We start from the raw sequence: 57,671 nt of genomic DNA on the forward strand, positions 1-57,671 counted from the left end.
TTCGCTGATTAAGAGTTTCTTCCGCATGTCAGATACAAAGTATATTTTGGCAAGTTCAAAAATAGACTGCCAATACTTTCGGAACGATTAATATCTGGTCGCATTGAGAAGCGTTACAAACGGTTTCTGGCCGACGTGGAGTTGGAGGATGGTCGGCAGGTAACCGCACACTGCCCCAATACCGGCAGCATGCTGGGGTGTTGGCGGCCAGGTGCTGCAGTGCAGTTGAGCCATAGTGACAACCCGCGGCGCAAACTGGAGTGGACCCTGGAGCGAGTCGAGATGGGGGGTGGCTGGATCGGTGTGCATACCGGGCGGACCAATCCGGTGATTGAGGAGGCGGTCAGGGCCGGTCTGATCGACTCCCTTGCCGGTTACGCAAGAGTGGAGCGGGAGCGTGTTTTCGAGGTTCCAGGAGAGCCCCGCTCCCGTTTCGATCTATTCCTCGCGCAGGGTCCACGGGCGGATGCCTGGGTTGAGGTGAAGAATGTCACCCTGTTGGAGGGGGCGTCGCTTCTGTTTCCGGATGCAGTGACCGAGCGTGGCCGAAAACACCTGCGGATGCTGGCAGAGGCCTGTCGGCGGGGATACCGTGGCGTCATGGTGTATGCCATCAACCGGCCGGAAGGGACCGTTTTTTCACCCGCCGAGCAGATCGATCCGAACTATGCAGAAACCCTGCGTAGAGTGGTTGCTGAGGCTGGGGTGGAGCTGGTTGCGGTGCGTATCGCACATGGAGTGCAGAGCATGTCTGTGGCAGAGGCTGTGCCGATCGTCCTTTAGTAACCGCCGGAACTGAGGTCGAGGCCAAGTGGCAAGGACTGGAGTAGCCGGACCTCGGTGCGGATTTCGCCGCTCTCCAGCAGCACCATGGCCCGATAGCCTGGAGGCTTGCTGTCAATGCCAAACTTGTCTTGGCCAGCGATGAACTGGATGCAGGTGGAGGGGGTGCCAATGAGCCGTATGCCGCGATGTTTCGTATCAAACTCCTGATGGATGTGGCCAAACAGTACGGCGCGGACCTGTGAATGTTGCTCCAGCAGCTGGAAAAGCGGCTCCGGGTTGACCAGCGCCATGGTATCCATCCAGGCACTACCTACTGGCACCGGATGGTGGTGCATGGTGATCAAGGTGTGGTGTTTGGGATGGCGGTTGAGGGTCTCACTCAGCAGTTCAAGTTGGGTATCGTCCAGGTGTCCGCCTGGTTTGCCCGGGATGGTGGAGTCGAGAAAGATGATCGACCAGTTCCCACGCTGGAGGCTGGGCAGGCAGTAGAGAGGAGGCCTGTTCAGGTGTTCCTGCATCACCTTCGGAACGTCATGATTGCCTGGTAGACAGTAGACCGGGCAGCCAAAGGCCGACAGGCGCTCTGCGATGCGCTGATAGCCGGCTGCCGAGGCATCGTGAACCAAGTCTCCGGTGGCCAGCAGCAGATCGGGCGTGCTGAGCTGCTGCCGCGCAAGTGCGATGACCTGGTCGAGGCTGTCTTGCGTGTTGATACCAACCAAGCATCGATCCTGATCTGCATAAATATGGCTGTCGCTCAGCTGGAGTAGCGTGATTGCGCCATCGGGCAGGTCGTCGAACAGCTTGCTATCATTCGTGGGCTCGGTACCCATAACTATCAGTTTTTTGTCCCCCGCATGAGCGTCTGCTGGTTTTGTTTTAGACGCTTGTTCAGCAAAATATGAATTATAGTAGTCTAAAAAAACTTTGCGAAACAACGTAGTTAAACGCGAAATGAAGATTCCATGTAGTAAATTCTGTTTTTCAAGTGGATCGCTACAAAGTCTGTGATCATAGTGGCAGTTTGCCATTTTTTCATTTCACTTTGCAGGTCCCATCTGTCCTGCGCCAGAGTCCGACAGCGCTTCTGTGCAACTGTCGGGTCGTAGGGGCGCGCGTCCTGTTGCAACCTAATTTATAGCCCCATCTAACCTTTCCAACTACTAGTCTAACCACGAGCCAAAAAAAGAATTAAAGTCCTAAGTTGCAGTTGTGTGGACTCAGTTGTCCGCTTTATCGATTGGCTTTGCTGTGGAGCGATAACATAATTGAGCCTCTGGATTTCCACTAGAGGGTGTCGTGAAGATCAGAGCAGGTCGATGTTGTGTGGCGGGTCTGCTGTGTTGAAATCGATCGGGTTTTTTAGGGATTGGTTGGGTTGGAGGATGGAAATGGAAGCAGATCAACGGCAGGATGCGGCACCTCAGAGCCTGAAGGCGCGAATCGTCAGGGAGCAGGAGCGGGTGTTGTTCGCCTTCGGGCCCTACGCCAATCTCACGATCGCGCTCGCCGGTCTGGTGTTGGTCGGGGTGCTTTGGGTGGTAATGTCCGGCCAGGCCATTTGGCTCTGGTATGGCACCTTGCTTGCCACCATTGCCGCCCGCCTGGCTGTGATCCTGCTGCATCGGCTTGGCGATCAACCCTCAGCACGCCCCGGCAATTGGGTTTGGGCCTACTCATTTGCCTCGATTCTCACCGGCTTTACTTGGGGCGGGCTGTTTCTGCTGCCCTTTCCTCCCCTGACAGAACATCCGGCGTTGCTCTACAGCATCCTGCTGGGAACTGGTGTTGTCTCCGCCGGGGTGCACGTGTTGTCGATACACCTGTTTACCGCGCTGCTCTATCTCAATCCGTTGATCATCGCGGTGGTCTGGAAACTTGGCACTCTGGGCGAGAGCATCGACGGCTTGATCTTTGTGATGCTGTTGCTGTATGCCATCTTCATCAATGGTGTGGCACTGCGGGAGAATCGCACCTCACTTCAGAATCTCCGTTTGCAGTACCAGAACGATCGCCTGATCGATGGCCTGAAGCAGGCGAAAGCGGTGGCGGAGGCTGCCAGTCAGGCAAAGTCGGCCTTCCTTGCCTCGATGAGCCATGAAATACGGACTCCGATGAACGGTATCATCGGTATGACCGATTTGCTGTTGAGCACCGATCAGGGGGAGCGGCAGCGATACTACACCCAGACGATCAAGCGATCTGCCGACTCCCTGCTCGGCATCATCAACGACATCCTCAACTTTTCCAAGATCGAGGCGGGCAAGCTGGAGTTGACCCAGCGCGACTTCAATCTGCTGGAGCTGTTTGAGGAGACCGGTGAACTGCTCGCTGGACAGGCCCAATGCAAAGGGCTGGAATTGGTGGTGCTGGCCGATCCGGCGCTGGCGGTGATGGTGCATGGCGACGACAATCGGCTGCGTCAGGTGTTGATCAACCTGCTGGCCAACGCGATCAAATTCACCGAGCATGGTGAAGTGCTGCTGCGCGCCACAATGGGCAAGGGGAGTGCATCAGATGTTGCTGTGCGGGTGGAGGTCTTCGATACCGGCATCGGCATGAGCCAAGAGGAGCAGACTCAGATCTTCGGTGCATTCTCCCAGGCTGATGGCTCGACCCAGCGGCGCTTCGGCGGGACTGGGCTGGGGCTCTCCATCTCCGATCAGCTGATGCGTATGATGGGCAGCCGGATCGATGTGGAGAGCGCACCGGGACAGGGCTCGCGATTCTGGTTCGATCTCCGCCTGCCGCTCAGCAGCGGTGAGATGAGCAGCGCCCCGCAGCCCCTCGAACTGCTTCGCGACAAGCGCATCCTGCTAGTGTGCGACAATGAAACTGCCTGCGCTGCGTTCACCGACAAGCTCCAGCTGGCCGGCATGCAGCGTGAAACGCTGGTCCGGGCCGAACAGATGATGCCACTGTTGCAGCGCAGCGTTGAATGTGGCGAAGGGTTCGACTTTATTCTGATCAACAAGGGGCTGGATGGCAGCGTAGGGCTCAATCTGATTCATCAGATCCAGCATGAGTTTGGCGATCAGCTGCCCAACCGCCTGCTGCTGGTGGGTATTGAGCCGAGCAGCCAGGTACGGGAGGCGGTGAGCCGGGGGGATTGTGAACTGCTCAACAAGCCGGTGCGCACCCAGACCCTGTTTAATACCATGCAGCGGATGCTCGATCCGGAGGTTGAGATCGCACCAGAAAAGAGCTGGAGGCATCAGGAGGAGGAACCGCAGTATAAACCGCAGAGGTTTGAAGGGGTCCGAGTGTTGCTGGCGGAGGATAATCCGATTAATCGGGATCTCGCCCTGATCATGCTGAAAGAGCATCTGGGTTGCCAGGTGGAGCTTGCCGTGAATGGGCAGGAAGCGGTGGATGCCGCCAGTGCGGTCAAATACGATCTGATCCTGATGGACTGCCACATGCCAGAGCTGGATGGCTTTGGCGCAGCGCAGGAGATACGCCGGCGTGAGCGGCAGTTGGCAGTGAACCGCCCGGTGACGATCATCGCGCTGACCGCTGATGTGCAGGCGGGGGTCAAACAGAAGTGTAATACGGCGGGCATGGACGGATATCTCAGCAAGCCTTTCTCCCTGCAGCAGCTGGCTATCGTGATGCAACACTGGGTGACTCCCGTTGGAGGGAAGCTGAAGGCGGAAGCTGCAGAGTCGCCTGCGGCGATGGAAGAGGAGCTGATCCTTGACCGCCGGATGCTGAATAAGATCCACACGATGGGTGGTGTCGACAGCAGTGACCTTCTGGAGGAGATGATCCGATTCTATCTGGAGAGTAGCCCGCAGCAGATTAGTCAGATGCTGGATGCTGCAGGTGAGCAGGACCTGCAGCTGTTTGCCGAGACCAGCCACCAGCTGATCTCCAGCAGCGCCACCCTGGGCGCCTCCAGGCTCGCCTCAGCCTGCCGGGAGGCGGAACAGAAAGCCCGCAGCGATGGGGGACATGATCTGCTACCGCTAGCCCAGCAGATTGAACTCGAGTACCAGCTGGTCAGCGAAGAGCTGGGCAACGAACTGCAGCAGTTGCGGGACAGCTAATAAAAGGGTCACTGGATAGCCTCTCTTCCACTCACACCACCCGGTCGTTGCCGCCATCCACCGGGATCTGCGCGGCGGTAGTCTTGGCAAACAGCTCTCCACAAAGCTCTGCCGCCAGCTCCGCCACATCTCGGCTGGTCACCTCGGTCTTCAGCAGATTACGCGTCTTGTACTCCGCCACGCTCATGCCGTAGTGATCGGCCCGCGCTTGCAGTACCTGATCGCTCCAGATGCCGGTGTCGAATACCGCGTCCGGGTGCAGGCTGTTGATGCGGATGCCGTCGGCCGCCCACTCCAGCGCGACGATCCGTGCCAGTTGGTTGAGCGCCGCCTTGGAAGCGGAGTAGGCCGCTGCACCTGCCCCAGGGGCCGGCACGTTCTTTGAACCGATCACCACCACCCGGCCATGCCGCGGTGCCTGCTGCAGCAGCGGATGGCACTCCCGCAGCAGGCTCAGATTGGCGTCCAGGTTGACCTGCATCACCTTGCGCCACTGTTCATCCGTCAGCTCTGCCACCGGACAGCCGCCGGGGAAGATGCCGGCGTTGAGGATCAGCATATCGAGGCCGCCGAAGGCGAGCAGGGTCTGCTCAAGCGCGTCCTTGATGGCGTTGCTGTCGGTTACATCACAGCGGATGCCGAGGAACTCGGCCCGATCGTAGAGCCCTGTGATCTCGGGATTGAGATCGAGCCCCACCACTGCCGCACCGCGCGCCAGTAGCGATTCGACACAGGCCTTGCCGATGCCGGAGGCGGCGCCGGTGACCAGTGCAATCTCCCCTTGGAAAGGCGGCGGGGTGCCGCCGGTGCGCAGCTTCGCCTGCTCCAGTTCCCAATACTCCACATCGAAGATGTTGCTGGCCGGCAGGGCGCGCCAGCCGCCAAGTTGCTCGGCACGCTGGATGATCTGCATGGTGTGGTGGTAGATGTCGGCGACAATGCCAGCCTCCTTGGCACTCTTGCCGATGCTCAACATGCCGAGCTGCGGATCGAGCACCACCCGCGGTGCCGGATCAAGTATCTGCACCGGATTGCGCGCCTGGGGTGATTGTTGTTCGAAATAGTCGCGGTAGGCCTCGGCGTAAGCCGCTACATCGCTGCCCAGCATTGGTAGCCGCTTAGTGCGGATCACATGGTCCGGAGTGGCGGGTCCCTGTTGGGAGATGGTGGCGAGATTGTCGCGGCCGCAGAAGGACATGGCTTCAGGTGAACGATGGCTCTGCAGGAGCATTGGCTGGCCCGCGGCCTCTGATAATGATTGGCGCAAAGCTGAAAGGGTGCTGGTGTCTGGGGTGGGAATGACTGTTGGTTCCGGCAGCTGCCAGGCCCCCTGGGCCTGTAGGTATGCCTCCGCTCGCTGCACCAGGGTGATCATCCGTTCATAGGATTCTTTGGCGCTCTCGCCGAAGGAGAAGAGGCCGTGGTTCATCAGCACCATGCCGATGGTGTTGGGGTTGACCTGTTTGGGAAACGCCTTGGCCACCAGCCGCGCTAGATCGAAGCCCGGCATCACATAAGGGATGATCACCAGTTCGTCGCCATAGATCTCGCGGATGCGCGCCTCACCATCCTTGGTATTGGTGATGGTGACGATGGCGTCGGCGTGGGTGTGGTCGACGAACTTGTAGGGTAGGGTGGCGTGCAGGATCGCCTCCACCGAGGCGGTAGGAGCGCTGGCGAGAGTCTGGTGGGTCTTCAGCTGATTTACCATCTCTAGATCGGAGAGGGATTCCAGTTCAGCCAACCTCAGCAGGTGTGCCATCCGCACCGGAGTGTAGCCCGCTGCCTCGATGGTCGCTAGATCCCAGCCGCTGCCCTTGACGTAGAGGATCTCCTCCGCCTCGCCGAACAGGTCAGGTTGGCGGATCTTCACCGAGGTGTTACCGCCGCCGTGCAGCACCAGTGAGGGATCCTGGCCGAGCAGGCGTGAGCTGTAGACCCGTAGTTGCAGGTCGTCGGTGAATCGGGCGGCTTCGGTGTCATTCCAACGGTTTTTCATGGTACTACTCTCTCAGTTGTTCTGTTGTGTCGCTGTCAGCCAGGCGTTTTGCCTATCGCTGTTCCACCTCAAAGCGGTAGGCGGCGTGACAGGCGACGCAGTTCTGCATCAGGTCAGCGAGCTGGGTGAGGCTGTGGCCTGGATCCCCCAGTTGCTCCGCATCCAGCGCCAGTTGGTCAAACCGAGTATGGGTGTCGAAGCCGAGTTTTTTGAACTCCAGGGGCAGCTTTCCCATCAGTGTGCCGGGCACCCCCTGCTGGGCGGCGAGGCCCACTTGGCGGGCGCTGGCGGCGACCCTTGCCATCTCTTCATTGGCGGTTCCGGTGGTGATCTGCTGGACACTGGCGAGAAAGGCGCGCATCTCGGAGAGCACCAGATCCCGCTCGCCGGTGCTCAGCTGGATTGCAACCCGGCCATCGCTTGCCGGTACGGTGCTGCCCTGGATGAGAAATTTGTAGGCGCCGGCGGCGATTAGCAGCAATAGGATCGTGACCAGACTCCAACACTTCTTACACATATTTTGTTCCTTATAGGGTGGTTTTTAGATTAGAGGATCAATCCCACCACGGCACCGGTGAGGCAGGTGGCCAGGGTGCCAGAGAGTAGCGAGCGCATCCCCAAGGCGACGATCTCGTTGCGCCGTTCGGGGGCCATCGCGCCCATGCCGCCAAGCATGATACCGAGGCTGCCGAAATTGGCGAAGCCACACAGGGCATAGGTCATGATCAGCCGGCTGCGCTCGGAGAGGGCCCCCTCCGGCAGCTGGCTCATCTGCAGGTAGGCGAGAAACTCGTTCAGCACCGTCTTGGTGCCCATCAGCGCGCCAGCGGCCGGGGCCTCGGGCCAGGGGATGCCCATGCTCCAGACAATCGGCGCCATCAGCCAGCCGAGTAGCCGCTCCAGGGTGAGCGGTGAGCCAGCTATCTTAGGCAGCAGGCTGAGGGTTTGGTTGAGCAGGCTGACCAGGGCCACCAGCACCACCAGCAGGGCGATGATGTGGGCCAGCAGGCGCAGGCCGTCGATGGTGCCTTTGGTAACGGCGTCCATGCTGCTCTCCGCCTGCTGTGGCAGCACCAATTGACCGGCGGTGCTTTCGCCGGTCTCCGGCACCATCAGCCGTGCCACCATGATCGCGGCGGGGGCGGAGATGACCGAGGCGGTGAGGATGTGGCCCATTGCGTCGGGTAACACCGGACCGAGGAGCGCGGCATAGAGCACCATCACGGTGCCGGCAATGGTGGCCATGCCGAGGGTCATCAGGGAGAAGAGCTCGCTACGGGTCATCTGATTGAGGTAGGGATGCACCAGTAGTGGTGCCTCGACCATGCCAACAAAGATATTGGCGGCGGCGCCCAGCCCCAGCGCACCGCCGATGTTGAGGCTCTGCTGCAACAGCCAGGAGAAACCGCGTACTAGTAGCGGCAGCAGCCGCCAGTAGAAGAGCAGGGCGGACAGCGCACTCATCACCAGGATCAGCGGCAGTGCCTTGAAGGCGAGGATGAAACTGGACCCCGGGGTGCTCTCGCTGAACGGCAGATCGGCGCCGCCCAGGTAGCCAAACACGAATGAAGTGCCGGCCTCGGTGGCGGTCTGTAACGCTAGGATAGCGTGATTGAGACTGAGGAACAGCGTCTTGAAGAGCGGCAGCTTAAGCAGCAGCAGGGCCAGTAGCAGCTGCAGGCCAAGACCGGTGGCGATCAGTCGGAGATCGGCCTGGCGGCGATCCTCGCTGAACAGCCAGGCCAGCGCGGTGAGCAGGATCAGGCCAAGCAGGCTCTGAGTGCTCTCCACTCCCTAGCGCTCTATGCGGATCAGGATGTAACCCAGCTCCTGATACTGGCGGATCTGCACCGGACCTACCGGGGCGACATCCACATAGTCGGGGAAATCCGACTCATCGGCGTTGTACCAGCTGGCGTGGGTGCCGCAGACATGCAGATCGACATCCTGCTGCTGGGTGAGGGACTGCACTGCATCATGCACCGGCCTGAATGCCTCACGATGTTCAGTTTTCAGGGCGAACATCTCAACTCCGTGGGTGACTACGGCGACGGGCAGCTCGGGGAAGCGTTGGCGCAGTCGCTCGATCTGTTTCACGGTTTTGGGGATCGCCCAGCCCAGGTCGTCGTCATCGTCCTCGGCGATCTCGAAGACGACTCCCTCCGGTGCCTCGTCGAGGGCGAGGATCTGCTCGATACCTGAGGCCGCCTGAGCAGTGGCGCCGACCAGCAGCATCAGGGAGATGAGAAGGCTGGTTAGCCAATCTCCAGGGTGCCGCTGCATAGTCGGTTTAGAAGTTGTCGGTGGAGATAAATAGGCCGACCCGCAGATCCTTGGCGACGTAGATCTCACGGCCATCTACCTTCATCACGCCATCACCGACACCGAGTACCAGTTTGCGGCTGATGACTCGTTTCATATCGATGTGATAGGTCACCTTGCTGGCTTTTGGCAGCACCTGGCCGGTGAACTTGACCTCGCCCACTCCCAGCGCGCGACCGTGGCCGGGGTTGCCAACCCACGCCAGGAAGAAGCCCACCAGCTGCCACATTGCGTCGAGGCCCAGACAGCCAGGCATGACCGGGTCACCGGGGAAGTGGCAGTCGAAGAACCAGAGGTCAGGGTTGATATCCAGTTCGGCGTGGATCTCCCCCTTGCCATACGCGCCGCCCTCGTCGGAGATCTTGATGATGCGGTCCATCATCAACATGTTCGGTGTGGGCAGTTGTGCGTTGCCCGGGCCGAACATCTCACCGCGTCCGCATGCCAACAGCTCTTCGCGGCTGAAGGAGGATTGTTTGGTCATTTTTTACCTCTTTAAGAGTGGCTGGTGACGCCGGCAGGGATGGCTGCCGCTGAAAACGGCGTAGTTTCGTGGTTTTGAGGCGCAGATGTCAAATTCCCTGCCACCAATCGGTTGCCTTTTGCTGGTGAGAGTTTTGGCTGGCGTTCGTTTGAAAAAGTCTGCGGTAGAGTGGCGGTGAACCCCTTTCCCGGGGTTCTAAACTTACCGCGATGGATGCCGACCCGGAGAATACAGGCGAAACATCTTGAGGTACTTCCCAAGGGTTTCTTCGGGGCGGTAACCGATCTCAGGAGCGGCAGCTCGAAAGCGTTGTTGTTTACATAAGTGAGCGGGTTCGCAGTTCTTGAGATCGGTGTTTGTTTGCACGAACTTCTTTTCAGGTTGTAAGTCAGACAAGGTGTTGAAAAGGGCATCAGGACCTAATGCCCAGCATGGTTGGCAATAGGTTGGAAGGTGGTACCCCAGCGGATGACGGGGGCCGCCTTCCGTTTTTTTGGCAATCCAGTCCCGTAAAGGTGTCTGTTGAATGATTGTCTGACCTTGCAGGAAAGGCCAGTCATCCGGCCTTAGCCAATGTCGATCGACAACCTTTCCCTATTGCTCTCTGCCTGCGTGCTCTGATTGGAGCCCTCTAAAAAAATCAATCTCCTGCACGCATTTACTTCCCCTGTTTGTAGTTTGGTGCGCCTGTATTGCTACAAAGCGTGCACTCTTCACCCTTTTGGTTATTCCTGTTGAGCTGATCTGCGGATTTGATCAAATATCTGGCACTCCTGCTTCTATGGCAGGTGAGCAGGGTGTCTCTTTTTAGCAACAAACAACAAGGAATCCGCATGAGATCGCACTCTCCCGGCAATCAGAATCGCCCCAAATTCCGTGTCTCCGTGCTGGCCGTTGCAGTTGCGGCCACCTTGGCCGGCTGCGAACTTGGTGGTACCGACGATGTGGGCAGCAGCTCCGGCACAGGCAGCGACAGTGCACGGAGTATTGGTGGTGGTGGCGTTAAAGGGCCGCTGGCTGATGCAGTGGTTAAGGTCTACCAGGTCGATTACAGCGCCGCCGGCTTCAAGGGGTCGCTGCTGGCTACCGGCAGCACCGATGCGGCTGCGGCGATCCAGGGGCTGAGCTTGCCGATCCCGCTCAATCCGCCCTATGTCATGGAGTTCACCAGCGACGCTAACACCACCGATATCACTACCGGTGCCGCGCCGGTGATTTCCACCATGCGTACCGTGATCACCCAGGCGTTGCTCGACAGCGGTGAGCAGATCTACGCCACCCCGTTGACCACCATGGCCACCGATCTGGCGATCAAAAATGCCGACAGCGCTGCGCCCTATAGCGGTAATGGCGACGGTGCAGTGACGCAGGCGGAGTTTCTCGCTGCGCTGCCGGTGGCCGCCTCCCAGGTGACCTCTACACTCGGTTTTGGTGTCGATAGCAGCATCGACATCTTCGACACTCCGCCGCTGATCAACGACACCACCGATAGTGCCGAAGAGCAGCGTGCCACCGCCACCTATCGCACCGCGGTGGAGGCGTTGACCGCGGTGGTCTACGAGATGGAGCAGCATTCCACCGGCGACTCCAATGCGGTGTTGAGTGAGCTGGCCAATGATCTGGCAGATGGCGCCATCGACGGCAGCGTCGACGGTAATCCCAGCAGTGTCATTGGAAATTCAGCCCTCGATGTGCTGGACCAGGATCCCGCCTCGCTGCCGATCCCAGGTGACCCGAAGAACCGTACCGTGGGTGATGTAGAGCAGGTGTTGACCGATGAGAAGAACACCACTGGCTCCACTACCAATACCGATGATCTGAGCAATGGCGCCATCGCCGTCACCCCGGAGCCGGCGCAGACCGATCCCGATCTGGATAACGACGGCACCCTGAATGCAGACGATGCCTTCCCCACCGACCCGGCAGAACAGACCGACACCGATGGCGATGGTGTTGGCAACAATGCCGACGGTGATGATGATAACGATGGCGTTTTCGACGCCAGCGACGCCTTCCCGCTTGACCCGAATGAGTCTCTCGACCGTGATGGTGACGGCATCGGTAATAACGCCGATGACGATGATGATGGGGACGGTGTGTTGGATGTGGACGATGACTTCCCGCTCAATCCCGACGCCTCTAGTGCCAGCGACGCGGACGGCGATGGCTGGCCGGCAGGACAAGATCCCGACGACCAGGATGCCGCCAACCCGGGCAGCCCGTTTGTCGACACTGACGGCGATGGCATCGGCAACGACACCGATGCGGATGACGACAATGATGGCGTACAGGATAGCAGCGACGCCTTCCCGACCGATGCTGCCGAGCATACCGATAGCGATGGCGACGGCATCGGTAACAATGCCGACACGGACGATGACGGCGACGGTATCGCGGACAGCGCCGATCCCTTCCCCCTGGATGGCTCAGAGTACCGTGATACCGACGGTGACGGCATCGGTGATTATCGCGATAGCGATGACGACAACGACGGCATCAGCGATAGCCAGGAGGTCGCCAATGGCACCGATCCGCTGAAGCGGGACAGCGACGGCGATGGTCGCTTCGACGGCTCAGACGCCTTCCCCATGGATGCCAGTGAAGACACCGACAGTGACGGTGATGGCATCGGCAACAATGCCGACAGCGATGACGACGGGGACTCGGTGAGTGACGCCGATGAGCGCAGCAACGGCACCAAGCCGCTGGTGGCCGATACCGATGGGGATGGGGTCGATGACGGCCATGACGCCTTCGGCCTCGACCCCGCTGAGTCTGTGGATACGGATGGCGATGGCATCGGCAACAATGCCGACACGGATGATGATGGTGACGGCACCGATGACGCCCACGACGCCTTTCCCCTTGATCCCGGCGAGAGCCTCGATACCGATGGCGACAGCATCGGCAACAACGCCGATAGCGATGACGACGGCGACGGCTTCGCAGATGCCAACGACGCCTTCCCACTCGATGCCGGTGAACACCTCGATACCGATGGTGATGGCATCGGTGACAACGCCGACAGCGATGATGATGGCGACGGCCTGAGTGATAGCGCCGAGAGCAGCGCAGGGACCAACCCGTTATTGAGCGATAGCGATGGTGATGGGGCAGATGATGGAGCTGACGCCTTCCCTCTGAATGGCACCGAGAGCCTGGATACCGACGGCGACGGCATTGGCAACAATGCCGACACGGATGATGATGGTGACGGCACCGATGACGCCCACGACGCCTTTCCCCTCGATGCAGGAGAGACCAGGGACACCGATGGTGACGGGATCGGCGATAACGCCGACAGTGACGATGACGGCGATGGCGTCGATGACGCACATGACAACTGTCCGTTGCACGCCAACTCGGATCAAGAGGATGGCGACGGCGATGGTGAGGGCAACATCTGCGATGGCGGCCCGGCAACCTGGGACGGTTTCAACTGGAACGACGGAAGCACATGGCAATGAGAATGATGAAACTTGAGGACAAAACAATGGCAAGAAAAATCAGACTGGCGGCACTTTCTCTGGCCATGAGTGGGATGCTGGCAACCTCGGCAATCGCCTCTGAGGTGACGATTCCGAACACCTTTAGCGCCGGTTCTCCCGCCGTGGCGAGCGAGGTGAATGCCAACTTCAGCGCGGTGAAGACAGCGGTGGATGACAACAACCGCCGCGCCGACGAGCTGGAGGCGCTGGCGAATAAGCTTGATAGTGACATGACAGCGGCGCTCACGGAGGTCAACAACCGCCTCAGCGCACTGGAGTCCCAGCTCGCCCAGATGGTGGGTGGCAGTGGCGCAGCCCTGACCCAGGCGAGCCTGACCGGCGTCTATAAATTTATCTATATGGATGTCGAGATGATCGGCAATCTGGATAACTACTCGGAACAGGGCGCCTCGATCGGCAAGGGCGATATCACCTTCGACGGAGCGGGTGGCTTCACTGTGGTTGATACCAGTGACAAACATGTCTCACAGGGGGTGAGGGCGGGCACCGATCCGCTCAACAGCGGCATCATGTTCACGACCACACAGACCGTGGACAGCACTCTGGAGAGCACCTCTGGCACCTATACAGTCAGCCCGGACGGCAAGGTGACCCTGACCTTCGCCGACGACGGCTCACAGCTGGACATCCACATGGCGCCTGGGTTGATCATGGGGACCGGCGGTATGGCCGAGACGGAGACTCTGAATGGTGGTGGCGACCGCACCGCAGGCTCACTGGTGGTGGTGGTGAAGAAGTCGAACTGACCGCGACTTCAAAATTGAGTGACAGACCCCGGCCTGACGCCGGGGTTTGTCGTTTTATTAACCCGTAATGAAATGATTCATAGGGCCCTTCGCCGCCGTCTTTGACCGCTCGAAAGAAAAGATATGTTGGGCGTGGCCCGACCTATCGAAGTGAGATCAGGCCAACTGCTGCCGGATGTGGGCGACGATCTCATCCAGCGGGATGAAGCTATTCTCGCTATCGTTGCGGCCGCGATACTCCACCTTGCCCTGATCCAGCGAACGCTCGCCGATCACCACCCGGTGTGGGATGCCGATCAGTTCCATGTCGGCAAACATGAAGCCAGGGCGCACGTCGCGGTCGTCCAGCAGCACCTCAATGCCAAGGGCCTGCAGCTCGGTGTAGAGTTGCTCCACCGCCTCGCGCACCCGCGCTGACTTGTGCAGTTTCATCGGGCAGATCGCCACCTGGAAGGGGGCAATGGAGGCGGGCCAGCTGATGCCGTGCTCGTCGTGGTGTTGCTCGATGGTAGCGGCCACCACCCGTGATACGCCGATGCCGTAGCAGCCCATGGTCATCACCACCGCCTTGCCGTTCTCATCGAGTACAGTGGCGTTGAGCGCCTGGCTGTACTTCTGGCCGAGCTGGAAGATGTGGCCGACCTCGATGCCGCGGGCGATGGTGAGTCTGCCCTTGCCATCGGGGCTCGGGTCACCCTCGCGCACATTGCGCAGATCGGCGATCTGCTCCGGCTCTGGTAGGTCGCGGCCCCAGTTGATGCCGAAGTAGTGTTTGCCGTCGATGTTGGCGCCGGCGCTGAAGTCGGCCATTTGCGCCACCGTGCGGTCAACGATGCAGGGGATTGGCAGCTTGACCGGGCCGAGGGAGCCGGTGCCAGCGCCGATCGCGGCGCGGATCTGCTCCTCGCTGGCCATCTCCAGTGGGCTGGCCACCTGTGGCAGCTTCTCCGCCTTGAGTTCGTTCAGCTCGTGGTCGCCGCGCACCAGCAGCGCCACCAACTCCGTCTCGTCCTCCTCGTCGGCGACCACGATCAGGGTCTTCACGGTCTGCTCAATCGGCTGCTCGAACTGTTCCACCAGCTCCTGGATGGTCCTGGCGTTGGGGGTGTCGACCAGCTCCATCTGTTTCGAGGGGGCGGGGCGTTCGTCAGCGGGGGCGATGGCCTCGGCCAGCTCCACGTTGGCGGCGTAGTCCGACTCGGTGGAGAAGGCGATGGCGTCCTCGCCGGAGTCGGCCAGCACGTGGAACTCGTGGGAGGCGTTGCCGCCGATCGAGCCAGTGTCTGCCGCCACCGGGCGGAAGTCGAGGCCGCAGCGGCTGAAGATGCGCGAGTAGGTCTGGTACATGCGTTCGTAAGTCTGCTGCAGTGATGCCTGATCGGCGTGGAAGGAGTAGGCATCCTTCATCAGGAACTCGCGGGCGCGCATTATGCCGAAGCGGGGGCGGATCTCGTCGCGGAACTTGCTCTGGATCTGGTAGTAGTTGACCGGCAGCTGTTTGTAAGAGCGTAGCTCGTTGCGTGCCAGGTCGGTGATGATCTCCTCGTGGGTTGGGCCGAAGCAGAACTCACGCTGGTGGCGGTCCTTGAGGCGCAGCAGCTCCGGACCGTACTGCTCCCAGCGGCCTGACTCCTGCCACAGCTCGGCGGGCTGCACCGCCGGCATCAGCAGCTCCAGCGCACCGGCGTGGTCCATCTCCTCGCGCACGATGGCTTCAACCTTACGCAGCACCCGCAGCCCTAGCGGCAGCCAGGTATAGAGACCGGCGGCGAGTTTGCGGATCATACCGGCGCGCAGCATCAGCTTGTGGCTAGCGGTCTCGGCGTCAGCGGGGGTTTCCTTGACGGTCTGCAGCGGGAACTCGGAGGTGCGCATGGGATGATGATCCTGTGGTGGGCCTATAGTGAAAAGGCGGGATTCTAGCCTGAGCGGCGCGGAGGGTCACCTGTTTGCATGCGCGGGGCGTGGCTGGCAGGTCACTCCAGGTGGGCAAGATAGCTAGCGACCGCTTCGATCTCTTGCGGGGTGCGCAGCTGCTTGGCGCGGGCGGTCATCCAGGGGTTGCCGCGCCGTCCGCTCAGGTTCTGGAACTCTTTTAGGATTTTGATGATGTATTCCGGTCGCTGCCCGGCCAGGCGAGCGTAGCCGCTCTCACCGCGGCCATCCGCACCGTGACACTCGACACAGAAGCGGTGGTAGAGCTGTTTTCCTTGCTCCATCAGTTCGCTGCGTCCGCCGCCTGTTGGAATCATCTGTTGCTGAGAATAGTAGAGCGCGAGTTTGATCTTGTCCTCCTGGGAGAAGCTTTTAGCCAGCCCGCCCATGAAAAAGTCGTAGCGGCGGCCGTCGCCGAAGCGCTGGAACTGGTCGACCAGATAGATCGGGTTCTGGCCGGCGAGACTGGGCACCCCTTCGCGTACTGCGTTGCCATCCTCGCCGTGACAGTGTTTACAGAGCACTGCGCGGTGCCGCGCCTCTCGCATCAGCTTGTCCCGTCGCTTGGCGTCGGTGTTGAGCTGGGTGATGCGCTCTGCCAGTTCACGTCTTACTTTGAGATCCTGGGTTTTTATCGCGTGTTGCCAAGCTGGCATCAGTGTGGCGCTGGTTTGGTGGGGTTTGGTGTCGGCGGCAAACAGGCTGGATGTGTTGGCGCACAGGGCGAGGGCGGTCAAGAGTAGAAAGCTGCGCATATTCAGCGTCCCTGAAAACAATATGGTTATCCTCCCGTGCAGGATTCTGCGCCATGCCTTGGTTGAAAGCAAAATAGGGCGAGGCGCCAGACGGCTGGCCCAGACGTGACCGGCTTCGTTCCGGCGTGGTGTGTGCATGCCTATACTCGGATGGAGTGAGCGGCACAGCTTCTGCCGTCGAGATCCATCGCAGTGAGATGAGAGAGATGAGCAACCAAGCCGAGCGTGATCTGGCGCTGTTTCAGGCGAGTCTGCAGCGGGCAACCGGTGATCCGGCCTTCTACGATCTGTTCTACCAACGTTTTATCGAAAGCTCACCGAATATCGCACGGGTGTTTCAGAATCGTGACATGGCACAGTTGAAGAAGAAGCTGGCAATCACCCTGGAAATGGTGGCGGATACCGCTGAGGGTAAGCCCGGCTTGACGATGTATCTGGAGATGCTGGGCAAGATCCATCAGCGGCTGGAGATCAAGCGGGCCTATTTCAATGGCTGGCGTGATGCACTGCTGGAAACGGTGGATGAGACCGATCCGGACCTCGATGAGGCGACCCGCCAAGCGTGGCGTCAGGTCATCGACGGTGTAACCACGCGCATGCTGCAGGGGTGACCGCTCAGCGTTCGAAGGTGGCGCCGTTCCACCCCCACAGATGGCGCTGGGCGTCGGCAAACTCGATATAGATCCGTTCGGCGCTGATCCCCAGTCGATCGGCGATCAGGTGACAGAGGGCATCGGAGAACTCCCGGGTGCGCTCGCCGGGCAGGCCGATGCTCTTCAGTTCTAGGTAGGCGAGGGGGGCGTCGCTGCCGGCGAACAGCATCTCGGGATTCTGCTCCAGGGAGACCATGACGAAACGCTCCGGCTTGCCGAGCAGTGCAGTGATTTCGGCAGAGGCCTTGCGTAGCAGCGACTTATGCTGGTCTGGCTCGATCGGTTGGTTGGTCTGGATCTTCAGCAGTGGCATCTCTCTCCTCCCTTGACCCTATCGACCACAGTTTTCATTGATCTGCTGCTGCGCGGTTGCGATGCGTGCCTGGCGCTCCTCCTCGGTGAGGCGCAGGTATTGGCCATCGGCGGTGCGCAGTCTGCGACCACCCAGTGATTGGAGGGTCGCCAGATTGTGGCGTGCACTCTGACACCTCTGTTGTTTCAGCGTCTTCTGCTGATCCGCCTGCTGCCGGGTCTGTTTCTGCAGCAGGCGATCCTCTTGTCGGTCCTCCAGCTGCTGGCGCAGAGCGTTGAGGCGCGCTCTCCCGGTTGGCTTGCCAGCGCTCGTTTCCCTTTGATATCTGTGGTTGATGATTGTGGCCTCGCCTTGGGGGGGTGGGCTCTGCGAGTAGACGGTGACGCCGTTTTCATCGACCCAGCGGTAGCTGGTCTCCGCCTGTAGGAGAGGGCTGATGAGCAGCAGTAGGGCGGCTGCGGTAGGGGCTGGTGTCTGCATGATCGATGCGGGGTCTGTCTGATGATTTGCTCTATTATGCGTCACTGCTGCTGATTCTCAAGCAGGGATCGGAACCGTAGTGACGGTGGTCGCGTGTGCTCTTCTTGACCTATTCGTGCAGTATTAGTAGTTTGTGCCGTTTTGATATCGTTCTGCCCGGCGTGCCGGGGTATGTCTGGAGGTCACTGACGTGGAACTGAGTGGTGCCGAGATCGTCGTTCAAGCGCTGAAAGACGAGGGCGTCGAGCATGTCTTCGGTTATCCGGGAGGAGCCGTACTGCATATCTATGATGCCATCTTCCAACAGGATGCGGTGAAACACATCCTGGTGCGCCATGAGCAGGGCGCCACCCATGCGGCGGATGGCTATGCCCGCTCGACTGGCAAGCCCGGGGTGGCGCTGGTCACCTCTGGTCCGGGGGCGACCAATGCGGTTACCGGCATTGCCACCGCCTATATGGATTCGATCCCGATGGTGGTGCTGACCGGTCAGGTGCCGACCCCGGTGATCGGCAGCGACGCCTTCCAGGAGGTCGACACAGTCGGTATCACCCGTCCCTGCGTCAAACATAATTTTCTGGTGAAGCGCCTCGACGATCTGGCCGAGACCATAAAGAAGGCATTTTATATTGCCACCACTGGTCGACCCGGCCCGGTGGTGGTCGATATCCCTAAGGATATTACCGATCCGGGCATCAAGATCCCCTACAACTATCCAAAGAAGATCAAGATGCGCTCCTACAATCCGGTGGCCAAGGGTCACCTGGGGCAGATCAAAAAGGCGGTCAACATCATACTCGCTGCGGAGCGGCCGGTCTTCTACACGGGTGGCGGCGTCGTGCTGGGGAATGCCTCCAAGGAGCTGACCGAGCTGGTGGGTGAACTCGACTATCCGATCACCAACACCCTGATGGGCCTCGGCGCCTATCCAGGCAGTGACCGCCACTTTCTCGGCATGCTCGGCATGCACGGCACCTACGAGGCCAATATGGCGATGCACGAGACCGATGTGCTGATCGCCGTGGGTGCCCGCTTCGATGACCGGGTGACCGGCCATGTGCAGCAGTTCTGCCCGAACGCGACGATCATCCATATCGATATTGACCCGGCATCGATCTCGAAGAACGTGCGGGTCGATGTCCCCATCGTCGGGCCGGTGCAGCAGGTGCTGAAGGATATGCTGAAGGTGCTCAAAGGGCATAATAAGCGTCCCGACAGCGAGGCGCTGACCCGCTGGTGGGAGCAGATCGAGCGCTGGCGGAGCATGCACTGCCTCAAGTTCGAGCAGAAGGACGACGGGCCGATCAAACCCCAGTTTGCTGTGGAGACCCTGCACAGGATCACCGGGGGCGATGCCTTCGTCTGTTCCGACGTGGGCCAGCATCAGATGTTTGCCGCCCAGTTCTACAGCTTCGACAAGCCGCGGCGCTGGATCAACTCCGGCGGCCTCGGCACCATGGGCTTCGGCCTGCCGGCGGCGATGGGCGTACAGCTAGCCCACCCTGGCAAGGAGGTGGCGCTGGTTACCGGTGAGGCGAGCATCCAGATGTGTATCCAGGAGTTGGCTACCTGCACGCAGCACGCCTTGCCGCTCAAGATCATGCTGCTCAACAACGGTTATATGGGCATGGTGCGTCAGTGGCAGGAGTTCTTCTACGACAGCCGCTACTCCCACTCCTATGTAGAGGCGCTGCCCGACTTCATCAAGCTGGCGGAGTCCTACGGCCATGTCGGCATGCGCATCGAAAAGCCCGGTGACCTGGAGGGCGCAATGAAGGAGGCCTTCGCGATGAAGGATCGGTTGGTCTTCATGGACGTGGTGATCGACCCGGCGGAGAACGTCTATCCGATGATCGCGGCGGGCAAGGGCCACCACGAGATGTACCTGTCACCGGAGAGCGAGCTGGTCTGATGCGACACATTATCTCGATACTGATAGAAAACGAATCCGGCGCCCTCTCCCGGGTGGCCGGCCTGTTCAGCGCCCGTGGCTACAACATCGAGTCGCTCACGGTGGCGCCGACCCATGACCCGAGCCTGTCGCGCATGACTCTGGTGACCCGTGGCAGCGATGAGATCATCGAGCAGATCACCAAACAGCTGAACAAGCTGGTGGAGGTGGTCAAGCTGCTGGATCTCTCCGAAGGCGAGCATCTGGAGCGCGAGATGATGATGATCAAGCTGCGCGCCGAACGGGGCCAGCGTGAGGAGATCAAGCGTCTGGTGGATATCTTTCGCGGCAAGATTATCGACGTCACCGAGAGCAGCTACATCGTCGAGATGACAGGCCAGGCGGATAAGCTCGACGCCTTTATCAATGCGGTGGATGAAGATCTGGTGGTCGAGGTGGTGCGTACCGGCCCCTCCGGTATCGCACGCGGAGACAAGGGGCTGGGTCTCTGAGGCTCTGCTGGGCCAATGATTAATTATGAATTTTGAATGATGAGTTGAGTGGTGCTCGGAGCGCACTCAACCCTGATTCAAGATTAAGAATTCAAAATTTTTCCGAAGGAAAACAACATGGCTATCAACGTTTATTACGATAAAGATTGCGATCTCTCCATCATCAAGGGCAAGACGGTCGCGATCATCGGTTACGGCTCCCAGGGCCACGCCCATGCCAATAATCTGAAAGACTCCGGCATCAATGTCATTGTCGGCCTGCGCGAGGGTTCCCCCTCGGTGATCAAGGCGGAGAACTCCGGCCTGACCGTCAAGCCGGTGGCCGAAGCGGTGGCGGCGGCCGATCTGGTGATGATCCTCACCCCGGATGAGTTCCAGTCTGCCCTCTACCGCGACGAGATCGCCCCTAACCTCAAGCAGGGCGCGGCCCTTGCCTTCGCCCACGGCTTTGCCATCCACTACAACCAGATCGTGCCGCGCGAGGATCTTGATGTGGTTATGATCGCCCCCAAGGCCCCCGGCCACACCGTGCGCAGCGAGTACGAAAAGGGCGGTGGCATCCCCGACCTGATCGCCGTCTTCCAGGACGCCAGCGGCAGCGCCAAGGCGACCGCGCTCTCCTATGCCTCCGCAATCGGCGGCGGCCGCACCGGCATCATCGAGACCACCTTCAAGGACGAGACCGAGACCGACCTGTTCGGCGAGCAAGCGGTGCTCTGTGGCGGCGCGGTGGAGCTGGTCAAGGCCGGCTTTGAGACCCTTACCGAGGCAGGTTATGCCCCGGAGATGGCCTACTTCGAGTGCCTGCACGAGCTGAAGCTGATCGTCGATCTGATGTACGAGGGCGGCATCGCCAACATGAACTACTCGATCTCCAACAATGCGGAGTACGGCGAGTATGTGACCGGCCCCAAGGTGATCAACGAGGAGAGCAAGAAGGCGATGCGCGAGGCGCTGCACAACATCCAGACCGGTGAGTACGCCAAGCAGTTCATCCTTGAAGGCCAGACCAACTATCCTTCGATGACCGCCTACCGCCGTCTCAATGCCGCCCACCCGATCGAGCAGACGGGTGAGAAGCTGCGGGCTATGATGCCGTGGATCAAGAAGATCGTGGACAAGTCGAAGAACTGATCCACGCCTTCGCAACGCCCAAAAGTAGCCGGCTGAACAGCCAGCGCAATCCTGTCCTGTCCGGTGCCTACGACCCTGAACCCATGCCTCACGCAACGCCACGGAGGGCGTCATGGGTGGCAGGGAGGCAATCCTCAACACGGACTTCGATCGTTCGATAACCTCCTCGCATCTTCTGCACCACCCCGCTGTAAATCCGGGTTTGGAGTGGACGCGGTTGCGGTTAAACTTAGCTACCTTGCGGCCCGGGAGGGGCATAGCAAACGGGTTTCCTGCGCATACCGGAACCATTCATCGGCATGAAGATAAAAGTCAGTGAACTCATCGTCAGGTACCTGGAGCGTCTGGGCATCAAACACATCTTCGGCATACCCGGGGCACATATCCTGCCGGTGTACGATGCCCTCTATGCTGCCGATATCGAGACCATACTGACCAAGCATGAGCAGGGCGCGGCCTTCATGGCGGCCGGCTACACGCGAGCCTCGGGGCGGATCGGTGCCTGTATCTCCACTGCCGGGCCAGGCGCCACCAACCTGATCACCGGGGTCGCCAGCGCCTATGCCGATAAGCAGCCGATGCTGGTCATCACCGGCGAGACCTCGACCCATATCTACGGCAAGGGTGGTCTCCAGGAAAGTTCTGGCGAGGGTGGCAGCATTGACCAGGTGATGCTGTTCAAGGGCATCACCCGCTACAATAAGATCATCGAGCGCACCGACTATCTGCCTCAGGTGCTGACCCAGATCACCAAGATCCTGCTGGCCCCGAACTCCGGCCCGGTGTTGCTGAGCCTGCCCTTCAATGTGCAGCAGGAACTGGTCGATGCGTCGATCCTCGACGGTATCAAGACCGAACGCCATACCCATACCATCCGCAGCAACAGCAGTACGATCGACGCCCTGGTGGAGATGATCGTGCAGGCGCAGCGCCCGGTGATCCTGGCCGGCTTTGGCTGTATCCGCTCCGGGGCGCAGCAGGTCCTGGCGCGTCTCAGCGAGACGCTGAACATCCCGGTCGCCACTAGCCTGAAGGCCAAGGGGGTAATCGACGAACGCGCGCCGCTGTCGCTGGGCAGCCTCGGCGTTACCTCCAGTGGTGAAGCCCACGAGTATATTGTCGAGCGCGCCGACTTGATCCTGGTGCTGGGAGCCGGCTTCAACGAACGCACCAGCTACGTCTGGGAGCCCAGCCTGCTGCAGAGCAGACGGGTGCTGCAGATCGACAACGACCAGGAACAACTGGAAAAGGTGTTCGATGCCGACATCGCCTTCTGCGGCGATATCCGCGAGACCCTCGACGGCATCCTCGGCTATCTCGAGCGTCACGGCATCGAGCATTCCTCCGCCAGCGGGCCGCAGGCGGAGATCGCTGAACTCAAGGCCAGTGGCGGCGCGAAGCGCATCCTGCAAACGGGCTTCGAACTGGTCGAGGCGTTCTTCGCGCAGCTGGAACGCCATTTTCCGCGGGATGCGGTGGTCTTCGACGACAACATTATCTATGCGCAAAATCTCTTCCATGTCGCCGCGGGCAACCACTATCACCCCAACTCGGGTATCTCCTCGCTGGGGCACGCGGTGCCGGCGGCGATCGGCGCACGCTTCGCCCTCGAACTGCCGGCCTTCGCGGTGCTCGGTGACGGTGGTTTCCAAATGTGCGCGATGGAGCTGATGACCGCGGTCAACTACCGCAAGCAGCTGAATGTTGTGGTGTTCAACAATTCCAGCATGGGGTTGATCCGCAAGAACCAAGTCCAACAGTACGACGGGCGCCTGATCAGCTGTGACTTCGTCAATCCCGACTACGCTTACCTGGCCAAGGCCTTCGGCATCGCATACTACAGGGTCGCGCGCGAGGCGGATCTGGAGAGCCTGTTCGCGCAGGCTGACCTGCACAACGGGATCAACCTGATCGAGCTCCTGATCGACAAGAATGCCTTTCCTAACTATCGCTCGCGGCGCTGAGGTAAGGCTGCTCCGCGCATGTCTGTAGCCGATTCATCCCTGCTCAGCCAACTGTTCGAGCGCTTTGCTGTAGAGCCCTCCACGGAGGCCTTGCGTAGCGCCTGGCTGGCCAGACCGCACGGCTCCGCTGCGGACAAGGTCTATCGCGATGCCTTGGAGTGGCTGGAAAGAAAACTCTGGAGCGGGGGCGTGCAGCCCGAGTTGCTGGCGCTCTACCAGGCGCTGTTCCGCGAGTTCGAGCAACAGCGCGATGCCGACTCGGACGACCGCCGTCACCACTTTGTAGTGGTGATCCCGGTTGCCGACCGCCCCGAACACCTGCGCAGTTGCCTGGCCAGCCTGCTTGAGCTGTGCCAGCTCTACCGCTACGGTAGCTACCGGGATGGCCGTTTCACCCACGTCAGCGTGCTGCTCGCCGACGACAGCGAGCAGCACGCCAACCAGCGTAGCCATCGCGAGATCGCGGCCGACTTCACTGCCCGGGGCCTGACCACTGAGTACTTCGGTGCCGACGCCCAGCGTGAGCTATTCGCTCGCCTGTCGGTGAGCAGTCGCAGCGCCTTGCAGCGTATGCTCGGCAGCGGCGAACCGTTGCATCACAAGGGTGCTTCGATCACCCGCAACCTCGCCTATCTCCACCTCGCCAGCCGTTTGCCAGCGCAGCCCAGGCAGCTCTTCTACTGTATCGACAGCGACCAGGAGTTCCGGGTGCGGATCGATACTGCGCAAGGCGAGCGCAACCTCTACGCGCTCAACTACCTGCATCAGCTCGACCGCATCTTCACCACAACGGACGCACAGGTGCTGACTGGCAAGGTGGTTGGTGATCCGCCAGTATCGCCGGCGGTGATGGCCGGTAACTTTCTCGAAGACGTGTTGGGTTTTCTGTCACGAATGGCGCAGCTGGATGCCTCGCAGGCTTGCCAGTTCCACCAACCCAATGGCGACAAGGTCAGTGATGCCTCCTACCATGACATGGCCGACCTGTTCGGCTTCAAGTCTGAGGTGGCGAGGTACGACTACCACTGTACCCTGGACGGAGCGCATGACCATGCGGCCTGCTTTGCCGACTTCGCGGTGCGCCTGAACCGCTTCTTCGACGGTGAGCATCCAACCCGACACAGCTATTACGAGCCCGCGGAGCTGCATGCGGGGATCCAGTCGGCGCGTACCATCTACACCGGCAACTACATCTTTCGCCCCTCCGCTTTGCGCTTCGGTATTCCGTTTGCCAGCCTCAAGCTGCGCATGGCCGGCCCGGTGATGGGACGCTTAATCAAGGCCGAGATCGGCCCCGGCTTTGTCTCGGTCAACCTGCCGATGCTGCACAAGCGTACCGTCGCAGGACTGGGCCAGTCGGAGTTCCGCCCCGGCATCGAGCACGGCAATGACCGCATCGATCTGTGCGGCGAGTTTGAACGCCAGTTCTTCGGCGACGTGATGCTGTTCACCGTTGAACAGCTCACTGCCCGGGGCTACCCGGCTAGGTCGCTCTCGAACGCCACGATCGAACAGAGCCTGATCGCTACAGAAGAGCGCATGTTCGAGCTCTACAGCGCCAAGCAGGCGCAGATTCTGAACAAACTGGAACGGCTGGAGAGTCTGTTCGCCGACCCGGCGCAGTGGTGGCAGGCGCACCCCGGGCTGGTCGATGCGCGTGCCGACTTCGTTCGCTTCATCGCCAATATGCAGCACAATTTTGGGGACGGCGCCTGCGGCTATTCTATCATCGCCGAGCCGGCCAAGCGTGAGCGTCGCCACGCCCAGATGCTGAGCGCGTTGTGTGATCTGGCCGCCGACCAGGATAGCTGGCAGCGCGTGCTGGAGAGTCTCTGCCCGACTGGCGCCATGCAACCGGAGCGGACGGCCAGATGAACGTTTTTGTTCTCAACAGCGGGCGCTGTGGCTCGACCACCTTCATTCAGGCCTGCCGGTATATCGACAATTTCAGCGCCGCGCACGAATCGCGGATTCAACTGCTCGGTCCACAGCGCCTTGCCTACCCCGAGCAGCACATCGAGGCCGACAATCGCCTGGCCTGGTTCCTCGGCCGGCTCGAGCGCGCCTACGGCGCCGGCGCCTTCTACGTGCACCTGCAGCGCGATCCTGCCGCCACCGCAGCCAGCTTCGCCAAACGCAGTGAGTTCGGCATCATGCAGGCCTACCGTGAAGGCATCCTGCTTGGCGCTCAGTCGGATCAGACCAGCCAAGCGCTGGCCGAGGACTACCTCGACACCATCGAGGCCAACATCGCGCTGTTTTTGCGCGACAAGCCACAGCAGATGGTATTTCGCCTCGAGAATGCCAAGGCTGATTTCACGGAGTTCTGGGAACGTATCGGCGCCAGCGGTGAGCTGAGCGCCGCCCTGCAGGAGTGGCAGGTGCAGTACAACGCCTCTTAGTGTTGATCAACGCCTCTTATGCACCACCAATCGTGCGCAGCCGCGCTCGGTATCGAGATAGTCACACTCCAGGTCAGGGTAGAGCGTCTGCCACATCGACACGATCTCCCGCTCGTCAGGCCGCGCCGCATCATCGAGGAACACCACACAACCATCCGCCAAACGGTCATACAACAGGGGCAGGGCCGGAAAACGAGAATGTTGCTGGATGAACCCCGGTGGACCGTCGATTACCAGCATATCCACTTCTCCAACCGGGATCTTGTCGGGCGCATACCAGGCAAAGCGCTTCCCCTTCAGTTCGACCTCCTGCAGCGGTGCATCGATCACCGTTCCCTGTTCAGCCAATCCATATCGTTGCAGATGTGAGCGTGTCCTGGCCGCGTAGGTTGCACCGTTCTCCAGGCTGTAGAGATGCCCGGTGCCATTCATCGAACAGCATCGCGCCAACATCAGTGTGGTGACCCCGCTGCTGCACTCAAACACCAGGCCCGGCCGCTGCTCCAGGCAGTGTTCGACAATCAGTTCCAGAAAATCTGGGCTGGCCGACCAGCCTGGTGAATAGGGCAGGCCCTGGTGCAGATTGAGTCGATCGAGCAGCGACTGCTGGATCACCAGCTGGCTGAACTGCCCGGCAAGCTCAGAGCGCAACTCCGTTAGCTTTACAGCATCTGTCTGCGTGCGCAGATCACGTCCGAATAGATGTAGTTTCCAACCAATAAGAGCCAGCAGCAGCAGGTTCAACGCAAGCAGGATATTCGTCAGCATGTTGTTCAGGCTTGAGAAGTGGACGGAGCAGTAAAACCGCTTCGTCTGGCGAAAGCAAATCCCTTTCGCCGGCTCAGCACCTGCGATCGCTGAGCAGGGTGTGGGAGATGACGAGGCTGCGCAGGCTCTGCTCGGTGGCCGTTTTGTAAGGAGCCAGTGGCATCGAGATGCTGACCTCGCCGCGGATATTGCCCACTTTGAAACCCAAGTGGCTGTGGCACTTCACACAACCCTCATGCATCACCATCGGGCGCATCAGTCGCAGAGAGTCGCTGCCATCCATCTTGGTGAGCTCGACTACCCCCTGTCACTCCCTCGCAGGTTAGGAAGCCCCGCAAATGATCAAGGATTAATGTCGTGGGGTCAGAAGAGTTCCTGCTTCGCTATATCGTGGTCGTCACCGTCTACCTGACTGATCTCCGAATAGCTGACCACCCTGTTGCGGCCATTCTCTTTGGCGTGGTAGAGCGCCCGGTCGGCTTGGTCGATCAGGTCAGTAGGCAGTAACTTGGAGGTGACCGCGGTAAAGCCAATACTGACGGTCACCTGCCCCACAGCAGGAAAGTTGTAGGAGGCAATGGTCTCGCGAAAACGTTCTGCCGCGGCCCTTGCGCCCACCTCGCCAGTGGTCTCTGTCATCAGCACGATAAATTCTTCACCGCCGAAGCGGAATAGGATGTCGGTATAGCGAAAAGTGCGCTCCATCAGTTGCGCAAATTGCAGTAGTACCTCATCGCCGTAGAGGTGGCCGTAGGTATCGTTGATCCGTTTGAAGTGGTCGATGTCCAACACGGCCAGCCAGGCGCAGTTACTCCCTACCTCTGTCTGCATCTGGGCGATCTTCATCAGATGGTTTTCAAAGGTTTCCCGGTTCATTAGGCCGGTGAGTTTGTCACGCTCCTTGGCGTCGATAATCTGCGTTTGGTTGGTGTAGAGTTCGATGATCTGCAGCAGATCGACCCGCTGCCTAGGGGAGAATGATTCCCCCTCCACGGCGACCAGCCGGGCTGGGTTGACCCCGCTTTTGACCGGAAATACCAGCCGCACGCCCTGAGCTTCCTGTTGCTTTACCTCGACCGGGCTATTGTCCAGCAGGCACTGGGTGAGTCCGCTCTCACTGCCGATGGAGAGGGCATCCCTCGACAGACCGTTGCAGAATTTCCTGACCACTGCGCCGCTTAGATCGACATCTGTACCCTTAATGCGTTGCTTGGTGAAGACTTCATACACCGTGGCGTTTGTGACATAGGGGAGCCCCTGCAGGATCTGGATGACCTGGCTGCTGAGTGCATGGCCGTCGCTCTGCCGCGTCAGAGCCAGTGCGGCATGAATGGCAAAGTGTTCAGAGTCCATGTGTTCTCCTTGTTATGGAAATAGTATCGTCCCATGCCGATAAATATTTACATTGATGTGCCGGTGAACGCCTCGTGGGTAATGGGAATGTGGGGTCTTGTCATCCTCGTGGCCGTGGGGAGAGACGATGCTAATAAAAACCAAAGGTGGTTTGCAGCGTTGTCTCTTGTTCGTGTTGTCGCGTGTTGTGCTGGTATCCATCGGCAGTATTGCCGCTCAGGGCGCAGCATCCTGGTTTAGCCTCGATCTGGCTAATGCCGAGACGCGGTCTCCTCCGCGCCAGATTGCCGACCTGTACTACGAAAAGATAGTGGTGGTGGAGGACAATATCACCACCTGGTTGGTGGCCCGGGGCATGCTGGCGCAGTTCGGCATTAACATTGATCTGGCTGCCAACGGTGAATAGGCGATCACTGCCCTCGAGCGGCTCCCCTACGACCTGGTGTTCATGGATTGCCAGATGCCGGTGCTGGATGAGGATGACGCCACCCAGCGGATTCGTGATCGCAATCGCTGGTTAAGGCGCCTCTGAACAAGTCATGCCATCCCGGTGATGGTCATGACTGCTAATGTAATACAGGGGGGCCGGGATAAGTGCATCGCCGTAGGCATGGGCGATCATATTGCCAAGTCGGTGGAGCCAACGAAATTACGACGGGCACTGGAGTAGTGGCTGCCTGATCGCTGTCACCAGGCTGACAAGACAAATTTGATGAGCATCGAGGCGTAGACGATCCTGAAGTTCTGGTCAAATTTGACTTCGATTCCTGTGGACAAAAAATGCCGAAGAAAAGATTACTCTTAATATTATACAACGATATGAAAACCCCGATCACCACAACACTGCTACTGTTCACACTGATTGCCGCCCCTGCTCATGCCGAGGTGAAGCTCAGCTTTGGTGTCTACACTTCCGACAAGCCTACCACCATGGTGAGGCAATTTCGGCCAGTGCTCAAGGCGCTGCAGGCCCGGCTCTCGGATAAACTGGGGGAGCCTGTGCGCATCAGAATACAGGTGGCAAAAAACTATGATCAGGGCATAGAGGATCTTGTTACAGGTAAGGTCGATTTTGCGAGGATGGGGCCGGCTTCCTACATCACCAGCAAGCAGCGGAATCCTGATCTTCAGCTGCTGGTGATGGAGAGTAAACAGGGAAGCAAAACTTTTTACGGCATCATCTGTGTCCATGAACAGAGCCCTATTAAAGAGATCGGCCACCTTAAGGGACGGAGTTTCGCGTTTGGCAGCCCGCGTTCGACCATCGGTCGTTATTTGTCGCAACATCTGTTGTTGCAAAACGGTGTGTTTGCCCACGATCTGGCCAGCTATAAATACCTTGGTCGACACGACCGGGTCGGCGCAGCTGTTGGCGCCGGCCAGTTTGATGCCGGCGCGCTCAAGGAGAGTACATTCAAGAAGCTGAAGAAGAAGGGCACGCCAATTCGTCAGCTGGCCCGTTTTCCTAATGTCACCAAACCATGGATCGCCAGCAGCACTTTGAACACACGGACAATCTCTGCACTAAAAGAGACCCTGCTTGAACTCAAAGACTCTGCGGCGCTAAAGGCACTCAAGAAATCGGGCTTCCTGCCCGCTGATGATAGTGACTACGCGCCGATCCGGGAGTCGATGCAGGACAATGAAGAGTTCTTTGGACAGTCGAACCACAACTGAAACTCCAGGATCGGATGCCATAAGTCATTCATCTCCTTCGCCAGGCAAGGGCTGGCCCCTCTGGCTGCAGCTGGGTTTGGCCCTGTTGGCGGCACTACTGCTGATCAACCTGATTACTGCACCCCTGGCCCGCCATATGGTGAGCGATTTTCTCTTTAAACAGGTAGATGAACAGAGCCGCAGCGCGTTTGCGCTGCTGAGCGCAACGGTTATCGATGCGGTGATCGCGGAGGATATTCCTTTGCTGGAGACAGTGATGGCGCAGGCGCTTGAGCAGACGCCCAACATGGCCGAACTCTCTATTGAGAATGAACAGGGTGAACTGCTGGTTCAACGCTCGCGGAGCAGGGATGCTGGCAACGACCAAATACGCACCGACACCCATGCCATTGTGTTTGATGGCGAGCAGTTTGGCACAATCAATATTCAATGGAATATGGAACCTGTTCACCGCAAGATTAATCGTCATGTGGCCGAGGTTCAGCTCTTTATCTCGATGATGCTGGTTATCTTGACCGGGCTGATCGTCATCCTTATTCACTGGCTGGCCATTCGTCCGATGCGCCGTATCAGCGACTCTCTGGCCGGATTGTCGGAAGCGCAACATCCCGTTCCGCTCCACCTCTCACGCTCCTCCAGCCGGGAGTTGCGGTTGATGGCGGCATCGGTGAACGATCTCGCCAATGTCATGCAGCAGCGGGATCAACGTGAGCGTGATCTGATTGACGCGCGTGAGGCATTGGAGGTCGCCTACGACGAGGCTCTTAGCGCCACCCGGGCCAAGAGCGAGTTCCTCGCCAACATGAGCCACGAGATCCGCACGCCTATGAACGGTGTGATCGGTATGATCAGTCTGCTGCTGGACAGTCCGCTCAGTGATGAGCAGCATGGGCGTGCCCTGATCGTCAAACGCAGTGCCGAATCCCTGCTCAGCCTCATCAACGACATCCTCGACTTCACCAAGATCGAGGCCGGCAGGCTCGATCTGGAGATCATCGACTTCGATCTGGGCGCCCTGATGGATGATTTTGCTGCAACCATGGCGTTCCGCGCTGAAGAGAAGGGGGTGGAGCTGGTCTGTCCGGCCAACCCGGTATTGCATCACTGGTACCAGGGTGATCCAGGGCGTATCCGCCAGATCCTGACCAACCTGGTGGGCAACGCCCTCAAGTTCACTGAACAGGGCGAGGTGTCGGTGCGCTACGACTTGGTAGCAGAGGAGGGTGATCGAACCCTGCTGCGCTTCAGGGTGAGTGATACCGGCATCGGCCTGAGTGTCGAACAGCAGGAGCATCTGTTCGAACGTTTCACCCAGGCCGATGGTTCCACCACTCGTCAATACGGTGGTACTGGCCTGGGATTGTCGATCAGCAAACAGCTGGTGGAGTTGATGGGCGGCGAGATTGGGGTGGAGAGCAGCCTCGGTGAGGGCTCTACCTTCTTTTTTACTCTGGATCTGGCCAATGCTGAGGTGCAGACTCCGCCACGCAAGACCAGCGACCTGCGCAGTGAGAAGGTGTTGGTGGTGGACGATAATGCGACCAATCGCCAGTTGCTCGACGAGGTGCTCACTGTCTGGCAGGTTGAACATGACCTGGCGGCAAGTGGTCCGGCAGCGCTGCAGGCGCTCCATGATGCGGCGGGGCTAGATATGTCCTACACCATTGCTCTGCTCGACATGCAGATGCCCGGCATGGATGGAGCACAGCTGGGAGCCAGCATCCACAGCGATAAAAAACTGGCTGCTACCCGTACGGTCCTACTTACTTCCCAGGGCCGGCGTGGCGATGCCAAACAGATGCATGAGGCGGGTTTTTTTGGTTATCTCAGCAAGCCCATCAACCAGTCCGAACTCTACAACGCTCTGCTGCAGGTGGCCGGTATCACCGGCGACGACGAGCGGCTGATCACCCGTTACACAGCCCGTGAAGTACAGCAGTTCAATGCCCGGGTATTGGTGGTGGAGGACAATGTCACCAACCAGGCAGTGGCCCAGGGCATGCTGGAAAAATTCGGCGTTCACATCGACCTGGTCGCCAACGGGCAAGAGGCGATTACTGCCCTCGAACAGTTCCCCTACGATCTGGTTTTTATGGATTGCCAGATGCCGGTGATGGATGGTTATGACGCCACCCGCCGCATCCGTGATCCGCAATCATCGGTCAAAGATCACAATATCCCGGTGATCGCCATGACCGCCAATGCCATGCAGGGCGATCGAGACAAATGCATCGAGGCAGGTATGGACGACCACATCGCCAAGCCGGTGGACCCCAGAAAACTGCGCCGAGCGCTGGAACAGTGGTTGCCTGCCTGTTGTCAGCAGGCCAATCCTGAAGGGGACGAAGGTAAGTCTGATGAGCCTCGAAGCGCAGAAAATCCTGGAGTTTCGATCAACCATGACTCCGCTCCCTCACCCCAACACTCTGATGAACCCGTGTTTGACTACACCGACATGCGCAGCCGACTGGCGGATGATGACGCCCTGGTTCGCACCGTGGCCGAGGCCTTTCTGGGAGATATGCCCGATCAGATTGAACAGCTCAAGGTCCTGGTCGCGGCTGATAATAAGGCGCAGTCCACCGCCCAGCTACACAAGATCAGAGGTGCAGCAGCCAACGTGGGCGGTATGGCGCTCAGCGCCCAGGCCCTGACGATGGAGCAGGCTGGCAAGGCCGCTGACCTGGAGGCTATCCGTGAGGGGCTACCAGAGCTGGAAAAGCGCTTCGTGCAACTCAAGGCAGCAATGAAGGAGCAGCTGTTTGAAACTACTAATCGCTGAGGATGACCTGTCTTCACGTACCATGTTGGCGGCTGTGACCCGCAAATGGGGTTATGAGCCAATAGCCGTGGAAGATGGCGAGGCGGCTTGGCAGATCATGCAGGAAGATGAAGCACCGAGACTGCTGCTGCTCGACTGGGAGATGCCGAAGCTGGATGGTCTGGCCCTGTGTCAACGAATTCGCCAGCAGCAGAGTAGCAATCCACCTTTTATCATTCTGCTGACCGCCCGCTGTGAGACCGGCGACATCGTTGCCGGGCTGGATGCCGGCGCTAATGACTATATCGCCAAACCCTTCGAAAATGCGGAGTTGCAGGCCCGCTTGCAGGCCCGCTTGCAGGCCCGCTTGCAGGTCGGCAGACGCATGCTGACACTTCAGCAGGAATTACTTGGGGCAAAAGATGCGTTGGCATTTCAAGCGACCCATGATGCCTTGACCGGACTGCTCAACCGCGGGGCTGTGATGCAGATGCTGGAGAAGGAGATGGCGCGCGCCATACGCCAGTCGCAACCCCTATGCGTCGGCCTGTGCGATATCGATTACTTCAAGCGCATCAACGATGCTCACGGTCATCCCGCCGGTGATGCCGTGTTGCAGGAGGTGACCAAGCGCATCGTTGGTGCACTCAGGCCCTATGATCAGGTAGGCCGTTATGGCGGGGAGGAGTTTTTGATCCTGCTGAATGCGAAAAAGGATCAGGCACAGAACCTGTTGGAACGTATTCGGCGGGCCATGGCCGATACTCCGATTGTTATTGAACAGGCCAAGCTGGAGGTGACGATCAGCTGCGGTGCGACTCTGTTTGTGCCACCAGAGGATAAGCGTGGGGGCGATGCGCTTCTCACCATTGCCGATGCCGCTCTGTACGAGTCAAAGGCGGCCGGACGCAATTGCACGGTATTTTCCCCGCCCCCATTCGACGTCCACCCGTAATGCGTACTGGCGCGTTTGCGAAATCAGGCGCGTCGTTTGCCCACACAAAGCTAATCCGAAAGACGCACAATCCTGCGGCTTATTTGATAGAAAAACAGCTGGAATTTTAGTTACTCTTCAGTATATTAGCGGGCTAAATTCTGACTATTGATAATCCAAATATTGATCGATCGCTGACTGCTACTGCAGGCTGGCAGCTCAAGGTGGTGCATGATGGCTTGTAAGCAATATCGGATCATTAGGGTCTGGATGTCCTGACAGACAACAGAGTGGCAGAGCCTGCTGCTGTAGTTGCTGCAGAAAAAACGAAAATCGCATAGAGAATCTCGATGGTAAACAAACCCGATATCGATCCGCAGGAAACAGAGGAATGGCTCGACGCCTTGGAGGCGGTGCTGGAGAATGAAGGTGTCGAACGCGCCCATTTCCTGATCGAGCGGCTGGTCGACAAGGCGCGCCGTTCCGGAGCGCACCTGCCGTTCAGCGCCAATACTGCCTATCTCAACACCATCCCGCTCAGTCAGCAGGAGCGCTTCCCCGGTGACCGGGCGATGGAACGGCGCATCCGCTCTTTCATCCGTTGGAACGCGATGGCGATGGTGGTGCAGGCGAACCGCATCTCCACCGAGTTGGGCGGCCACATCTCCAGCTTTGCCTCGGTGGCGACCCTCTTCGACGTGGGTTTCAACCACTTCTTTCGCGCCTCCAACAAGGAGCAGGAGGGCGATCTGATCTTCTTCCAGGGCCACTCCGCTCCCGGCATCTATGCTCGCGCCTACCTCGAAGGGCGGATCAGCGAGGACCAGCTCTACAACTTCCGTCAGGAGGTGGATGGCAACGGTCTCTCCTCCTACCCCCATCCCAAGCTGATGCCAGGCTTTTGGCAGTTCCCCACCGTCTCGATGGGGCTCGGGCCGCTGATGGCGATCTACCAGGCGCGTTTCATGCGCTACCTCAACGACCGCGGCATCGCCAACACCGAAAAGCGCAAGGTCTGGGCCTTCTGCGGCGACGGCGAGATGGATGAGCCGGAGGCGCTGGGGGCGATCTCCCTGGCCGGGCGCGAGCGACTCGACAACCTCTGCTTCGTCATTAACTGCAACCTGCAGCGGCTCGATGGCCCGGTGCGTGGCAACGGCAAGATTATCCAGGAGCTGGAGGCGGTGTTCCGTGGTGCCGGCTGGAACGTGATCAAGGTGATCTGGGGCGGCTACTGGGATCCGCTGTTCAGCCGCGACAAACATGGCACCCTGCTAAAACGCATGGAAGAGGCGGTGGATGGCGACTACCAGGCCTACAAGGCTAAGGGCGGCGCCTACACTCGTGAGCACTTCTTCGGCAAATACCCGGAGCTTACCGAGATGGTCGCCGACATGACCGATGAGGATATTTGGCGCCTCAACCGCGGTGGCCACGATCCGCACAAAGTCTACGCCGCCTACGCCGAGGCCGCCAAGCACACTGGCCAGCCGACGGTGATCCTGGCCAAGACGGTGAAGGGCTACGGCATGGGCGTGGCCGGTGAGGGGCAGAACATCACCCACTCGCAGAAGAAGATGGGCGAGGCGGCGCTGCGCGCCTTCCGTGATCGTTTCAACATCCCGATCCCCGACGAGATGATCGGCGCCGCTCCCTTCTTCAAGCCGGCTGCCGACACACCGGAGATGAAATATATGCATCAGCGGCGACAGGAGCTGGGTGGCTATCTGCCGAGCCGCCGCACCCAGGCGGAGGCGCTGCAGGTGCCGGAGCTGAGCCTGTTCCAGCCGCTGCTGGAGGGCAGCGGTGAGCGCGAGATGTCCACCACTATGGCCTTCGTGCGGATGCTCAACATGCTGCTGCGTGACAAGAAGCTGGGTCGACAGGTGGTGCCGATCGTGCCCGACGAGGCGCGCACCTTCGGTATGGAGGGGATGTTCCGTCAGCTCGGTATCTACTCCTCGGTGGGCCAGCTCTATGAGCCGGTGGATGCCGACCAGGTGATGTACTACCGGGAGGATAAAAAGGGCCAGATCCTGCAGGAGGGGATCAACGAGGCGGGGGCCATGTCGTCGTGGATTGCTGCCGCCACCGCCTACAGTAACCACGGCACGCCGATGATCCCGTTCTACATCTACTACTCGATGTTCGGCTTTCAGCGCATCGGCGACCTGGCTTGGGCCGCCGGCGACATGCAGGCGCGTGGCTTCCTGATCGGCGGTACCGCCGGTCGCACCACCCTAGCCGGCGAGGGGCTGCAGCACCAGGATGGCCACAGCCATCTGATGGCCGCCACCATCCCCAACTGCGTCGCCTACGACCCAGCCTTCGCCTATGAGCTGGCGGTGATCATGCAGGATGGCATGCGCCGCATGTATCAGGAGCAGGAGAACTGCTTCTACTATCTGACGGTGATGAACGAGAACTACCTACAGCCGGCGATGCCAGAAGGTGTCGAAGCGGGCATCCGCCGTGGCATCTACCGCTTCCAGCCGGGTGGCAAGCGGCGCAAACGGGTGCAGCTGTTGGGTAGTGGTGCGATCCTGCGGGAGGTGATCGCCGCCGCCGAGCTGCTGGAGAAAGACTTCAGTATCTCCGCCGATGTCTGGAGCGTCACTAGCTTCACAGAGCTGAGGCGTGACGGTGTCGATGTGGAGCGCTGGAACATGCTGCATCCGGATCAGCCACCGCGCACCGCCTACATCAGCCAGCAGCTGGTGGAGACCAAAGGCCCGGTGATTGCCGCTACCGACTACATCCGCAGCTATGCAGATCAGGTTCGCCCCTATATCGATCGCCGCTACAGCGTGCTCGGCACCGACGGTTTTGGCCGCAGCGACATGCGTTCACAGCTGCGCAAGTTCTTTGAGGTGAATCGCTACTATGTGGCGCTGGCTGCCCTCAAGACGTTGGCCGACGATGGCGAGATCGATGCCTCCGCAGTCAGCAAGGCGATCAAAAAGTACAAGATCGACCCGGAAAAGCCGAATCCGAGCACGCTCTAGCGATATCAGAGCATGGCCGGCTTCGGTATCCCAGCCGGGAAAAGATTGAGCGCCGAAAAGGCGGTAGAGGATAGACAGTGGCAAAAACGACAGATGTAGTGTTGCCAGACATCGGTGACTTCGACGCGGTCGAGATCATCGAGGTATTGGTCTCCGAGGGGGACCAGGTGGCGGTGGAGGATTCGCTGGTCACCCTGGAGAGCGACAAGGCGACCATGGAGATCCCCTCGCCCCATGCGGGCAGGGTGACCGAGGTGCGGGTCAAGGTGGGCGACCAGATTAGCAAGGGGCATCTGCTGTTACGCATGATCCTGGATGCGAGTTCTGAAGAGGCGGCTCCCACCAATCACGACGCACCGGCGCTTGCCACCGAGGAGCTGGAGACGGTGCAGGCTCCCGCCCCGGCGGTGCAGTCGGATGCGCCCGAACGGCGACCTGCGGGTGAGAAAGCGAGCAGCCCCTACCCAGTGCCCGGGGGCAGCATTGAGCTAGGCGAGAGGAAGGCCCACGCCAGCCCGGCGGTGCGCCGCTTCGCCCGTGAGCTGGGGGTCGATCTCAGTCAGATCAGCGGCAGCGGCGCCAAGGGGCGCATCCTTAAGGAGGATGTGCAGGGTTTCATCAAGAAGTCCCTCAGTGGTGGCCAGCCGGCACGAGCCTCAGGTTCACCCCTGCAGATGCCGAGCGGGCCCGAGATCGACTACTCGAAGTTTGGCGAGATCGACACCCAGCCGCTGGGCAGGATCAAAAAGCTCAGCGGCGCCCACCTGCACCGCTGCTGGCTCACGGTGCCCCATGTCACCCAGTTCGACGAGGCTGATATCACCGAGCTGGAGGCGTTTCGCAAGGCGCAGAAGGAGGCAGCGCTGAAGCAAGATCTGCGCCTCACCTTCATGCCGTTTCTGATGAAGGCGGTGGCCGCCGCACTGCGCGAGATGCCGACCTTCAACGCCGCCCTCTCGCCCGATGGCGAGAGCCTGATCTACCGTAAATATGTGCATATCGGTGTGGCGGTGGATACCCCCAACGGTCTGGTGGTGCCGGTGATCCGCGATGTGGATCAGAAGGGTGTGTTCGATCTGGCGAAGGAGCTGATGGCGGTCAGTGGCCGCGCCCGCGACGGCAAGCTGATGCCCGCCGATCTGCAGGGTGGTTGTTTCTCCATCTCTAGCCTGGGGGGTATCGGTGGCACCGCCTTCACACCCATCGTCAACGCACCGGAGGTGGCGATCCTCGGCGTCTCCCGTACTGCGATGAAACCAGTGTGGGATGGCCAGGCGTTCCAGCCTCGGTTGATGCTGCCGCTGTCGCTCTCCTACGATCACAGAGTGATCGATGGCGCCGACGGCGTGCGCTTTACCAGCTACCTGGGCGGGGTGTTGAGCGACATCCGGCGGCTGCTGTTGTAGAGATAGGGTGGCCCCTAGGGAACCTCTGAATAAGTCTGGGTAGATTTAGGCTGGATAAAATCGTTCCAATTTGTTTTGAAGTGAGCAGGAATAGCCGGCCTATTGCTCCGATCTTCGGGACGAATTGGGGCGATTTTATCCAGCGTAAAGCAATCATGACTTGTTTAGAGGTTCCCAGGCCGCCGTGTGCCATCGAGCAAAATCAAGGATAATGTCGGGCATAGCCCGACCTATGGCAGGTTCGCTTACCCAGTGGGCATTATAGATTCAAACATAGACACAGGCCGTTCCCCAGAGGAAACAACATGAGCAAAACCATCGAGGTTACTCTTCCTGACATCGGCGATTTCGACCAGGTCGACATCATCGAGGTGCTGGTTGCCGAGGGTGACCGGATCGAGGCGGAGGACTCCATCATCACCTTGGAGAGCGACAAAGCGACGATGGAGATCCCGGCCCCCGAATCGGGGGTCGTGATGGATCTGCTGGTCAAGGTGGGGGATAAAATCTCTGTCGGCAGCCCGATCCTCAGGCTGGAAGTGAGTGCGGCGGAAACAGCTCAGCCTAAGCCCGAGCCGAAGGGCGCGCCAGTGGCCGAGGCGGTCAAAGGGCCGGCGGATATCCAGACCGATCTGGTGGTGCTGGGCGGTGGCCCCGGCGGCTACACTGCCGCCTTCCGCGCTGCTGACTTGGGCAAGCGGGTGGTGCTGATCGAACGCTACCCCCGTCTCGGCGGGGTCTGCCTCAACGTCGGCTGCATTCCCTCCAAGGCGCTGCTGCACGCCGCCGATGTGATCAACGAGGCGGCCGAGATGGAGTCAATGGGAATCAGCTTCGGCAAGCCCGATATCGATCTCGACAAACTGCGCACCGGCAAGGATAAGGTGGTGAAGAAGCTCACCACCGGGCTGAATGCGTTGGCCAAGCAGCGCAAGGTGCAGGTGGTGCAGGGGGTGGGCCGATTTGAATCGCCCAATCGCATCGGTGTCGAGAGCGCTGAGGGGCGCACCTCGATCGCCTTTAGCGATGCGATCATCGCCTGTGGCTCCAGCTCGATTAAGATTCCGGGCTTCCCTCACGAAGACCCGCGCCTGATCGACTCCACTGGCGCCCTGGCACTGACCGATGTGCCCAAAAAGATGCTGGTGATCGGTGGCGGTATCATCGGCTTGGAGATGGCCACCGTCTACGCCACCCTCGGCAGTGAGATTGATATCGTCGAGCTGCAGCCGACGCTGATCCCCGGCTGTGATCCGGATCTGGTGCGACCGCTCACCAAGCGCATCAAGAAGCGCTACCACAGCATCATGTTGGAGACTAAGGTTACCGACGTCCAGGCGCAGAAGCAGGGGCTGAAGGTGAGCTTCGAGGGCAAAAACGCACCAGACAAGCCGCAACTCTACGACAAGGTGCTGGTGGCGGTGGGGCGTACTCCCAACGGCAGGTCGATTAACGCCGAGGCCGCGGGGATCAGCATTGACGAGCATGGCTTCATTCCGGTGGATCAGCAGATGCGTACCAACGTCCCCAACATCTACGCCATCGGCGATGTGGTGGGACAACCGATGCTAGCCCACAAGGCGACCCACGAGGCGAAGGTGGCGGCGGAGGTGATCGCTGGTCTGCCGGCCCAGTTCGATGCCATGACCATCCCCTCTGTGGCCTACACTGATCCGGAGGTGGCCTGGATGGGGCTGACCGAGACCGAGGCCAAGGCCAAGGGCATAGAGTATGAGAAGGGTGCCTTCCCCTGGGCCGCCAGCGGTCGGGCGCTCGGCATCGGTCGTGATGAAGGCATGACCAAGCTGCTGTTTGAACCCGGCAGCAAGCGTATCCTCGGCGCTGGCATCGTCGGCCCCAATGCCGGCGAGCTGATCGGCGAGACCGTGCTGGCGCTGGAGATGGGCGCCGATGCGGAGGATATCGGGCTCACCGTGCACCCCCATCCAACTCTCAACGAGACCATCTGCTTCGCTGCGGAGATGGTCGAGGGCAGCATCACTGACCTGCTGCCGCCGAGAAAACGCAAGAAGTAGGAGTGCCGCTCGCGGCGGCGAATTGCCGGGGGTAATTCGCGCTGCAAGCAGCGCTCCTGCGGGTTCCAGAAACCCATGAGTCTGCAGCTCCACTACCGTGAGGCGGGCGATCCCACTGCGCCGCCGTTGATCCTGCTGCACGGTCTGTTCGGCTCCTCCGCCAACTGGCTCGGCATCGCCCGGCGGCTGGCCGCCGATTTCCGCCTGATCATCCCCGATCTGCGCAACCACGGTCGCTCCGCCCACGCGATGCCGATGGACTACCCGGTGATGGTGGAGGATCTGCTGGCGTTGATGGATCGGCTTGGGATCTCAGCGGCCCATCTCTGCGGTCACAGCATGGGCGGCAAGGTGGCGATGTGGCTGGCGCTGCAACACCCTGAGCGGCTCGAGCGGCTGGTCGTGGCCGATATCGCCCCGGTCAGCTATTCGCACCGTTTCGATGCAATCTTCGATGGCCTGCTGGGGGTCGATCTGTCTCCTGCAGCAACCCGGCAGCAGCTCGACCAGCAGCTGGCCCGATGGGTCGATGATGCCGGGGTGCGCGGCTATCTGCTGCAGAATCTGCTGCGCATCGATGGCGAGTGGCAGTGGCGACTCAATTTGAGTGGTCTGCAGGCTGCGCTGCCGGAGTTGCTCTCCTTTCCCGAAGTCGGTGGGCAGGCCTTCCCCGGTGAGGCACTGTTTCTGCATGGCTCCCGCTCGGACTATGTGCGGGAGTCGTATCGACCGATCATCCTGCGTCACTTCCCCTTCGCCCGGCTGCGCATGATCGAAGGCGCAGGTCACTGGCTCTATGCCGAACAGCCGGACAAGTTCACCGCGCTCTGTTGCAGTTTTTTCTCTGCTGATGGGGGATGCTGATGGTAACGGGGGGCGATAGTGCCTACATTAGAAGTAGAGAAAGCGCACAGGGTGTTGAGTCAATTGTGCGGCGCTTTTTTTTGTATCCGGGCGGAAAGCTTTCTGTCGCAGGGGATACGCATACCGAAGGCTATCGATGAGGGATGGTCAGTCGGTTGGGTCTGACGACTCGTTGGCAGGAGTCGCCCCTGGTAATGGAGAGTGGCTTTTTGATTGACAGTGTCAGCGGGATTGGACGAAACAGCCTGAAGTGGTATTCCCTGCTGCTCAGTGCAGGCTGGACTTTGGTGTTTGTCGTGCTCAGCTTCTGGGGAGCCGCAGATATCCAAGAAAATACCCGCGAGATGGCAACCGCCGAGGCGCGCGCGCACTTCTTCAAGGACAACGCCTTCCGCCTCTGGGGCACCGACCATGGGCGCATCTATGTGCCGGTCTCTGAGACCACTCAGCCCGATCCTTATCTCAAACATATCCCTGATCGCGATCTGACCACCCCATCGGGAGTCCAGCTTACGCTGATCAACCCGGCATCGATGATCCGCCAGATGAAGGAACACTACGGCGACCTTTACGGTGTGCCGGGACGGGTGACCAGCCTCAATCCGCTGCGGCCTGAGAACAGGCCCGATGCCTGGGAGAAACAGGCGCTGGCCCGCTTCGATCAGGGTAAGGAGGAAGCTTTCGAGTTCACCGAGATCGACGGCGAGCCTTACCTGCGCCTGATGCGGCCGCTGAAGGTGCATAAAGGTTGTCTGCTTTGCCATCCGGGCCAGGGTTGGAGAGTGGGCGGCAATGGTGGTGCTGTCGGGGTGGCGCTGCCGATGGGGGGGTATCTGGAGATCGAGAACGCCTCGATTCAGAGGGAGATTGCGGCCTATGCCTGTGTCTGGTTGTTGGGCCTGTTCGGGTTGCTGATGGGCTATCGACAGCTGGCGGCCCGGCAGCAGGCGCAGCTCATGGCGGTTGCTGCACTCACCGACAGTGAGGCGCGCAAGGCAGCCATCGTCAAGAGTGCGCTTGATTGTATTGTCTCTGTGGATGCGCAGGGCCGGGTGTTGGAGTTCAACCCGGCCGCGGAACGGACCTTCGGCTATCGCCGTGAACAGATGGTGAGCCGGGATATGGCCGAACTGCTGATCCCGGAAGAGAGCCGGGATGCCCATTGGGCTGGTATACAGCGCCAGCTTGATGGAAAGGCGGCGACCATCCTCGGTGAGCGCATCGAGGTGACTGCGCTGCATGCGGCCGGCCACACCTTTCCGGTGGAGTTGACGGTGACCCGTGAGAATGTGGGTGGCGAGCCGGTCTTTACTGCCTTTCTGCGCGATATTACCGCAGCCAGAGCGATGGAAGAGCAGCTCTCCTATCAGGCGACCCATGATGCACTCACCGGCCTGATCAACCGGCGTGAATTCGAGCGTCGCATGAACCGGGTGATGGATGAGGGGGGGAGGGAGCACTGTGTGCTCTATATGGACCTAGACCAGTTCAAACTGGTCAATGACACCTCTGGCCATGCTGCCGGGGATGAGTTGTTGCGGCAGCTGAGTCAAATGTTGAAGCATGAGGTGCGCCTCAGCGATACCCTGGCCCGACTGGGCGGAGATGAGTTTGGAGTGCTGTTGAAATACTGCTCCCTGGCGGTGGCGGAGAAGATCGCCGAGGGGGTATTGAAAGTGGTCAGGAAGTTCCAGTTCTTCTGGAGTGATCGCCGCTATAGCGTAGGCATCAGCATTGGCGTGGTGCCGATCACCGGGCAGGGAGAGACCCTGGCGGATGTGATGAGTGCGGCGGATGCGGCCTGCTACGCAGCCAAGGAGCGGGGGCGCAACCGGGTGCAGGTCTATGCTCCGGATGATCTGGAACTGGCGCGCCGACGCGAGGAGATGGACTGGGTAGAGCGCATCCATCGTGGCTTTGAGGAGGAGCGTTTTCTGCTCTACCGTCAGGCTATTGTCGCACTGGGGGAGGAGCGGAAAAATGCCCTGCAGCGTTACGAATTTTTGGTCCGTATGCAGGATACAGAGTTGCTCTCTCCCGCCGTGTTCCTGGTGCCGGCGGAGCGTTTTGACCTGATGCCCAGCATTGATCGCTGGGTAGTGCAGGCTGCCTTCCGCTGGCTGGCCAGTTACCCGGAAGAGCTGGAAGACCTCGACTTTGCCACCATCAATCTCTCCGGGCACAGCATCGGCGATGAGCGTTTCAGCGAGTTCATCAGCAACAGTTTTGAGACCTTCGGAATTCCGCCGGAAAAGATCTGTTTCGAGATCACCGAGACTGCAGCGGTATCCAACCTCGAAGTGGCGAGGCGGCTAATGCTGGAGATTAAACAGCTGGGGTGTCGCTTTGCGCTGGACGACTTTGGTAGCGGTATGTCCTCCTTCGGTTACCTGAAAAACCTGCCGGTGGATTTCCTCAAGATCGATGGCTCCTTCGTGCGCGAGATGCTGGATGACCCGATCAATCTGGCGATGGTGAAGTCGATCAATGACATCGCCCAGGTACTAGGCAAGCAGACCATCGCCGAGTTTGTCGAGAACGATGCGATCAGAGAGCAGCTGGCCAGCATGGGTGTCGATTTTGTGCAGGGTTATGCGATCTCGAGGCCTGAGCCTCTGCCGAATCAACACTGAGGATAGCTGTCGCTCCCGATGGATTGGCGAAGCTGTTAGGATTGCCGCAATAAAAACCACAGGCCGGGCCGGGCGTCCGGTGATCCGGAGGCGATGATGAGAAAGGCCCTGTTGTTTGTGTCGCTGTTTTCCCTGACTCTGCTGGCCCAGGCTGCGGAACAGCGTTTCATCAGTATCGGTACCGGCGGGCTGACCGGGGTCTACTATCCGGCGGGGGGCGCCATCTGCCGCCTGATCAACCGCAACCGGCGCAGCCATGGCATCCGCTGTGCCGTGGAGTCTACCGGCGGTTCCATCTTCAATCTTAACACCCTGGCGAATCGTGAACTCGATTTTGCTATCGCCCAGTCCGATTGGCAGCTGCACGCCTACCAGGGTAGCTCCAAGTTCAAGGCCAAGGGTCCGAATAAAGATCTGCGCGCAGTCTTCGCGATCCACAGCGAGCCCTTTACCGTGGTCGCCAGGACTGACAGCGGGGTCAAGACGCTGGCCGACCTGAAGGGTAAACGGGTCAACGTCGGCAACCCCGGCTCGGGTCAGCGCGGTACCCTAGAGGAACTGATGGTGCTGCTCGGCTGGAGCATGGACGATTTCAAGCTGGTCGCCGAGCTGAAGGCCTCGGAGCAGTCCCGCGCGCTCTGTGATAACAAGATCGATGTGATGATCTTTATGGCAGGTCACCCCAATGCGGCGATCAAGGAGGCGACCACCGCCTGTGACGCACGACTGGTGCAGGTGGAGGGGGCTGCGGTGCAGCGGCTGATCGACGCGCTCTCCTACTACGCGCCGGCCACCATCCCGGCTGGGATGTACCGCGGTAACGACTTCGACGCCCATACCTTTGGTTCCAAGGCGACTTTGGTGAGCCGCGCCGATGTGGATGACGAAGTGGTCTACCAGCTGGTAAAAGCGGTGTTCGAAAATCTCGAGGCGATGCGCAGATTGCATCCCGCCTTTGCCCATCTCACCCCGCAGTCGATGCTGCAGGGCAACTCCGCCCCCTACCATCCCGGGGCGCTGCGCTACTATCGTGAAGCCGGGTTGATAGAGTAGGAGCCCTGCCCCGGGCTGGATCCTGATGCCGCGTTCAAGCTGGGCTGCATAGTGACGAATTTCTCCAATGAGTGACGCGTCCGCTAAGCTGCGCCTGGAGCAGATCGAGGCGGTGGAGCATGGCGGTCGCCGTCCCGAAGGCTGGCCGAAGCAGCTGTTGCTGGCAGTGGCTCTGGGCTGGGCGCTGTTCCAGCTCTGGGTCGCCTCACCGATCCCCTTCGCGCTCGGCTTTGGCGTCTTCAACGACACCGAGGTGCGCTCGATCCACCTCGCCTTTGCGATCTTTCTCGCCTACCTCTCGTTCCCACCCCAACGAGGCAGGATCAGCCATCAGATCCCGCTGCTCGATTGGCTGCTGGCCCTGGTGGGGGCCTTCTGTGCCGGCTATCTTTTCCTCTTCCATCACTCTCTGGCAGAGCGTGCTGGTGATCCCAGCCTGCTCGATGTGACGCTCGCGGTGATCGGGGTAGTGTTGCTGCTGGAGGCGGCTCGTCGCGCCCTCGGCTGGCCGCTGGCGATCGTCGCCGTGCTGTTTCTTGGTTACAGTTTTTCCGGTCCCTGGCTGCCCGATTTGCTGGCCCACAAGGGCCACTCGCTGACGCGGGTTGCCTCCCACCAGTGGCTCTCCAGCGAGGGGGTGTTCGGTGTTGCGCTGGGGGTCTCGGCGGGGTTTGTGTTTCTGTTTGTGCTGTTTGGCAGCCTGCTGGAGCAGGCCGGTGGCGGCCACTACTTCATCCGTGTCGCCTTTGCCCTGGTGGGCCATATGCGTGGCGGCCCTGCCAAGGCTGCGGTGCTCGCTTCCGGGTTGACCGGTATGGTCTCCGGCTCCTCCATCGCCAATGTGGTGACCACCGGCACCTTCACCATCCCGCTGATGAAAAAGGTGGGGTTCAGCGGTGAGAAGGCGGGGGCGATCGAGGTGGCGGCCTCCACCAACGGCCAGATCATGCCGCCGGTGATGGGGGCAGCGGCTTTCCTGATGGTGGAGTACCTCAATATCAGCTATGTGGAGGTGATCCGCCACGCTGCGCTGCCGGCACTGTTGAGCTATCTGGCGCTGATCTATCTAGTGCATCTGGAGGCGGTGAAGGCGGGTATGCAGGGCGAGATGCGGCCGGTGCGCCGTCTCAGTGCCCGCCTGCTGGGGGCGGGGTTGATGCTGTCCGGTACGCTGCTGTTTTTTCTGCTTGCCTACTGGCTGGTGGAGGGCATCGCTAGCCTGTTTGGTGCGGCCGCCTTCTGGGGGGTGGCGCTGCTGGTGATGGGCCTCTATGTGGCGCTGATCTACTGCGAGGTGCGTTGTGATCTGCGCCGTGAGGCGGGGCTGGATGAGGCGATGAGCGTTGGCCGGGCGCTGTTGGGTGGGCTGCACTTTCTACTGCCGATCATGGTGCTGGTCTGGTGTCTGATGCTGTTGCGGCTGTCGCCGGCCAGCGCGGTCTTCTACGCGATCTGTCTGATGCTGCTGATCCAGCTCAGCCAGGAGGGGCTGCGGGCGCTGTTTGCCCGGCGCAATCTGTCGGCGGCGCTACGCCACGGTGGGCTCTCGTTGATTCGTGGGTTGGAGAATGGCGCGCGCAACATGATCGGCATCGGAGTTGCCACCGCCACTGCCGGTATCGTGGTGGGCACGGTGAGCCTGACCGGGATCGGACAGGTGCTGGCGGAGCTGATCGAGAGTCTCTCTTTCGGTTCGGTCTTCTTCATGCTGCTGCTCACCGCGCTGGTTTGCATGGTGCTCGGCATGGGCTTGCCCACCACCGCCAACTACATCGTCGTCTCGACTCTGATGGCGCCGGTGATCGTGCAGCTCTCCGCCGCCCACGGGCTGGAGATCCCACTGCTGGCGGTGCATATGTTTGTCTTTTACTTCGGCATACTTGCCGATGACACGCCGCCGGTGGGGCTGGCGGCCTACGCCGCGGCGGGGATCTCCCGGGCCGACCCGATCCGCACCGGGCTGCAGTCGTTCTACTACGATATTCGCACCGCGGTGTTGCCGTTCATGTTCATCTTCAACACCGAGCTGCTGCTGATCGGGGTTGATTCCATCGGCCACCTGCTGGTTGTGTTTAGCTCAGCGTTGGCGGCGATGTTGCTGTTCGTCTCTGCCACCCAGGGTTGGCTGCTGGCGCGTAACCGCTGGTGGGAGAGTCTGCTGCTGTTGCTGATCGCTTTCTCCCTGTTTCGTCCCGATTACTGGCGGGATTGGCTCTATCCACCGGACCAGTTGCAGCCTGCCTCGCAGATTGCGGAGCAATTGCGTTCCACTACCCCGGGTGATTCACTGCGGCTGCAGGTGGAAGTGGAGCAGGAGAGCGGCCGGCTGGTAATGCGTGAACTGACCCTGATGGTGCCGGATCTGCCGGTGGCGGAGCGTCTGCAGGGTATGGGTTTCGTCACCGAGGCTGAGGGCGATAGTCTGCGAGTAATCGATATCGGCTTCATGAGCCCGGCGGAAAACCTCGGCCTGGAGCCGGGCTATACTCGTCGCATTGTCGGTTACCATGAAAGCCTGCAGCAGCCGTCGCACTGGTGGTTTGTGCTACCGCCGCTGCTGCTGTTGGGTGCTCTCCTGTTGGGGCAGCGGCGACGTATGAACAATAATCGGGAAGGAGAAGGAAGATGAGAGTGATTCTGGCGTGGATGATCCTGCTGATGCCGCTGCTGGCAAGCGCTGGGGGAGAGGCACCCGCGGCAGCGGGAGCCGTGCAGATCTATAAGTCGGACGAGGCCTATGAGGATGTCATCGACAACATCAAGATGGCGATTGAGGAACGCGGCATGCTGGTCAGTGGCACCCTGCATGTGAGCGATATGCTGAATCGTACCGGCCCCGATCTGGGCTACAAGGATGTCTTCAAAAAGGCCGAGTCGGTGGAGTTCTGCAGCGCGGTGATCTCCCACAAGATGACCCAGGTGACGCCGGAGAATCTGGTGATCTGCCCCTTCACCATTGCTGTTTATATTAAGGCCGCTGAACCTGAACAGGTCTATGTGGCGTTCCGCCGACAGTATCTGGCGGGAGATTCGGGCAAGGTGACCCAGGAGATCTTTGAACTGCTCGATGGCATCGTCAAAGACTCGATCGAGTAGCCAGCTGGCTTCTGCTGAGTGGGGTTCGCCCAAGAGGGAGGGTGGCGATGAAAACGCTGGGGATTGCGCTGGGTCTGGTGTCGCTGTTTGTGATTGCGGTGCTGCTCATCGGTTTGATCCTGCTGATGAATACCGACTTCAATCGTCTCAAGCTGCAACAGGTCAGCCTTGCCAATGCCCCCTGGGGAAGCAGGCAGCCGATGCTGCAGCTAGAGCATCTGGAACTGCAACTGCAGTTGCTGCCATTGTTGAAGCGCCGTCTGGTGGTGGATCGGATTGAGCTGGCTGGCCTGGATCTGCTGCTGGAGACCGACCCGGATGGGCAGGCCAACTGGCAGTTTGGCAAACCGGCGAAGAGTCGTCCCGCCGACTCCCGCAGCGGCAGGCCGTTATTGCCGGTGGTGCGTCTGGCACAGATCGAACGGGTCAGAGTCAGCTACCGGGATGGCGCCAGCGGCGAAATCGCCACCACCACCATCGATCATCTCCAACTCGGCGCAAACTCGGACCAGACCCTGTTGGAGCTGGATGGCAAGGGCGCCATCAACCAGCAGGCCTACAGCCTCTCCGGCAGGGTGGGGATGCCGAATGCTCTGGCCAGCACCCCTTTGCCGGTCGACCTGAAACTCGACCTGCCGGGGCTCGTCCTGGATCTGCAGGGCCAGATTCAGGATGCGCTGACGGGTAAGGGGATTGAGATCGCCTTCAGCCTGGATCTGCCCAACCCGGCGCAGGCTCTGGCATCAGCCGCCAGTATGCTGCCGGCATTGAAATCTGTCGGGCCAATACCGCATCAGCCGATGCGGCTCAGCGGCCAATTCAGGGACCAAGCGGATGGCTATCTCATCGAGTAGCTCAACTGGAGCCTGGGTGACAACGACCTCACCGGCCGCTTGGCATTCACGCCTGGCGGCAAGCGACCGCGTTTTGACCTGGCGCTCAGATCGACCCTGTTGGATTTGGATCAGTTGCTGCCTCCCCAGGCAGAGGGTGAGGTGCGGAAAACCACGCTGCCCCAGCCAACGGCTGCGCAGGCGCAGTTGTCGGATCATCTGTTTGATCTCAGACTCTCCGATAAACCCCTGCCGCTGGCGATGTTGCAGGCGTTCGATGCCCGGCTAAGCTTCCAGGGTCAGCGGGTCATCACCCAGGGATTGAGCATCGAGGTGCTGGCACTGGAACTCTCGCTGCAGGCTGGCAGGCTGGAGCTGAAACCCCTCTCGCTGAAGCTGGCGGAGGGTCAGATCGAGGCTGGCCTGACCCTCGACAGCACTAAATCCACACCGGCCTTGGGAATACAGCTGACGGCGGAGCAGCTCGACCTGGCAATCTTGGCTCGCGCCTTGGGCGTGGAGCAGATCAGTCAGGGCAGGCTGGATCTGATTATCGACCTGCGGGGCAGAGGTAGATCGCCCCGTGCCCTGTTGCAGCAGCTGCAGGGCGACAGCCATCTCGAGCTGAAGCAGCTAGCGCTGCAGCTCAAAAATCCGCAGCGCAAATCGCTGCTTCCGCTGCGGCTCGAACATCTGCGGATGGGGTTCGATGCTGCCAAAGGGCCGCTGGCGTACCAGCTGGTTGGCAGCTATGGGGAGGATCCTTTTAGCGCGGACGGCCAGATCGGTTCCCTGGCTGAACTGTTGTTGAGTCGGCCGACCCCGCTACAGATTAACGCCGCGGCGTTGGATGCGGCGCTCTCGATAGAGGGTATGGTCAAGATTCCGCTGACGGCCAAAGAGGTCGAGCTGCAGCTTGGCCTGGATGCGCCCCATCCGGATAGAACCGTCAAGGCGCTGGCTGCGTGGGTGCCGGCGCTCAAAGAGGCCGGGCCGATACCCGCTCTGCCGCTGAAAATTTCGGGCCAGCTGAAAGCGCAGCAAGATCGCTATAGCCTGGATGAGATGCTGCTGACTCTGGGCAACAGCGGCCTCTCCGGCTGGTTGGTGTTCAGCCTCGAGGGTGAGCGCCCGGCAGTGGAGGCGGAGCTGGCCTCCAATCTGCTGGACATCGATGCGATCTTTCCACCACCGCCGCAAACACAGACACCGGTTCAGAAGGCTCAGAGGGAGTCGAGCGAGATTCTGGAGGTGGATTCGTCGGGGGAGAAGGCAGCAGAGCCAGCGGCGCTGGAGTTCCTCTTCTCTAAAGAGCCCTTGCCGCTGGAGAGCCTCAAGTTGGCTGATCTGGAGCTTGTCTATCGGGCGAAACAGATCACCGGCCGTGGCCATGTAGCCAAAGACCTCGAGCTTCAGCTCTCGCTGAAGGATGGCATCCTGCAGCTGAAGCCGCTGCAGGGCCTCTTTTCAGGGGGCAGGATGAGCAGTCATCTCAGGCTCGACAGCCGCCCCTTGTCGCCCCGTTTGGAAACAGATCTGCAGATTAGCCAGCTCGACTATGGGGAGTTGCTGGCGGGACCGGGGGAGGCGCCGCAGTTTGCCGGCAAGGCTGATCTGGATCTGCAACTGCGAGGCTCGGGAGATTCTGTGCATGAGCTGATGGCGGGGGCGGATGGTGAGGCCCGTCTAGTGATCAATGATGGGCGCTATTTGAGCGGGGCGATCGGTTTCCTCGCTACCGATATGCAGGCGCTGTTGCCGTCGCCCGATGATAAAGAGGGCCAGCCGATCAACTGCGGTGTGGTCCATTTCGATATCGTAAAGGGCCAGGCGGATGCCCGGGCCATCGTCTTCGACACCGGTGCCTTGTCGCTGATCGGCACAGGTAAGATCGATCTTGGCAGAGAGCAGCTGGATCTGCGTCTGGACCCGCGGGCGAAGAATGTCAGTGTGATGAAGCTGACCCTGGTGCCGCTCAGTGTTGGGGGCACGCTGGCGCATCCGACGATTACCCCCAAGGTGGCGGGAACACTGAAGACCACCGCCACCACCCTGACCGCGCTAGCCACCGGCGGAACCTCCCTGCTGGTGGAGGCGCTGGCGGAGAAGGTGGTGGATCAGATCGATGAGACCGACTACTGCACTATGGCGTTGAACGGCAAGCGGGTCGAGCCCGCGTTTCTCGGCACCGTCAAAAAGGAGAGTGGGGATCAACAGGGTGAAGAGGAAAACCGGATGGGGGGTGGTGATCTGCCCATTGCAGAGTGAGCAATCAGGCACATGGCGGAGCGGTGTTGCCCTTCAGCGGCCCCCCAGATGCTCCGATTGCCCATAATCAATGCCGCCGCTGCACCCTTTTGCTGAAATTGACCGATCTTCAATCCCTGCTGGAGTAGTAATGGACAAGGAAAAGCGCGCACAACTCGCCGAACAGGCCTATGCGAAGGCGACTCAATATGAACTGGATTATGGCTGCTGCCCTCAGTGTGTGTTGGCCACGGTGCAGGAGACCATTGGCATCATCAGTGACGAGACGATCAAGGCGAGTCATGGCCTCTCTGGCGGTGGAGGTCTGATGGGGCAGGGTGCCTGTGGCGCGCTCACCGGTGGCCTGATGGCGCTCAGCGCCAAGCGCGGGCGGGATCGGGACAAACTCGACCGGGGGCGAGGCATCGGCAACTTTCGCAAGGGTCGGGAGCTGGTCGAGCGCTTCCGCGAGGAGTTCGGCGGCATCACCTGTGAAGAGTTGCAGCAACGCTTCACAGGCCGCACCTATGACCTGTGGGATGCAACGGAATACAAAGCCTTTGACGATGCACGCGGTGAGCAGTGTGCCCGCGCTACTGGTGTGGTCACCAAATGGGTGGTGGAGATGATCTGAGCGGTGCTGAACTGCTAGACTTCCCGCTTTCTGTCTTCACCAGCTGGGGCTCAGCGATTGAGATGAACCAAGAGAAGCGCCGGCATATCTTTGAGCGGCTGCAGCAGGCCAACCCCAACCCCACCACGGAACTTAACTACAGCTCGACCTTCGAGCTGCTGATTGCGGTGATCCTCTCCGCCCAAGCTACCGACAAGGGGGTCAACAAGGCCACCGCTCGGCTCTTTCCGGTGGCCAACACTCCGGCGGGGATCCTCGAACTGGGCGAGACGGGGCTGAAGGAATACATCAAGACCATCGGCTTGTTCAACAGCAAGGCGAAAAACATCATCGCCGCCTGTCGGATGCTGCTGGAGCATCATGGTGGCGAGGTGCCGGAGCAGCGCAAGGCGCTGGAGGCGCTGCCGGGGGTGGGGCGCAAGACCGCCAATGTGGTGTTGAATACCGCCTTCGGCCATCCCACAATGGCGGTGGATACGCATATCTTCCGGGTTGGTAACCGCACCCGGCTGGCGCCAGGCAAGACACCGCTGGAGGTGGAGAAAAAGTTACTGCGCTGGATTCCACAGGAGTTTTTGCAGGATGCGCACCACTGGCTGATCTTGCATGGGCGTTATACTTGTGTGGCGCGCAAGCCGCGTTGCGGCAGTTGTGTGATCGAAGATCTCTGCGAATGCTGCGAGAAAACCGAATGAAAGTGGCCGCGGCCGCAGCTTTGTCGAGGATTGAGAGGAGGAATGATATGAAACGATGGGCTACTCTGCTGGCGATTGCCGCCCTGCTTGCCTCAAGCTCCGTCTGGGCGGGCAATGGCCTGATCAATGTGCGTAGCGAGTTTGGCGTGGAGCGCACCATGAATCGTCTGCAAAAAGTTGTAAAGGTCGCCGGCATGAAAGTATTTGCCCGTATCGACCACGCCAAGGGTGCCGCCAGCGTTGGCAAGAGCCTGCGACCGACCCAGCTGCTGATCTTTGGTAGCCCCAAGGCGGGCACCCCGCTGATGATCAGCGACCAGCGGGTCGGTATCGATCTGCCGCTGAAGGTGCTGGTCTGGCGGGATGCCAAAGGCGTAGTCTGGCTCAGCTACACTCGTCCGGCGCGTATTCTCAATCGCTTTGGCATCCACGATCGGGAGCCGGTGAAAAACAAGATGGCTGCGGTGCTGGCGAAGTTCGCCAAGGCAGCGACGCAAAACCCCTGACTGAGGCGCTATCCCATTGTTTGGAGGTGACAGAGATAAGATCCGCCAGGTGTTCGTCGACGCCTGGCGCAAGCGTATCGGCGGTGAGCCGATGCAGCCGCTGGAGCTGGTGGTGGCGGGCATCATCGAACTGCATCCGGAGTATCAACCGATGCTGCTGGATGGCGAGCAGGCCAAGGCACGTGACTTTCTGCCCGAGGGTGGTGAGTCCAACCCGTTTCTGCATATGGGGATGCACATCACCTTGCAAGAGCAGGTCAGCACCGATCGGCCAGCCGGCATCGCCGGCTACCATCAGCGCCTCTGTCAGCGGCTGGATGACCCTCATGAGGCGGAGCACCAGATGATGGAGTGCCTTGGCCGCATCCTCTGGGAGGCCCAATCGAACAAGCGCATGCCCGATGAGGCGGCCTATCTCGAATGTCTGAAGCGTTTAGTACTCTGATATGGGCGGGGTGAACTTCCGCAACTGCGCCCTGTGCCGAGTGATGCGCGGCTTTGCCTTTGGCGGTATGGGCGCGGCGATCTTTGGTTATGGCTCGATCTGGTTGTTCGGGGTTGAGCAGAATGAAGCGATCTATTATGCGCTCTTCGGCGCCATCGCATTGACTGCCTGGGTGCATCGCAAACGCTCTGACGATCGTTGAGTCTGGTTCGGCCCGCTTCTTCCGTCCAGCTTTCGTGGCGCAATTGTTGTTTCAGGATTAGGATTAAGTTAAGGGCTTCTCAGTCTGTTGGCCTTTTGGCAAAGGCCAGGTGACACGGGGGCGAAACTCCGCAACAGAGGGGAGAGTGCTATGTCGATGACTTGGGTAGTGGTAGCAGACTCCAGTCGGGCCCGTATCTTCAATGTCGAGAAACCGGCCAGGGCGCTCAACGAGATTCAGACAGTCACCCATCCAGAGGCGCGACTGCATGAGGGCGACCTGATCTCCGATAAGACCGAGAAGCCGGATGTACGCCGGCAGGTCGAGGCTGATCGCTTCGCCGCTCATGTCTGCTCGGTACTCGAGGCGAAGCGCAAGAATGGTGAGTGCCAGCGTCTCTATCTGGTGGCTGCGCCCAGCTTCCTCGGCATGATACGCAAGCATCAGAGCGCCGCTTTGAAGCAGCTGGTGGTGGCGGAGGTTGATAAAAACCTGGCGATGCAGGACGCTACGGAGATCCTTCAGCATCTGCCTAAGCTGCTCTGACCGGCTTGCGCACACGGCTGATGGAAAAACTAAACCCACTCAGGCCCGATCAGCTCTACCGGGAGTGCGATCTCAGCGGGCTTGAGTTTACCACCACCGCAGAGCTGGAGCCGTTGACCGAAACGGTGGGTCAGGAGCGGGTCAGTGAGTCGCTCGATTTTGGCGTCGGCATCGAGCATGAGGGCTACAATCTCTATGTGATGGGCTCTGCCGGGGTCGGTCGCCACCGGGTCACCATCGATGCCCTTAAACGCCTCACCCAGGAGTCCGGCAAGCGTTCGGTGGACTGGTGTTATTTGGCCAATTTCGACACTCCACATCGGCCGATCGCGATTAGTCTGCCGCCTGGTATGGGCCGGGAGCTGCGCAGCGACATGCAAGAGCTGGTGGTTGAGCTGCTTAGCGCGATCCCATCCAGCTTCGAGAGCGAGCATTTTCAGCGACGCGCAGCGGCGATCCACGACAGTATCAAATCCCGTGAGCAGGAAGCGGTGGAGCTGTTTAGCGAGAAGAGCCGCCAGCAGAGCGTCGCCCTGCTACACACCCCGGACGGCTACACTCTTGCGCCGATTGTGGATGACAAGGTGCTCTCCTCCAAGCAGTTTGCCAAGCTGCCGAAGAAGCAACGGAAGGTACTGCAGGCGAAGATCGATCAGTTCCGCGACCAGCTGCGCCAAGTGTTGGGACAGATCCCGATGTGGCAGCGGGAGCTGCGCAGCCGCTACAAAGAGCTGGAGCTGGAGGTGGTGGGGCTGGTGATTGATCAGCTGATCGGCGAGCTGGCCAGTAAATATGCAGAACAGCATGAGCTGCTGAGCTACTTTGAGCGCCTGCACCGGGATCTGCTGCAGCAGATTGAACTATTTAGCGGGACCGATGAGGAGAGCGAGTCCCCTCCAGGAGCGGATGCCCCCCGCTTCAATCGCTACAAGGTCAACCTGCTGGTGGACAACCGGGATGGCCCGGCGGTGCCGATCCTGCACGAGACCAATCCGACCTACCAGAACCTGCTCGGACGGATCGAGCATATGGCGCGCCTCGGCACCATTGCTACCGACTTCACCCTGATCAAAGCGGGTGCGCTGCACCGCGCCAACGACGGTTTTCTGCTGCTGGAGGCAGAGAAACTGCTCGCCAATCCCTACGCTTGGGAGGCGCTGAAGCGCACCCTGAAATCCCGCGAGATCCGCATCGAATCCCTGGAGCGCCAGCTCAGCTTGGTTAGTACCACCAGTCTGGAGCCGGAGCCTATTCCCATCGACCTGAAGGTAATCCTGATCGGCGACCGCCACATCTACCATCTGTTGAAAGCCTATGATGCCGAGTTCAGTCAGCTGTTCAGGGTAGTGGCCGACTTTGCCGAGACTCTGCCGCGACAGCCGGGCAACGATCAGCGATTTCTGCGGCTGGTGGCTACTCTGCAGCAGCGTGAGGGGTTGCGGCCGATCGAGCGTATGGCGGCAGCGCGGATAGTGGAGTGGGCGGCGCGCCGCGCCGGCGACGGAGCTCGGCTCTCGCTGCACATGGGCAGTCTGGTTGATCTGCTGCAGGAGGCTGACTACTGGAGCGCCAGGGAGCAAAAAGAACAGATTGGCGTGGCGCAGCTGGAGCATGCTATCGAGCATCAGCAGCGACGTGTTGGTCAGCTGCAGGAGCGTATGCAGCAGGAGATCCTCGACGGCATCCTGATGATCGATACCGGCGGCATTCAGCTGGGTCGGGTTAATGGCCTGTCGGTGATCCAGGTGGGGGATTACAGCTTCGGCATGCCGAACCGCATCAGCGCCACTGCGCGCATCGGCAGTGGCGAGGTGATCGACATCGAACGCGAGGTCGATATGGGCGGGCCGATTCACAGCAAGGGGGTGTTCATCCTCTCCGCTTACCTCAATCGCCGCTACGCTCGCTATCAGCCGTTATCGGTCTCGGCGACCCTGGTGTTCGAGCAGAACTATGGCGAGGTGGAGGGTGACAGCGCCTCCGCCGGCGAGCTCTGTGCGCTGCTCTCAGCGCTCGGCGATCTGCCGCTGAAGCAGTCCCTGGCGATCACCGGTTCGGTCAATCAGCATGGTGAGATGCAGCCGATCGGCGGGGTCTGCGAGAAGATCGAGGGCTTCTTCGATATTTGCCAGGCGCGCGGTCTAGATGGCAGCCACGGAGTGATCATCCCACAGGTCAATTTGTCCGATCTGATGCTGAAAAAGAGCCTGCGCGAGGCCGCTGCTGAGGGCCTGTTTTCTATCTATGTGGTGCGCCATGTGGAGCAGGCGATGGAGCTCTTCACTGGGATGCTGGCGGGGGTGGCGGATGAGCAGGGGGTCTACCCCAAGCAGACCGTCAACGGCAAGGTGCAGGTACGGCTGGCGGAGTGGTTTGCGCTGCGCCTGCAGCTCTCCGGTGGGCAGGGCTGAGTGCGCGATCTACTCGCCTGATTCGAGAACCCGGCAGCGCAGCCTGCCGCGGGCCAGCCTGGTCTCTACCTGGTCGCCGACAGTGACCTCGGCGGCGTCCCGCAGGATCGTCCCGTCTTCACTGCTGACAATGGCAAAGCCCCGTTCCAGGGTGGTGAGCGGACTGAGGTTGTGCAGATCCCGGGCGAACTGGGCCAACTGTCCCTGGGCCTGTTCGAGTCGACTCTCCATCGCCTGTTGCAGCCGCTGCTGCAGATGGTGATGTCTTTCGTCTAACGGTGCCAGCTGATGCGCTGGTGAGGCGCTCTGCAGCCGCCGTTGCAGATAGCTGAGGGCCAGCTGGGCGCGGCTCAGTTGTCGCCCCTGGCTCTGTTGCAGGCGTTCCGCCAGCTTCTCCATCCGTTGTTCAAATCGCACCAGGCGCTGCAGCGGGCTCTGTGGCTGCAGGCGCTGTTGCAGATGCGCCAGGTTGAGCCGGGCACTGTCGAGTTGGCGGGTCTGCTGTTGGCGCAGTCGCAGCCGCAGTTCGTCCAGGCGCTGGCTGAGCTGGCTCAGATGCTGCTGCGGGTGCTGCCGCTGCAGGCGTGCGCTGAGTTGTCTCAGCCGCTCTGTATGGCTGGTAGTGATGTGGCGCAGCCGTGTCTGGAGTTGTTGCTGGAGGCTGTTGAGGCGGCTGCGCAGCTCGACCTGCTCGGGGCTGGCCAGTTCGGCGGCGGCGGAGGGGGTGGCGGCGCGCTGATCGGCGACAAAGTCGGCGATGGTGAAGTCGATCTCGTGGCCGATGCCGGTGATCAGCGGGATCTGCGAGTCGAAGATGGCGCGCGCCACACGCTCATCGTTGAACGGCTGCAGATCCTCCAGGGAGCCGCCGCCGCGCGCCAGGATCAGCAGATCGCAGTGCTGCTGCCGGTTGGCCAGTTGCAGCATCTGTACGATCTGCTGTGCTGCCGTGTCGCCCTGCACCTGCACCGGGTGGATCAGCAGCGGAATCGCCGGGAAGCGTCGCGCCAGCACCGTCAGCAGGTCGCGCAGGGCGGCGCCGGAGGGGGAGGTGATCAGGCCGATCTGGCGGGGCAGCCTGGGCAGCGGTTGCTTGTGCTCGCTATCGAACAGCCCCTCGGCGGCGAGCTTCGCCTTGAGCCGGTCGAACGCCTGACGCAGCGCGCCTTCGCCGGCGGGCTCCATATGTTCGATGTTGAGCTGGAACTCGCCGCGCGCCTCGTAGAGGCTGACCCGGGCGCGCACCAGTACCTGCTGGCCGTTTTGCGGCTGGAAGCGAAGCCGCTGGCGCTTGATACGGAACATTGCGCAGCGTACCTGGGCCACCTGGTCCTTCAGGGTGAAGTAGATGTGGCCAGAGGCGGGACGCGCCAGGTTGGAGATCTCGCCCTCCACCCAGAGCAGCGGGAAGCTGCCCTCGATGACTGCGCGGCTCTCCCGCACTAGGCGGGAGATGGAGTAGATATCCCGGTTGGGCTTAAGCTGGCTGTTCATTGGTTGCGCGGCTGTTGCAGCGCCACTTTCTGGGTGGTATCGATGAGAAAGTGGCGTAGCAGGGCGTTGAGCTTCTCGGTGTCGACCGGTTTCAGCAGGTAGGTGTCCATGCCTGCGTCGAGGCACTCCTGCTTGACC

General features: G+C 60.3%; 46 protein-coding genes and 2 pseudogenes (1 of these 48 running past the window's edge). 32 read left to right on the forward strand and 16 right to left on the reverse strand.

What is annotated here, in order from left to right:
- The first annotated feature begins 72 nt into the window (after positions 1 to 72).
- Entirely contained in the window at positions 73 to 783 is a 711-nt protein-coding gene (gene sfsA / locus Ga0074115_RS02340) for a DNA/RNA nuclease SfsA (protein WP_057957083.1), read from the forward strand.
- Here the strand turns inward: sfsA and cpdA are convergent.
- On the reverse strand, positions 780 to 1,619 hold the full coding sequence (gene cpdA / locus Ga0074115_RS02345) for a 3',5'-cyclic-AMP phosphodiesterase (RefSeq protein ID WP_057957084.1): 840 nt from the start codon (positions 1,617 to 1,619) through the stop codon (positions 780 to 782). The genes sfsA and cpdA overlap by 4 nt on opposite strands.
- Positions 1,620 to 2,177: 558 nt before the next feature.
- Here cpdA and Ga0074115_RS02350 point away from each other — a divergent pair.
- Positions 2,178 to 4,835 carry a response regulator gene (locus Ga0074115_RS02350; protein WP_057957085.1) on the forward strand — a complete coding sequence of 886 codons (2,658 nt, stop codon included), beginning with the start codon at positions 2,178 to 2,180 and terminating at the stop codon, positions 4,833 to 4,835.
- A gap of 31 nt (positions 4,836 to 4,866) precedes the next feature.
- Here Ga0074115_RS02350 and Ga0074115_RS02355 read toward each other — a convergent pair whose 3' ends face one another.
- Genes Ga0074115_RS02355 through fabA form a run of 5 tightly spaced genes read right to left on the reverse strand, consistent with a single transcriptional unit; the run spans position 4,867 to position 9,640 of the window.
- Positions 4,867 to 6,834, reverse strand: coding sequence for a bifunctional aldolase/short-chain dehydrogenase (locus Ga0074115_RS02355; RefSeq protein ID WP_057957086.1), 1,968 nt, complete (start codon positions 6,832 to 6,834; stop codon positions 4,867 to 4,869).
- 52 nt (positions 6,835 to 6,886) lie between these two features.
- Entirely contained in the window at positions 6,887 to 7,351 is a 465-nt protein-coding gene (locus Ga0074115_RS02360) for a hypothetical protein (protein ID WP_057957087.1), read from the reverse strand.
- A 29-nt stretch (positions 7,352 to 7,380) separates the two neighbouring features.
- Complete coding sequence (locus Ga0074115_RS02365) at positions 7,381 to 8,625, reverse strand: NupC/NupG family nucleoside CNT transporter (RefSeq protein ID WP_060528168.1); 1,245 nt, start codon at positions 8,623 to 8,625, stop codon at positions 7,381 to 7,383.
- 3 nt (positions 8,626 to 8,628) lie between these two features.
- Positions 8,629 to 9,117 carry a DsrE family protein gene (locus tag Ga0074115_RS02370; RefSeq protein ID WP_057957088.1) on the reverse strand — a complete coding sequence of 163 codons (489 nt, stop codon included), beginning with the start codon at positions 9,115 to 9,117 and terminating at the stop codon, positions 8,629 to 8,631.
- 7 nt (positions 9,118 to 9,124) lie between these two features.
- Entirely contained in the window at positions 9,125 to 9,640 is a 516-nt protein-coding gene (fabA, locus tag Ga0074115_RS02375; protein ID WP_005961657.1) for a 3-hydroxyacyl-[acyl-carrier-protein] dehydratase FabA, read from the reverse strand.
- Positions 9,641 to 10,473: 833 nt separating this feature from the next.
- Here fabA and Ga0074115_RS02380 point away from each other — a divergent pair.
- Positions 10,474 to 13,107 carry a thrombospondin type 3 repeat-containing protein gene (locus Ga0074115_RS02380; protein WP_060528169.1) on the forward strand — a complete coding sequence of 878 codons (2,634 nt, stop codon included), beginning with the start codon at positions 10,474 to 10,476 and terminating at the stop codon, positions 13,105 to 13,107.
- Between the two features lie 26 nt (positions 13,108 to 13,133).
- The gene (locus Ga0074115_RS02385) at positions 13,134 to 13,895 is read left to right on the forward strand and encodes a transcriptional regulator (protein ID WP_232432862.1); all 762 of its coding nucleotides are present in this window, start codon (positions 13,134 to 13,136) and stop codon (positions 13,893 to 13,895) included.
- Positions 13,896 to 14,051: 156 nt separating this feature from the next.
- Here the strand turns inward: Ga0074115_RS02385 and Ga0074115_RS02390 are convergent, their stop codons facing one another.
- Together Ga0074115_RS02390 and Ga0074115_RS02395 are read right to left on the reverse strand one after the other, a co-directional pair.
- Positions 14,052 to 15,770 carry a proline--tRNA ligase gene (locus tag Ga0074115_RS02390; protein ID WP_060528170.1) on the reverse strand — a complete coding sequence of 573 codons (1,719 nt, stop codon included), beginning with the start codon at positions 15,768 to 15,770 and terminating at the stop codon, positions 14,052 to 14,054.
- Positions 15,771 to 15,871: 101 nt separating this feature from the next.
- Positions 15,872 to 16,585: a c-type cytochrome gene (locus Ga0074115_RS02395; RefSeq protein ID WP_057955231.1), complete on the reverse strand. Its 714-nt coding sequence runs from the start codon at positions 16,583 to 16,585 to the stop codon at positions 15,872 to 15,874.
- Between the two features lie 206 nt (positions 16,586 to 16,791).
- Between Ga0074115_RS02395 and Ga0074115_RS02400 the strand changes: the two genes are divergently transcribed.
- Positions 16,792 to 17,196, forward strand: a complete 405-nt coding sequence (locus Ga0074115_RS02400) for a globin (RefSeq protein WP_057955230.1) — start codon at positions 16,792 to 16,794, stop codon at positions 17,194 to 17,196.
- Between the two features lie 4 nt (positions 17,197 to 17,200).
- Here the strand turns inward: Ga0074115_RS02400 and Ga0074115_RS02405 are convergent, their stop codons facing one another.
- Both Ga0074115_RS02405 and Ga0074115_RS02410 read right to left on the reverse strand, forming a co-directional pair.
- Positions 17,201 to 17,551, reverse strand: a complete 351-nt coding sequence (locus tag Ga0074115_RS02405; protein ID WP_057955229.1) for a phenylpyruvate tautomerase MIF-related protein — start codon at positions 17,549 to 17,551, stop codon at positions 17,201 to 17,203.
- 18 nt (positions 17,552 to 17,569) lie between these two features.
- Positions 17,570 to 18,031: a DUF4124 domain-containing protein gene (locus Ga0074115_RS02410; protein ID WP_057955228.1), complete on the reverse strand. Its 462-nt coding sequence runs from the start codon at positions 18,029 to 18,031 to the stop codon at positions 17,570 to 17,572.
- Between the two features lie 190 nt (positions 18,032 to 18,221).
- Between Ga0074115_RS02410 and Ga0074115_RS02415 the strand changes: the two genes are divergently transcribed.
- From Ga0074115_RS02415 to Ga0074115_RS02440, 6 genes are all read left to right on the forward strand, one after another.
- On the forward strand, positions 18,222 to 19,943 hold the full coding sequence (locus tag Ga0074115_RS02415; protein ID WP_057955227.1) for an acetolactate synthase 3 large subunit: 1,722 nt from the start codon (positions 18,222 to 18,224) through the stop codon (positions 19,941 to 19,943).
- Positions 19,943 to 20,434, forward strand: a complete 492-nt coding sequence (ilvN, locus tag Ga0074115_RS02420; protein ID WP_005961320.1) for an acetolactate synthase small subunit — start codon at positions 19,943 to 19,945, stop codon at positions 20,432 to 20,434. Before Ga0074115_RS02415 ends, ilvN begins: the two co-directional genes overlap by 1 nt.
- Before the next feature lie 123 nt (positions 20,435 to 20,557).
- Positions 20,558 to 21,568: a ketol-acid reductoisomerase gene (ilvC, locus tag Ga0074115_RS02425; RefSeq protein WP_057955236.1), complete on the forward strand. Its 1,011-nt coding sequence runs from the start codon at positions 20,558 to 20,560 to the stop codon at positions 21,566 to 21,568.
- A gap of 299 nt (positions 21,569 to 21,867) precedes the next feature.
- Complete coding sequence (locus tag Ga0074115_RS02430) at positions 21,868 to 23,532, forward strand: thiamine pyrophosphate-binding protein (protein ID WP_060528171.1); 1,665 nt, start codon at positions 21,868 to 21,870, stop codon at positions 23,530 to 23,532.
- 18 nt (positions 23,533 to 23,550) lie between these two features.
- Positions 23,551 to 25,407 carry a hypothetical protein gene (locus tag Ga0074115_RS02435; RefSeq protein WP_057955225.1) on the forward strand — a complete coding sequence of 619 codons (1,857 nt, stop codon included), beginning with the start codon at positions 23,551 to 23,553 and terminating at the stop codon, positions 25,405 to 25,407.
- Positions 25,404 to 25,934: a hypothetical protein gene (locus Ga0074115_RS02440; RefSeq protein WP_057955224.1), complete on the forward strand. Its 531-nt coding sequence runs from the start codon at positions 25,404 to 25,406 to the stop codon at positions 25,932 to 25,934. The genes Ga0074115_RS02435 and Ga0074115_RS02440 overlap by 4 nt, the downstream gene beginning before the upstream one ends.
- Positions 25,935 to 25,940: 6 nt before the next feature.
- On the opposite strand, the gene Ga0074115_RS02445 is transcribed toward Ga0074115_RS02440, so the two are convergent.
- The 3 genes from Ga0074115_RS02445 to Ga0074115_RS02455 all read right to left on the reverse strand — a co-directional run bounded on the left by Ga0074115_RS02445 (position 25,941) and on the right by Ga0074115_RS02455 (position 28,055).
- The gene (locus tag Ga0074115_RS02445) at positions 25,941 to 26,702 is read right to left on the reverse strand and encodes a class I SAM-dependent methyltransferase (protein WP_057955223.1); all 762 of its coding nucleotides are present in this window, start codon (positions 26,700 to 26,702) and stop codon (positions 25,941 to 25,943) included.
- A gap of 73 nt (positions 26,703 to 26,775) precedes the next feature.
- Positions 26,776 to 26,985: a c-type heme family protein gene (locus Ga0074115_RS02450; RefSeq protein ID WP_232432863.1), complete on the reverse strand. Its 210-nt coding sequence runs from the start codon at positions 26,983 to 26,985 to the stop codon at positions 26,776 to 26,778.
- 80 nt (positions 26,986 to 27,065) lie between these two features.
- Positions 27,066 to 28,055: a GGDEF domain-containing protein gene (locus Ga0074115_RS02455; RefSeq protein ID WP_057955222.1), complete on the reverse strand. Its 990-nt coding sequence runs from the start codon at positions 28,053 to 28,055 to the stop codon at positions 27,066 to 27,068.
- Positions 28,056 to 28,182: 127 nt separating this feature from the next.
- Here Ga0074115_RS02455 and Ga0074115_RS02460 point away from each other — a divergent pair, with 127 nt between their 5' ends.
- The 5 genes and pseudogenes from Ga0074115_RS02460 to aceE all read left to right on the forward strand — a co-directional run.
- The gene (locus Ga0074115_RS02460) at positions 28,183 to 28,461 is read left to right on the forward strand and encodes a response regulator (protein WP_057955221.1); all 279 of its coding nucleotides are present in this window, start codon (positions 28,183 to 28,185) and stop codon (positions 28,459 to 28,461) included.
- 413 nt (positions 28,462 to 28,874) lie between these two features.
- Positions 28,875 to 29,732: a PhnD/SsuA/transferrin family substrate-binding protein gene (locus Ga0074115_RS02465; RefSeq protein WP_057955220.1), complete on the forward strand. Its 858-nt coding sequence runs from the start codon at positions 28,875 to 28,877 to the stop codon at positions 29,730 to 29,732.
- 76 nt (positions 29,733 to 29,808) lie between these two features.
- The gene (locus tag Ga0074115_RS02470) at positions 29,809 to 32,514 is read left to right on the forward strand and encodes a response regulator (protein ID WP_060528172.1); all 2,706 of its coding nucleotides are present in this window, start codon (positions 29,809 to 29,811) and stop codon (positions 32,512 to 32,514) included.
- Positions 32,495 to 33,448 (forward strand): GGDEF domain-containing response regulator, encoded by a 954-nt coding sequence (locus Ga0074115_RS02475; RefSeq protein ID WP_060528173.1) that lies wholly within the window; start codon positions 32,495 to 32,497, stop codon positions 33,446 to 33,448. The genes Ga0074115_RS02470 and Ga0074115_RS02475 overlap by 20 nt, the downstream gene beginning before the upstream one ends.
- 329 nt (positions 33,449 to 33,777) lie before the next feature.
- A pseudogene (aceE, locus tag Ga0074115_RS02480) lies at positions 33,778 to 36,411 on the forward strand (pyruvate dehydrogenase (acetyl-transferring), homodimeric type); the annotation flags it as partial.
- On the opposite strand, the pseudogene Ga0074115_RS17200 reads toward aceE, so the two are convergent.
- Positions 36,340 to 36,516 (reverse strand): annotated as a pseudogene (locus Ga0074115_RS17200) (hypothetical protein); the annotation flags it as partial. The pseudogenes aceE and Ga0074115_RS17200 sit on opposite strands and share 72 nt — an antisense overlap.
- Here Ga0074115_RS17200 and aceF point away from each other — a divergent pair.
- The 16 genes from aceF to Ga0074115_RS02555 all read left to right on the forward strand — a co-directional run bounded on the left by aceF (position 36,510) and on the right by Ga0074115_RS02555 (position 56,039).
- The gene (gene aceF, locus Ga0074115_RS02485) at positions 36,510 to 37,838 is read left to right on the forward strand and encodes a dihydrolipoyllysine-residue acetyltransferase (protein ID WP_057955218.1); all 1,329 of its coding nucleotides are present in this window, start codon (positions 36,510 to 36,512) and stop codon (positions 37,836 to 37,838) included. The pseudogene Ga0074115_RS17200 and the gene aceF overlap by 7 nt on opposite strands.
- A 305-nt stretch (positions 37,839 to 38,143) precedes the next feature.
- Entirely contained in the window at positions 38,144 to 39,874 is a 1,731-nt protein-coding gene (lpdA, locus tag Ga0074115_RS02490) for a dihydrolipoyl dehydrogenase (protein ID WP_057955217.1), read from the forward strand.
- A gap of 75 nt (positions 39,875 to 39,949) precedes the next feature.
- Complete coding sequence (locus tag Ga0074115_RS02495) at positions 39,950 to 40,738, forward strand: alpha/beta fold hydrolase (RefSeq protein WP_060528174.1); 789 nt, start codon at positions 39,950 to 39,952, stop codon at positions 40,736 to 40,738.
- Positions 40,739 to 40,881: 143 nt separating this feature from the next.
- Positions 40,882 to 43,371, forward strand: coding sequence for an EAL domain-containing protein (locus Ga0074115_RS02500; protein ID WP_087959715.1), 2,490 nt, complete (start codon positions 40,882 to 40,884; stop codon positions 43,369 to 43,371).
- Between the two features lie 96 nt (positions 43,372 to 43,467).
- Positions 43,468 to 44,424, forward strand: coding sequence for a TAXI family TRAP transporter solute-binding subunit (locus Ga0074115_RS02505; protein ID WP_198295029.1), 957 nt, complete (start codon positions 43,468 to 43,470; stop codon positions 44,422 to 44,424).
- Between the two features lie 67 nt (positions 44,425 to 44,491).
- On the forward strand, positions 44,492 to 47,053 hold the full coding sequence (locus Ga0074115_RS02510; protein WP_057955214.1) for a TRAP transporter permease: 2,562 nt from the start codon (positions 44,492 to 44,494) through the stop codon (positions 47,051 to 47,053).
- The gene (locus Ga0074115_RS02515; protein WP_005966203.1) at positions 47,050 to 47,520 is read left to right on the forward strand and encodes a hypothetical protein; all 471 of its coding nucleotides are present in this window, start codon (positions 47,050 to 47,052) and stop codon (positions 47,518 to 47,520) included. Before Ga0074115_RS02510 ends, Ga0074115_RS02515 begins: the two co-directional genes overlap by 4 nt.
- A gap of 47 nt (positions 47,521 to 47,567) precedes the next feature.
- Complete coding sequence (locus Ga0074115_RS16540; RefSeq protein ID WP_232432864.1) at positions 47,568 to 48,374, forward strand: AsmA family protein; 807 nt, start codon at positions 47,568 to 47,570, stop codon at positions 48,372 to 48,374.
- Between the two features lie 12 nt (positions 48,375 to 48,386).
- Complete coding sequence (locus Ga0074115_RS02520) at positions 48,387 to 50,621, forward strand: AsmA family protein (protein WP_269747022.1); 2,235 nt, start codon at positions 48,387 to 48,389, stop codon at positions 50,619 to 50,621.
- Positions 50,622 to 50,751: 130 nt separating this feature from the next.
- Positions 50,752 to 51,234, forward strand: coding sequence for a C-GCAxxG-C-C family protein (locus Ga0074115_RS02525; RefSeq protein ID WP_057955212.1), 483 nt, complete (start codon positions 50,752 to 50,754; stop codon positions 51,232 to 51,234).
- A 62-nt stretch (positions 51,235 to 51,296) separates the two neighbouring features.
- On the forward strand, positions 51,297 to 51,929 hold the full coding sequence (nth, locus tag Ga0074115_RS02530) for an endonuclease III (protein WP_057955235.1): 633 nt from the start codon (positions 51,297 to 51,299) through the stop codon (positions 51,927 to 51,929).
- 47 nt (positions 51,930 to 51,976) lie between these two features.
- Positions 51,977 to 52,435, forward strand: coding sequence for a DUF302 domain-containing protein (locus tag Ga0074115_RS02535; protein ID WP_057955211.1), 459 nt, complete (start codon positions 51,977 to 51,979; stop codon positions 52,433 to 52,435).
- A 16-nt stretch (positions 52,436 to 52,451) separates the two neighbouring features.
- A complete protein-coding gene (locus Ga0074115_RS02540; protein WP_057955210.1) occupies positions 52,452 to 52,880 on the forward strand; it encodes a DUF1841 family protein in 429 nt (142 codons plus the stop codon).
- A 1-nt stretch (position 52,881) separates the two neighbouring features.
- On the forward strand, positions 52,882 to 53,082 hold the full coding sequence (locus Ga0074115_RS02545) for a hypothetical protein (RefSeq protein ID WP_006474261.1): 201 nt from the start codon (positions 52,882 to 52,884) through the stop codon (positions 53,080 to 53,082).
- Between the two features lie 150 nt (positions 53,083 to 53,232).
- Positions 53,233 to 53,628, forward strand: a complete 396-nt coding sequence (locus Ga0074115_RS02550; RefSeq protein ID WP_057955209.1) for a host attachment protein — start codon at positions 53,233 to 53,235, stop codon at positions 53,626 to 53,628.
- Positions 53,629 to 53,648: 20 nt separating this feature from the next.
- Positions 53,649 to 56,039 (forward strand): Lon protease family protein, encoded by a 2,391-nt coding sequence (locus Ga0074115_RS02555; RefSeq protein ID WP_057955234.1) that lies wholly within the window; start codon positions 53,649 to 53,651, stop codon positions 56,037 to 56,039.
- Between the two features lie 9 nt (positions 56,040 to 56,048).
- Here the strand turns inward: Ga0074115_RS02555 and xseA are convergent, their stop codons facing one another.
- Positions 56,049 to 57,533, reverse strand: coding sequence for an exodeoxyribonuclease VII large subunit (gene xseA / locus Ga0074115_RS02560; RefSeq protein ID WP_057955208.1), 1,485 nt, complete (start codon positions 57,531 to 57,533; stop codon positions 56,049 to 56,051).
- Positions 57,530 to 57,671, reverse strand: partial view of an ATP-binding protein gene (locus Ga0074115_RS02565; protein ID WP_232432866.1) — the final stretch only. The gene runs 1,973 nt beyond the window's last position; 142 of the gene's 2,115 nt are visible here — the last part of the coding sequence; its start codon lies off the right edge, out of view — the gene reads right to left on this strand; it ends in the stop codon at positions 57,530 to 57,532. Before Ga0074115_RS02565 ends, xseA begins: the two co-directional genes overlap by 4 nt.

Origin of the sequence: endosymbiont of Ridgeia piscesae (genome assembly GCF_001443665.1) — a bacterium.
GTDB lineage: Bacteria > Pseudomonadota > Gammaproteobacteria > Chromatiales > Chromatiaceae > Endoriftia > Endoriftia persephonae.

Bases quoted from the DNA above. Each gene is read 5' to 3' on its own strand.
- Ga0074115_RS02390 (WP_060528170.1), bottom strand. From the start codon at position 15,770: ATGCGCACCTCCGAGTTCCCGCTGCAGACCGTCAAGGAAACCCCCGCT.
- cpdA (WP_057957084.1), bottom strand. From the start codon at position 1,619: ATGGGTACCGAGCCCACGAATGATAGCAAGCTGTTCGACGACCTGCCC.
- Ga0074115_RS02515 (WP_005966203.1), top strand. From the start codon at position 47,050: ATGAGAGTGATTCTGGCGTGGATGATCCTGCTGATGCCGCTGCTGGCA.
- Ga0074115_RS02410 (WP_057955228.1), bottom strand. From the start codon at position 18,031: ATGCAGACACCAGCCCCTACCGCAGCCGCCCTACTGCTGCTCATCAGC.
- Ga0074115_RS02510 (WP_057955214.1), top strand. From the start codon at position 44,492: ATGAGTGACGCGTCCGCTAAGCTGCGCCTGGAGCAGATCGAGGCGGTG.
- Ga0074115_RS02385 (WP_232432862.1), top strand. From the start codon at position 13,134: ATGGCAAGAAAAATCAGACTGGCGGCACTTTCTCTGGCCATGAGTGGG.
- Ga0074115_RS02440 (WP_057955224.1), top strand. From the start codon at position 25,404: ATGAACGTTTTTGTTCTCAACAGCGGGCGCTGTGGCTCGACCACCTTC.
- Ga0074115_RS02450 (WP_232432863.1), bottom strand. From the start codon at position 26,985: ATGGATGGCAGCGACTCTCTGCGACTGATGCGCCCGATGGTGATGCAT.
- Ga0074115_RS02550 (WP_057955209.1), top strand. From the start codon at position 53,233: ATGTCGATGACTTGGGTAGTGGTAGCAGACTCCAGTCGGGCCCGTATC.
- Ga0074115_RS02445 (WP_057955223.1), bottom strand. From the start codon at position 26,702: ATGCTGACGAATATCCTGCTTGCGTTGAACCTGCTGCTGCTGGCTCTT.
- Ga0074115_RS02400 (WP_057955230.1), top strand. From the start codon at position 16,792: ATGAGCAACCAAGCCGAGCGTGATCTGGCGCTGTTTCAGGCGAGTCTG.
- lpdA (WP_057955217.1), top strand. From the start codon at position 38,144: ATGAGCAAAACCATCGAGGTTACTCTTCCTGACATCGGCGATTTCGAC.
- Ga0074115_RS02395 (WP_057955231.1), bottom strand. From the start codon at position 16,585: ATGCGCAGCTTTCTACTCTTGACCGCCCTCGCCCTGTGCGCCAACACA.
- Ga0074115_RS02370 (WP_057957088.1), bottom strand. From the start codon at position 9,117: ATGCAGCGGCACCCTGGAGATTGGCTAACCAGCCTTCTCATCTCCCTG.
- Ga0074115_RS02505 (WP_198295029.1), top strand. From the start codon at position 43,468: ATGAGAAAGGCCCTGTTGTTTGTGTCGCTGTTTTCCCTGACTCTGCTG.
- Ga0074115_RS02535 (WP_057955211.1), top strand. From the start codon at position 51,977: ATGAAACGATGGGCTACTCTGCTGGCGATTGCCGCCCTGCTTGCCTCA.
- ilvN (WP_005961320.1), top strand. From the start codon at position 19,943: ATGCGACACATTATCTCGATACTGATAGAAAACGAATCCGGCGCCCTC.
- Ga0074115_RS02545 (WP_006474261.1), top strand. From the start codon at position 52,882: ATGGGCGGGGTGAACTTCCGCAACTGCGCCCTGTGCCGAGTGATGCGC.
- fabA (WP_005961657.1), bottom strand. From the start codon at position 9,640: ATGACCAAACAATCCTCCTTCAGCCGCGAAGAGCTGTTGGCATGCGGA.
- Ga0074115_RS02350 (WP_057957085.1), top strand. From the start codon at position 2,178: ATGGAAGCAGATCAACGGCAGGATGCGGCACCTCAGAGCCTGAAGGCG.
- Ga0074115_RS02405 (WP_057955229.1), bottom strand. From the start codon at position 17,551: ATGCCACTGCTGAAGATCCAGACCAACCAACCGATCGAGCCAGACCAG.
- xseA (WP_057955208.1), bottom strand. From the start codon at position 57,533: ATGAACAGCCAGCTTAAGCCCAACCGGGATATCTACTCCATCTCCCGC.
- Ga0074115_RS02500 (WP_087959715.1), top strand. From the start codon at position 40,882: ATGGTCAGTCGGTTGGGTCTGACGACTCGTTGGCAGGAGTCGCCCCTG.
- Ga0074115_RS02465 (WP_057955220.1), top strand. From the start codon at position 28,875: ATGAAAACCCCGATCACCACAACACTGCTACTGTTCACACTGATTGCC.
- Ga0074115_RS02495 (WP_060528174.1), top strand. From the start codon at position 39,950: ATGAGTCTGCAGCTCCACTACCGTGAGGCGGGCGATCCCACTGCGCCG.
- Ga0074115_RS02355 (WP_057957086.1), bottom strand. From the start codon at position 6,834: ATGAAAAACCGTTGGAATGACACCGAAGCCGCCCGATTCACCGACGAC.
- Ga0074115_RS02525 (WP_057955212.1), top strand. From the start codon at position 50,752: ATGGACAAGGAAAAGCGCGCACAACTCGCCGAACAGGCCTATGCGAAG.
- Ga0074115_RS02460 (WP_057955221.1), top strand. From the start codon at position 28,183: ATGCTAATAAAAACCAAAGGTGGTTTGCAGCGTTGTCTCTTGTTCGTG.
- Ga0074115_RS02380 (WP_060528169.1), top strand. From the start codon at position 10,474: ATGAGATCGCACTCTCCCGGCAATCAGAATCGCCCCAAATTCCGTGTC.
- Ga0074115_RS02360 (WP_057957087.1), bottom strand. From the start codon at position 7,351: ATGTGTAAGAAGTGTTGGAGTCTGGTCACGATCCTATTGCTGCTAATC.
- Ga0074115_RS16540 (WP_232432864.1), top strand. From the start codon at position 47,568: ATGAAAACGCTGGGGATTGCGCTGGGTCTGGTGTCGCTGTTTGTGATT.
- Ga0074115_RS02455 (WP_057955222.1), bottom strand. From the start codon at position 28,055: ATGGACTCTGAACACTTTGCCATTCATGCCGCACTGGCTCTGACGCGG.
- Ga0074115_RS02555 (WP_057955234.1), top strand. From the start codon at position 53,649: ATGGAAAAACTAAACCCACTCAGGCCCGATCAGCTCTACCGGGAGTGC.
- Ga0074115_RS02430 (WP_060528171.1), top strand. From the start codon at position 21,868: ATGAAGATAAAAGTCAGTGAACTCATCGTCAGGTACCTGGAGCGTCTG.
- nth (WP_057955235.1), top strand. From the start codon at position 51,297: ATGAACCAAGAGAAGCGCCGGCATATCTTTGAGCGGCTGCAGCAGGCC.
- Ga0074115_RS02435 (WP_057955225.1), top strand. From the start codon at position 23,551: ATGTCTGTAGCCGATTCATCCCTGCTCAGCCAACTGTTCGAGCGCTTT.